Raw genomic sequence first — 56,907 nt, forward strand, 5'->3', positions numbered from 1 at the left:
GTTGACGCCGAGGGCGGTCGACCGCGAGGTGGGCCAGGCGCTGGTCGATCAGATGGCCTGGTACGACGACTACCTGGCCCAGGGCCAGGCGGACCGCAGCGCCAACCCCTCGCCCGGCAACAAGAAGGGCGGCCTCAGCAACGTGGTCGAGAAGGCGCTGGGCTCGGTGATCAAGTCGGGTAACTCACCCATCGTTGACGTCATCGGTCCCGGTGAGCGACTGCGTCGGCGAGGCCTGACTTTCGCCGCTACCCCGGCCAGCGACTTCATCTGCGGCACCCTGCAACTCGCCGCCGGCATGAACCTGCAGGTCTTCACCACCGGTCGCGGTACGCCCTACAACCTGTCCATGGCGCCGGTCATCAAGGTCTCCAGCAATTCGACGCTGGGACGGCGCTGGTTCGACCTGATCGATCTCGATGCGGGACGCATTGCCACCGGCGAAGCCAGTATCGAGGACGTCGGCTGGGAGCTCTTTCACCTGATCCTGGAGGTCGCCAGCGGCCGGCAGCGCGTCGCCGCCGAGCGTCTCGGTCTCTACAACGATCTGGTGCTGTTCAACCCGGCGCCGGTCACCTGATGCTCGACATCACAACATTTTTTGCGAGGCAAGACCCATGTTTCCCAAGATCACCAAGATGAATATCGTGCCCGTCGCGGGCTACGACGGCTTTCTGCTGAACCTCAGCGGCGGCCATGCGCCCTGGTTTGTTCGATGTGTCGTGGTATTGGAGGATAGCGCTGGCAACAAGGGCGTAGGCGAGATCCCGTCCAGTGACGGTATTCTCAAGGGTCTCGAGCAGTGCCGTTCGCTGATCGAGGGCGCTCAGGTCAACGAGATGAAAAAGGTTCTGAGCCAGGCCCGTCAGGTGCTCTCGCGTAACGGGCCCGAAGAACGGGGGCGCCAGACCTTCGATCTGCGCGTGGCCGTGCACGTCGTCACCGCCATCGAATCGGCGCTGTTTGACCTCTTCGGCCAGGCGCTCGGGATGCCCGTGGCCGATCTCCTGGGGCAGTACGGCCGCCAGCGCGATGAGGTCGAAGCGCTTGGCTACCTGTTCCTGCTCGGCGACCCGGACAAGACCGATCTGCCGTATCCGAAGACGACCGACCCGGTCGATGCCTGGGACGAGGTACGCTACCGCGAGGCGATGACGCCGGATGCCGTGGCCAACCTGGCCAAGGCCGCCTTTGATCGCTACGGCTTCAAGGACTTCAAGCTCAAGGGTGGCGTGCTGCCTGGCGAGGAAGAGGCCGACTGCATTCGTGCCTTGCACGAGGCCTTCCCCGAGGCGCGTCTGACGCTGGACCCCAATGGCGCCTGGAGCCTCGAGGAGGCGGTGCGGGTGTTGGAGCCGATCAAGGGGCTATTGAGCTACGCCGAGGATCCCTGTGGTCAGGAGGGCGGATTCTCGGGCCGCGAGACCATGGCCGAATTCAAGAAGCGCACCGGCCTTCCTACGGCCACCAACATGATCGCCACCGACTACAAGCAGCTCAAGCTGGCGGTTCAGCTTAACGCCGTGGACATTCCCCTGGCCGACTGTCACTTCTGGACCATGCAGGGGGCAGTCGCGGTAGGGGAGCTTTGCAACGAGTGGGGCATGACCTGGGGCTCGCACAGCAACAACCATTTCGACATCTCGCTGGCGATGATGACGCATGTGGCAGCGGCGTGTCCCGGCGAGATCACGGCCATCGATACGCACTGGATCTGGCAAGACGGGCAACGCATCACCCAGGAACCGCTGACAATCCGCGATGGCAAGTTGACGGTCCCGAAGACGCCTGGTCTGGGGATCACGCTGGACGAGGACAAGTTGATGGAGGCGCATCAACTCTACCGTCAGCTGGATGTCGGTCAGCGCGACGACGCCATGGCGATGCAGTTTCTGATACCGGGGTGGTCTTTCGATCCGAAGCGGCCAGCCCTCGTTCGTTAGAGCTTTCAGGCGTATTCAGTGACATGAGCGATCCTATTGTGTAACAGCACTGGGGCTTGCCTCCTTCGGGTTCTCCCCAGTGCGTCACTATCATGCTTGGTCAGTAAGGAAGATAAAGATGAGCATTCAACTTTGGTCACGATTATCGTGAAGTCGCTTGCGGAACCACAAGACCAACACTACCTTGAAGGTTGTATGATGTATGACAAAAAGACGTAGCATTTAGTTATCCATCCATGAGACTCCGCAACAGAAACCAAATCTTCTGCTGTAGTTAAGAAGAAGCCACATTGACGCGCAAAAGAGGACGACCGGGTGAAATTTTCAGTAGACGAGGTGACACGCGCCCTGGGGGATGGATTGCTCTCCTTTCCCATCACCGACTTCGACGAGCAGGGCAACTTCGATCCCGACAGCTATCGCCAGCGCCTGACGTGGTTTATCAGCCACGACATTTCGGCCGTCTTTGTCGCCGGCGGGACGGGCGAGTTCTTCAACCTGACCCTCGAGGAGTTCCGTGAGATCGTCACCCTGGCGGTCGAAGTGGTGGACGGCAAGTTGCCGGTGATTGCCAGTGCCGGCTTGAGCGTCGGCAGCGGCAAGGCCTTCGCCAAGGCGGCGGAAGAGGCGGGCGCCGACGGGATCCTGCTGATGCCGCCCTACCTGACCGAGTGTCCCCAGGATGGCCTGGTCGAGTATGCCCGGCAGATCTGCGATGCCACCTCGCTCAATGTCGTTTACTACAACCGCGGCAACGGCATTTTGACTGCCGCCTCCGTCCAGGCACTGGCCGACAGCTGCGCCAATTTCATCGCGCTCAAGGACGGCAAGGGTGACATCCAGGCGCTGAACAAGATCGTCAAGACGGTCGGGGATCGTCTGGTCTATATCGGGGGCGTCCCCACCGCCGAAATCTTCGCCGAGGCGTATCTGTCCATCGGCGTCAATACGTACTCATCGGCCGTGTTCAACTTCGTTCCGGACATGGCCGTGACGTTCTACAAGGAACTGCGCAAGGGCAACAGTGAAGCCGTCAAGCAGATCACCAACGACTTCTTCATTCCCTTCGTGGACCTCAGGGATCGGAAGGCCGGCTATGCGGTCAGCCTGATCAAGGCGGGCGCCGAGCTCATCGGTCGCCCGGCGGGAAGTGTCCGGGCGCCGCTGAGCATGCCGACTTCCGAGGAGCGCCAGCAGCTCGAAAAGCTGATTGGCAGTGTCAAGCAGTAATCAAACTTCGCCAGTTTCATCAAAGAAAGGTTTACTGAAATGCAAACAAAGACAATCAGAGCAGGTGCACTACTCCCCGCTACCACCATCGTAGCTTCGATGATGCTGTTTGCCGCCCCAGTTCAAGCAGAAGATTGGAGAGGGTGGAATATTCACCCACCAGGTTATCCAAATACCGTTGCCTTGGAAGCCTTCGCAGAAGCGGTAGGAGAAAAGACGGAGGGCCGAGTCACCGCTCAGGTCTACAACAATGCGGTACTGGGTGATCAACCCGATGCCATTGAGCAGACACGCAGCGGTGCACTGGATTTCGCCAACTTCAACATGGGACCCATGGGACCCATCGTCAACGAAACCAACGTGCTTTCCCTGCCCTTTATCTTCGACAGTGTCGACCACATGCACACCGTCATGGATGGAGAAATCGGCGACCGTTTCGCCGAGGCATTGGCCGAAAAGAATCTGATCGCCTTGTCATGGTTTGACTCTGGTGCAAGGAGTCTCTACAACACCGAGCGTCCGATTCATACACCCGAGGACGTCCAGGGACTCAAGATTCGGGTCATGAATAACGATCTTTACGTAAACATGATCGAGGCATTGGGAGGCAATGCCACGCCGATGGCTTATGGAGAAGTTTATCAGAGTCTGACAACCGGCGTACTGGATGGAGCCGAGAACAACTATCCATCATTCGAGTCGAGTAACCACTATGAAGCTGTCGGTTACTATTCCCTGACTGAGCATCTTATTATTCCCGAGTGCCTATGTATTGCAAAGGCAAGCTGGGAAGCCCTTTCAGATGAAGATCAGACCATCATCGAAGAGGAAGCCGTGAAAGCTTCTCAAATGCAGCGTGAGCTTTGGGTAAAGAGCTCGCAGGAAAGCCGCCAGAAGGTCCTGGATGCAGGGGTCGAGATCAATGAAGTGGAAGATAAGGCCGCTTTCCAGGAGTTGATGCAGCCCGTCTATGCGGAGTTCATTGCTGAAAACCCCGAGCTGGAATCGCTGATCGACGATATCCGGACCACCGAGTAACATTTTATCAATACCACTCTCCCGGCAAATGACCTCTGCCGGGAGATCACAAGGAATGACCACGTGACTACCTCCCCCGAAACGTCGGAAGAGGGCAGGGACTCCCCACCAGAAAGCAGCGTAGATCGACTCCTGGATAGTATTGCCGCTTTCTGTCTCTGGACGGGAGGCATCCTTCTCGTCGCCCTCATCATCATTTTTGGTTGGCTGGTCTTCGGCCGGTATGTACTAAACGACACGCCGACATGGGTGGAACAGGCAGCCTTGGTAATGATCGTCTATATCACCTGCCTTGGGGCTGCAGCCGGCGTGCGCTACAACACTCATCTCAATATCGATTTCATACGCGAAGGCCTCCCCGCTCCCATCAATCGCGCAATGCATCACCTTGCTGACCTCTTCGTATTGATGTTCGGAGGCTTCATGGCCCAACAGGGATGGGGATTGGTGATGACGAATCTGGAGAGGGCCATCCCAATGATCGGTCTGTCTGAAAGCTGGCGAGCGGCACCCCTTGTGGTCTGCGGTGTGCTCATGGTTCTTTTCTCGGGCGCCAATATTTGCAAGCGAATTTTTGCCCAAGAAATGAAGAGGAACTAACTATGGGACTGATCATACTTTTCGGGATCTTCTTTCTGGGATTGATCGTCGGTGCGCCAGTGGCCTTTGCCGTGGGTCTGGCCGCCATCGCCGCCTTTATCTATGAAGGCTTGCCTCTGTTCGTCGCCTTTCAGCGTATTCTCTCCGGGATATCCGTTTTTTCATTGTTGGCGATTCCCTTCTTTATTTTCGCAGGCGAGCTGATGCTGCATGGCGGGATCTCCACCCGCCTGGTGCGACTCGCCTCGGCGATGGTCGGCAGGATCCGCGGCGGTCTGGGCATGGTAAACATCTTTGCCTCCATGCTGTTCGGGGGCATTTCGGGTTCAGCAGTGGCAGACACGTCGGCACTCGGGTCCATTCTGGTGCCTATCATGAAGGAAAAGGGTTACGACGCAGATTACGCCGTCAACGTGACGGTGACATCCTCGGTTGCCGGGGTAGTGATACCGCCCAGCCACAACATGATTCTCTACGCGGTAGCTGCGGGTGGCGGCATCTCGGTGACCCAGCTTTTCATCGCGGGTATCGTACCTGGCATCCTGATGTGCCTGACCCTGGCCGTGGCGGCCTATGTCGTCGCAGTGAAGCGCGGCTATAAGGGAGAAGCCTTTCCCGGCTGGCGTGCCCTTGTGATCAGCATGGCGGTTGCCCTGCCAGGGCTCCTCACCGCAGTGATCATCGTCGGTGGGGTCCTCTCGGGGATCCTGACGGTGACCGAGTCGGGGGCGTTCGGTGCCATCTATGCAGTGGTGGTGACTGGGCTTGTCTATCGTGAGCTGAAATGGGAACCCTTCAAGGTCGCCGTACTCCAGTCCGTCAAGACGACTTCCCTAGTGATGATTCTCGTGGGCTGTGCCTCGGCATTCTCCTACTTGCTCGCACTCTACAATGTCCCGGAGATGCTGACATCGGGCCTCATGGCGATTTCCGATCGACCCCTCGTCATCTTCCTGATGCTCAATCTCATTCTGCTGGTGCTGGGAATGATCATGGACATGGCGGCGCTGATATTGATCTGCACGCCGATCTTTCTTCCCGTGGCAATGGAGTTCGGCATGGACCCGATCCAGTTCGGGATCATCCTGATGATGAACCTGGGGCTGGGTCTTTGTACGCCACCCGTGGGGGCCTGTCTCTTCGTAGGCTGCGTGATAGGAAAGATCAAGATCGAGCAGGCGGTGCGCACCATCTGGCCATTCTATCTTGCTCTTCTTGTCGCCTTGATGCTCGTAACCTATGTCCCGGCGATCTCCCTGACGCTACCTGGCATGTTCGATTGATACTTTTTCATGGATTCACGTAAATGAAAGTAGAAGCTGTACATACCCATATCCTCGACCACAGGCTGGATACGACCTTCGAGAGTGCTTCCATGCATTTTGCCCGTCGCCAACACTGCCTGGTCGAGGTGGTCTGTGATGATGGCACCATCGGTTGGGGCGAGTGCCTGGGGCCGGCGAAGTTAAATGCTGCGGTCGTCGAAGCCTATGCGGCGGCTTTGATCGGTCAGGATCCATTACAAACAGAAAAAATATGGCTTGAGCTTTACAACCGCCTGCGTGACCAAGGGCAGCGAGGCCTGACCGTTACCGCCTTGAGTGGCATCGATATTGCGCTCTGGGATATCAAGGGCAAGCATTTCGGGGCGTCCATCTCCATGCTATTGGGCGGGCGCTTCCGTGACAGTGTGCGTGCCTATGCCACCGGTTCCTTCCGGCGTGAAGGTGTCGACCGAGTCGAGGACATTTCGCGTGAAGTCGCGGGCTATCGGCAGCAGGGGTTTCATGCCGTAAAGATCAAGATCGGCTTCGATGTCGAGGAGGACCTGCGTGTCATCGAGGCGGTGCGCGAATCCATCGGGCCTGACGTGCGCCTGATGATCGACGCCAACCATGGCTACGATTATTTGGAGGCGGTGGAGGTGGGCAGGCGTGCCGCGCATTTTGGCGTCGACTGGTTCGAGGAACCGGTACTGCCGGAGCATATTTCAGCCTATCGTGCCGTGCGCGCCGATCAACCGATCCCCGTGGCGGGAGGCGAAACCTGGCACGGCCGTTATGCCATGCTCGAACCCTTGTCGACCCGCGCCGTGGATATTCTGCAACCCGACATCTGCGGGGTAGGAGGCTTCACCGAGATTCGTCGAGTGGCCGACATGGCGGCCACGCACGGCGTGCGCCTGGTGCCGCATGTCTGGGGCACGGCCGTGTGCCTGGCCGCTAGCCTGCAACTCATGGCCGCGATGCTGCCCAATCCACCTCGTCGTAACCCGATCGAGCCCATCCTTGAATTTGATCGCACGGAGAACCCGTTCCGTCAGGCCGTCGTGCAAACGCCGATCGAGCATGACCAAGGCGTGGTGCGCATCCCGGACGGCCCTGGCCTGGGTATCGAGATCAACCGCGACGCGTTGCGCCAATTCGCTTTGAAGGAGACATGAGCGTGTCAGAGATTCCTGTCAACACTCGGCCGCTCGATGGCCCGGCACCCAAGCTCAAGGCGCCGGCCGGGGCCACCGACTGCCATATTCACCTGTACCTGCCCGGCTACGAGGCCCAGCCTGGCGGTCCGAAGATTCCCGAACTGGCAACGGTCGCGGATTATCGCAAGTTCCAGCGCTGGCTGTCGCTGGAGCGTGTGGTGGTCACCCAACCCAACGCTTATCAGCGTGACAACAGTGCACTGCTCGCGGCGCTCGATCAGTTGGGCACCGATAACGCGCGTGGCGTTGCCGCGGTGACGCCCGAGACCCCGGCCGGCGACCTGCAGGCGTGGCACGAAAAGGGCGTGCGCGGGGCACGGATCATGAATCTGCCGGGTGGCGCGGTCACCAACGATGAGATGCTCGCCGTCGAGCAACGAATCCGCCCGCTGGGTTGGCACCTGATGGTGCAGTTCAACGGCTGCAAGCTGAACGACTATCTTGACGACCTGCGACGTATTGAAGGCGAGTACATCATCGACCATATCGGCAAGTTCATGCCACCGGTGCCGGCGGACGATGCCCGGGTCGACGAGATCCTGCGGCTACTCGATCGCGGCAATGCCTGGTTCAAGATCTGCGCCGGCTATGAAGCCAGCCAGACTGGCGGTCCCGACTACGCGGATATCGGGGCGATCGCCAAACGAGTCATCGACCACGCGCCCGAGCGCATCATCTGGGGTTCCAACTGGCCGCACGTCGGTGTGCCGCGCGAGCAGTACCCCGACGATACCGAGCAGCTCGACGTGTTACTCCACTGGGCGCCTGAAGCGTTGCACCGCCAGATCCTGGTGGATAATCCGGCGAAACTATACGGCTTCTAGTCGTCCTGCGCTGTTTTGTGACTGGCGCACGGTCTTGGCGATGGCCGTGCGTTTCGAACATCAAAAAGGAGTGTTTTCATGTTGAACCGAATCCTGGTGACGGGAGCCGCCGGTGGCCTGGGGCAGGCCCTTCGTCCCCATCTGCCGCGACTGGCCCGTCGGATCAGGCTGTCGGACGTGGCTGATCTCGGTGAGGCGGCCGATCATGAAGAACTGGTTCACGCCGACCTGGCCGATACCGAGGCTGTCAGTGGCCTGGTAGCAGATTGCGATGGAGTCATTCACCTGGGCGGCATGTCGGTCGAGACGCCATGGGAAAGCATTCTCCAGGCCAATATCATCGGCACCTACAACCTCTATGAGGCGGCTCGACAGCTGGGCAAGCCACGTGTTGTCTTCGCCAGCTCCAACCACACCATCGGCTTTTATCCGCGTACCACGCGCATCGACACCGAAGTGCCGCATCGCCCCGATTCCCTGTATGGCGTCTCCAAGTGCTTCGGCGAGGATCTGGCGAGCCTCTATTTCCACAAGTTCGGCATCGAGACGCTGAGCGTGCGGATCGGCTCCTGCTTCCCCAAGCCGGCCGATGCTCGCATGATGGCCACCTGGATGAGCGTCGAGGACTTCGTGAGCCTGCTTGAGCGTGCCTTCGTGGCGCCGAAACTGGGCAATACGGTGGTCTATGGCGCCTCGGACAACCAGGAGACATGGTGGGACAACAGCCGGGTGGCCTTCCTCGGCTGGGTGCCCAAGGACAGCTCGGAGCCCTGGCGCGAGGAGATCGCGCAGCAATCCGTGCAGCCTCCCGATGATCCCGCCGTCGTCTATCAAGGCGGTAAGTTCGTCACCTTCGGTCATCCGGATGACCGAAGGTGACATATAGCGCTTTGCATGTCGCCCGGAGGCACCCATGGATGATCAAGTAAGACTTTCGCTAGACGAAGCCTGGGCACTAAGCGTCGATATTCTCGAGCGGCATGGTTTCTCGTCGGCACATGCTGCCGCCATCGCCCGAAGCGTGGTAGCGGCCCAGCGCGACGAGTGTCACTCGCATGGCCTGTATCGACTCCTCGATTGCGTTCGCACCGTCAGGCATGGCGGAGTTGACCCGTGTGCCGTTCCTGAAGTGATCGACCAGGCGTCGGGTGTGGTGAGTGTGGATGCGCGAAGAGGGTGTTCGCTATTGGCCTTCGAGACTGGCCGGAAACATCTAATCGACAAGGCCCGTGCCAATGGAGTAGCGGTCCTGGCGGTCAACAACGCCTTTCACTTCTCGGCGTTGTGGCCTGAGGTTGAATCTCTGGCGGAACAGGGTTTGGTGGCGCTGGCGATGACACCGAGCCATGCCTATGTCGCGCCAGCCGGGGGGCAGTCGCCGCTGTTGGGCACCAACCCTATCGCCTTCGCCTGGCCGCGGCCGGATGGCCTACCATTCGCCTTTGATTTCGCCACGAGTATGGTGGCGCGCGGCGAGGTCGAACTCCACCGTCGGGCAGGGAAGAGCCTTCCGGAAGGCTGGGCGCTGGATGGAGAGGGGCAACCGGCGACAGACCCCACAACCGCTCTGGCGGGCGCGCTGCTGCCTTTCGGTGGCCACAAGGGGTCGGCCCTGTCGATCATGATCGAACTACTTGCCGGGCCGCTGATCGGTGATCGCTTGGGCCACCAGACCCGACCGGCGGACGGGAGCGGGAAGGGAGCGCCGCAGCATGGTGAATTCATCCTGGCCATGGATCCAGGTGCCTTTCTCGGTGCGGACGCCGAGACGCACCTGCGCCAGGCCGAGGCTTTATTCGAAGGGGTCATCGCACAGGGTGCCCGCCTGCCGTCGCAGCGTCGCCATGCCGCCAGGAAGCGTAGCCAGGCCGAGGGCATGACGATTCCCTCCGAGCTGTATGAAGAATTGGTGCATCTCAGGAATAGCGACGGGACCTAGGCGCTTCTCGTGATGATCGGTCAAATCCGACTGGCTTCCAGCCAGTAATATAGGTGTGTTTCCCAGGATTTCCGGATGGGATATTGTGCCGGTCGACGGCATTATCGAGTGACCCGGGCCCGGGCAGTTAACAAGAATAAGGGAAGCCCTGGTGTTGAGCTTCCCTTTTTTACAGTGAGGCTGGTATTGACTGCGCCCATTTTCTGACTTTGGCCGACTTGATGATTTATACAGTGGACGAGGCGGTGATAATTCTTGAAATCGCGCGTCTTATCAACGATAAATAATATTCATTAATCGCCAAAATGGCGGCAAGATCGACCCGGTATTAAACTTTAGTCTCGATTTCGTTCCTCTTTCTTGCGGCATGGGTCCGTACAGACTAGCTTGTACTTTGTATGATGTATGACATGTTGTGGTTTGCTACGACACCATCGACATCTACGTACGCTGACGGTTCGAAAGTCTTTTATCCGATAGCTACAAGTACTGCAAGTTGTCTTCGCCGATTAGTAGCTAGAATAATCTGTGTGCCAAGTCATTTTTAGCTTGGTGTGTGAAAAAATAGGAGTAGGCATAATGTACAAGAAACCCATTCTGACGCTAGCTGGTGTTATCGCATTATCCACGATGGCCGGGGCAGTGCAGGCCGATTATCCTGAGCGCGACATTCGAGTGATTGTCCCTTGGGGTGCGGGTGGTGGTACCGATGGCATCGTGCGCAAACTGACAAGCATTGCCGAAGATAGCCTCGATGTTTCCATGTATGTGGAAAATATCGAGGGGGGCGTTAGTGCCACCGGTATTGGCCAGGTCATGAGCTCTCGTCCAGATGGCTATACCATTGGCGCGCTTACCTATGACAGCATCGTAACCGTACCTTGGCAAGGGATGTTGCCGAGCTACAAGATGGACAGGCTGAAACTGATTGCACGAGTGACGAGCGAGCCCGACGCTATCGTGGTGGATGCCGATTCCGATTATGAAACGATTCATGATCTGATCGAGGCGGCCAAGGCAGATCCGGGTGAGGTTCGCGTTGCCATCCAGAATCTGGGCGGGCGAATCCACCTGGCGATTCTGCAGTTGCAGGAGCTGACCGATACGGAATTCAGGATCGTCTCTTATCCAGGCGGTGCAGCCCCACAGAAGGAGGCCATCCTGTCCGACGAGGTCGATGTCGCTCTGACCAGTCTGGGCGATTTTTCCAATCTTCTGGAAGATGGCACCGTGCGGGGTCTCGTCGAGTTCTCGGATACCCAGAACCCCACTTATCCCGAGGTGCCCACCACGGTGGATGAGGGGATCGATCTGCAGATTGGCAGCTTCATCGTCTTCGCGGCACCGGCGGATACCCCGGACGTGGCCATCGAGGTGCTGGAAAACGCTTACCAGACGGCGTACGACAGCGATGAGTTTCAGGAGTGGGTGGCCAATGTCGGGGTAACACCCAACTGGCTGGGGACCGATGAGGTGACTCCCTGGGCCGAGGAAACGGCCGAGTCGCTGTTCGATGAAATGGATGCGCTGGTCGAAGCCGGCATCATGTCCAAGTAATCGACAGCATAAGACAGCATAAAGAGTATAACCAACGTGGCACCGGCGTCCGGTGCCACGAGGTCTTCCTACAAAGGGTTCTGAGTCAATGAACAACGTCGAACGATTCAGAAAGTCGGCGGTGCTGTTCCCAGTCTTCCTGCTAATCTTGACCACGATCTACCTGGCAGAAGCATTAAGCATACGCTCGCAGTTTGGCGGTGACACCATTGTGGGACCGCGTTTCATGCCCATCCTCATGGCGATCATCATGTATGTGGCGCTTATCGTCGTGCTGGTGGGTGAGTTGCGTCGAGACGAGGAGTCGGCATCCAGTGGCTCCTTCCTCAGGCCGTTGCTGGTAGTTGTGGCGACGGGCATTTATATCGCGCTATTCCGTCCCTTGGGTTATGTGCCTGCCACCTTGGGTTTCGTGATAGCCCTGTTTCTTATCTTTGACTTCGAAAGGCGACGCCCCGCTTTCTTCGCATTCTATGTGATTGCCGTGACAGCTCTCTTTTACGGCTTGTTTGCCGGTGTTTTTGGGGTGCGGCTGCCCCCTGTGTTAGGAGGATTCTGATGGAGACGTTTATCAGTTTCCTGGGCGGTTTTGGTGCGTTGCTGAGTTGGGAAGTGCTTGGTTTCATGATTGCCGGTTTCTTGATCGGCACGTTTTTCGGTGCGATGCCCGGTCTTACCTCCGTGCTGGCCATTGCACTGCTACTGCCCATTACCTACACGATCGACGTGGTCCCGGCGCTGGTCATGTGCGCCTCCATCTTCATGGCAGGGATGTACTCGGGGAGCATAACGGCCACGACGATCAATATCCCCGGCGCGCCGTCCTCGATGATGACCGCGGTGGAAGGCAATGCCTTGATGCTCAAGGGGCATGGCGCCAACGCGCTGGGACATGCGGCGCTGGGCTCGATGATCGGCGGCTCGATCGGCGCGATCCTGCTCATGGCGTTCATGCCGCTCGCGGCTGAGCTTGCGCTGCTGATCCGCACCCCGGGGAAGTTCTCGCTAGTCCTCTTCGCACTGGTGGTCATCATCATCGTCGACAAGGGGGCCATCGCCAAGGGCATCGTCGCGACCTCGCTTGGCATCATGCTGGCCACCGTAGGGATCGATGTGCTCCAGCCGATTCCGCGCTTCGAGTTCGGAACCGAACTGCTGGTCGAGGGTATCGGTTTGATGCCGGTGGTGATCGGTGCGTTTGCGGTGAGCGAGCTGCTGGTCCAGGCCCAGAACTGGAACCTCTCACTTGAAGGAACCCTTGAGCGGGCGAAGGCCCTCAGGATTCGTCGGCGTGATTTCATCCCGCCCTGGTCGGAGATCCGTCAGATCGGGTTCTTTACCTACATCAAGAGCGCGATCATGGGCTATAGCATTGGCATTCTGCCCGGCGCGGGTGGCTCGATGGCCGCCTTCGTCGCCTATGCCGATGCCAAGCGCAGCTCAAAGCAACCCGAAGAATATGGCTATGGCAGTCGTGAAGGGATTGCCGCTGCTGAATCGGCGAACAACTCCATGTGCGGCGGTGCCTTCGTGCCCATGCTGATGTTCGGGATTCCGGGGGATCCGACCACGGCCATCGTGCTGGGCGTGTTGGTCATCAATGGCTTGCAGCCTGGGCCGCGTTTGCTCGAACAGCAGGCTGACCTTATCGCGCCCATGTTTGCTTCCTTGTTCGTGAGTGCCCTGATCCTTATCCCGCTGACGCTGTTCCTGTTCGGGCCGTATTTCATCAAGATCGTCTCGATTCCCCGCGGCCTTCTCTACAGCTCCATCGCGGTGGTGGCGCTCGTCGGAAGCTACGTGGCGACCTATTCGATTTTCCAGATGTTCCTGGCGCTGATGTTCGGCGTGCTGGCCTTCTTCCTGCGCAAGCATAACTACTCGGTGGTGGCCATGCTGTTGGGCTTCATCCTGGGTCCGGACCTGGAGCAGTATCTGCGACGATCCTTGTCATTCAACGACGGCAATCCGATCGTCTTCCTGACGAATCTTGACAGCCTGGCATTTCTAATATTGACCGTAGTATTCGCCTATTTAATCCTTCGCAAGAAGCCAAAGCTCGACGCCATACCCTAGTCGTGACAACAGCCATGGCCTCACTTACTCGACTCGCGTCATCAGCCTCGCTGGTGGCGCGAGTCTCTGCCATCAGGAACCCGACATGACCACAACGCCACGACCCTCCCCACGCACCGGGGGGAAAGTGCTGGTTGACCAGCTCATCATCCACGGTGCCGATAGCGGCTATTGCGTGCCCGGGGAAAGCTACTTGGAAGTGCTCGACGCCCTCTATGATCAGCGCGAGCATTTCACGCTCTACAATGCGCGCCATGAAGCCGGCGCGGCGAACATGACTGAGGCCTATGGCAAGCTGACGGGCCGCCCCGGTATCTGCCTGGTGACGCGTGGCCCGGGGGCCTGCCACGCCGCCATCGGCGTGCATATCGCTCAGCAGGATTCGACGCCGATGATTCTGCTGGTTGGCCAGGTCGACCGCGGCTCCCTGGACCGGGAAGCGTTTCAGGAGATCGACTACCGGGTCATGTTCGCCGGTGTGGCCAAGTGGGTCGCCCAGATCGATGACGCTCGCCGGATTCCGGAATACATGTCGCGTGCCTTTCGAGTCGCCACCTCGGGCCGTCCGGGGCCGGTGGTGCTGGCCCTGCCCGAAGACATGTTGACCGATGTCGTCGAGGTCGATGATGCGCCACCCTATACGCCATCTCGGCCAAGCGTTGCCCTTGAAGAGATCGAGCGAATCGGTGCCCTGGTGTCGCGTGCCGAGCGCCCGATGATGCTGGTGGGCGGCTCGGGCTGGACGGATGAGGCCTGTGCGCAGATCAGGACATTTGCCGAGGCCAACGGGATCCCGGTGGCCTGTTCCTTCCGGCGCCAGGATATCCTCGACAACGCCTCGGATTGCTATGTGGGCGACTTCGGTACCGCCGTGGTGCCGTCGCTGATCAAGCGTCTGGCCGAGGCCGACCTGCTGTTGGTCGTCGGCGCCCGGCTCGGCGAGATGACCACCAAGACCTACACCACGCTCACTTCCCCGAATCCCACCCAGACGCTGATCCACGCGCATGTCGACCCGGACGAGATAGGCCGTGTCTTCAGCCCAGCGCTGGGTGTCGTTTCGGCGCCCGACAAGCTCGCCGCCGCGTTGGCGCCATGCGATTGGGCGCAGCGCAGCCGTTGGAGCGAGTGGTGCCAGACGCTTCGCGACGAGTACCTTGCCGATATCCAGCCACCGGCGCACGACTATCCGCTCAACATGGGCGCGGCGATGCACGAGTTGCGCGACAGCCTGCCGAAGGATTGTATCGTGACCCTGGACGCCGGAAATCATACCGGCTGGGCGCAGCGGTTCCTGGCTTATCAACGTCCCGGTCGGATCATCGGTTCGACCTGCGGCTCGATGGGCTATTCGGTGCCCGCCTCCGTGGCGGCGTCGTTGCGCGAGCCCGACAAGTGCGTGCTGGCATTTGTCGGTGATGGCGGCTTCATGATGAGCGGCGTCGAGATTGCCACTGCCGTGCAACATGGCGGCCGGCCCATCGTGTTGCTGTTCAATAACGGCACGTACGGCACGATCCGAATGCATCAGGAGCGCGACCATCCGGGACGCGTCTCGGGGACCGACCTTGTGAACCCCGATTTCGGCCAGATGGCCGCCGGGCTCGGCGCGCATTTCGAGCGCGTCAGCGATACGGGCAGCGTCAAGCCGGCCCTGGAGCGAGCCATAGCCTCGGGCCGTCCCGCCGTTATCGAACTGATGACCGATCCGGAGCGTATTTCGACGCGCACCACCGTTTCGGCACTGCGTTCCGCCTGACCGGTCCCTAGGTCAAGGGGTGGGGCGGCGCTATTCGGTCAAACAGTGGCTAGGGCCCGAGTGTTTCTCGTGAGACGCCGGCCTCCGACGAGCCTCAATCCTTGAAGAAGGGCGCGGGGACGACGATCTTGTTCTCCTGGCTGACCAGGTAACCCGCCTCGGCGCTTTTCTTGAGATAGGCGGCCCAGTCGGGGTCTTTCTGCATGGCGGCACGTCGCTGGCTGCGGTCAGCGGCGTCCTGGAACACCCAGATATGCACGTACGAGTTCACGTTTCCGGTCTCGACCGGGCCGTAAAGCAGTGGTTCGCCCAGGTGGCGTCTCTGGATCGGCCAGCCATGTTCCTCGTAGAGTGCCATTTGCTTTTTCAAGGTGCCGGGGATGCAGGTATAGGTGCGGTGGTCATAAAGCATGTCGATGCTCCTTGTGCGGAATCGGCCAACCGGCAGTGAGGCGGCTGGCAGTTCGGTGATGCTGTGGTGGCGCATGCAATGACGAGCCCCCATCCAGCGTGCGTAACAGGGCCAGAGGCCTAGCGGACAAGACAAGCGGGATCAATGGGCTGCCCTTGATCGAAGGCCGTAATGTTGGCCGCCCAATGTGACACCATGCGTACCAGATTGTCTCGCGTCAGCCCGCTGACATGGGGCAGGGTCACGACGCTGTCGAGAGCGAGCAGGGGATTGTCGGCAGCGACGGGTTCTTTTTCGAACACATCGAGTCCCGCACCTGCCAGATGGGCGCTTTCCAGCGCGGCGACGAGCGCCGTTTCATCGACCAGTGCGCCGCGCGACGTATTGATCAGCACCGAGCCCGGTTTCATCAGGGCCAGGCAATCCGGCCCGAGCAAATGGTGGGTATCTGCCGTCAGGGGAAGATGCAGGCTGATGACATCGCACTGCGCCAGCAAGGCGTCCATGTCGGCGAAGCGCAGGGAGGAACCGGCGACGGGGCCGGAGGGCTTGGTGTAGACGATCTCGCAGCCGAACCCCTGAAGCCGCGCGGCGACTTGCTGGCCGATGGCGCCAAGCCCGATCAGCCCGACGGTGGCTGATGACAGATCGAAGGTCCGCTGCCAGAGATCCTTCATTTCCCACTGGCCCGTACGCATGGACGCATGGACCTGTGGTATGCGGCGCAGGGTGGCCAGCATCAGCCCGATCGTCATGTCCGCTACCGTCGGGGCATTCACGCCGGGGCTGCGCGCGACGGTGATGCCTCTGGCACGGGCCTCGACCAACGGAATCCCGTCGGTTCCCGTGCCCCACTGATGGATGAGCCGGACAGCCCTGGCCTGCTCCAGCACGCTGGCGGGGAAGCGCAGGCCACGCGTGACGATATAGGGGGCGTCAACGACGATATCTGCAAAATCATCCGGGTGACCGGATCTAGGAAACCGCATGTCGAGCCCGGGGCAGATCTTGCGCACGAACGACTGCATGTCGGCGGTCATGGGCTCAAGCACGGCGACCGGTCCGGTGCGTGTCATGAGTCGGCCTCGCTCGGATTTCGCTTCATCTCGACCTCTTTGGCTGTCGGATGTCTGTTTCGTTGAAGTAGAGAAATGTCATTGGACATGGCCGTTACGGGTAATGCCGGTTAACGTGGGGCATTCTTACCCTGAAGACGGGCTTTTATACGGTAAAATCTAGCTGATCATGCTATGCTGTATGACATCATACAGCGATACAACACAAACATCATGATTAAGGATGTTGACATGGTGACGGATCCTGCCCCAATCAATGTGCGAAGGGCGCCTCAACAGGGGAGTCTATCCGTTCATGTGGCGGATCAACTTGAGTCTCTGATCACAAAGGGTAAGGTGGCGGTGGGTAATAAACTGCCGACCGAAAATAGCCTTTGCGAGTCCTTCGGGGTCAGTCGTACGGTGATTCGCGAAGCGATTACCCACCTGAAGTCGTTGGGTCTGGTCGAGACGCGTCGGGGTGTCGGCACGACGGTGCTGCGGGCCACCACCGTGGAAGCCAAGCCCGCCGAGCGCATCAACCCAACGACGGTCGAGGACATATTGCATTTGCTCGAGTTGAGGTTGACGCTCGAGCCTACCGCTGCCGAGTTGGCGGCATTGCGTCATGACGACGAGGACCGTCGAGAGCTTGTTGAACGCCATGAGGCCTTCGGCAAGGCTCACCTGGAAAAAACCCAGGCGCGCAGTGAGGACTATCACTTTCACTTTGCCATCGCCCAGGCGACCAAGAATCCTTTCTTCAAGTCTTTCTACGAGCAGTGGAGCCAAAGCGTGATTCCACGGGCCAAGCTACTCAGCATCGAAATCGATACCACTTCCTCCAAGCGTTACTTGGAGCGTGTTCACGAAGAGCATACCTACATCCTCGAGGCGATTCTGTCGCGGGATGCCGAGGCCGCTCGTGAAACCATGTTTCAGCATCTCAACCGTGCGCGGAACACGTATGCCAAGTATCGCGATCAATGACCGGGGCGTATAAAACGTGGCTGGCGCATCATAATCATTGCCATAGCGCTCAGCCAACCCCCTTCTTTTTCTTAGTGACTCAGGAGAGCTCATGACTATCAGTGGAAACATGTTGATCGGCCAGCAAGCCGTCAGCGGCCAGCAAGCCGAGATCCACGCCGTCAACCCGGCCACCGGCGAGACCCTGTCCCCGGCCTATGCCGGCGGCAGCAAGGCAGAGGTCGAAAAGGCCTGCGCGCTGGCCGAGGCGGCATTTGACGCCTATCGCGAGACCTCGCTTGAAGACCGTGCGACCTTCCTTGAGTCCATCGCCAGCGAAATCGAGGCGATCGGCGATCAGCTGACCGAGCGCGGCGTAGCCGAGACCGGCCTGCCCGAGGCTCGCCTCCAGGGCGAGCGTGGCCGTACCTGCGGCCAGCTGCGGCTGTTCGCTTCCGTCGTGCGTGCCGGCGAATGGCTCGACGTGCGCGTCGATCCGGCGCTGCCCGAGCGTGAGCCGATGCCGCGCGTCGACCTACGCCAGCGCCATATTGCCCTGGGCCCGGTGGCGGTGTTCGGTGCCAGCAATTTCCCGCTGGCCTTCAGTGTCGCTGGTGGCGATACCGCCTCGGCGCTTGCCGCCGGCTGCCCGGTGGTGGTCAAGGGCCATTCCGCCCATCCCGGCACCTCGGAGCTGGTCGGTCGCGCCATCCAGCGAGCCGTCAAGGCGTGCGGGTTGCCCGAGGGCACCTTCTCGCTGCTGTTCGGCTCGGGCCGCGAGATCGGCCAGGCGCTGGTCGCTGACCCGCGCATCCAGGCGGTGGGCTTCACCGGTTCGCGTAGCGGCGGCACGGCGCTGATGGCCACCGCCCAGGCGCGCCCGCAGCCGATTCCGGTCTACGCTGAGATGAGCTCGATCAACCCGGTGTTTCTCCTCCCCGAGGCGCTCAAGGCACGCGGTGACAAGATCGCCGAGGGCTTCGCCGCCTCGCTCAGCATGGGTGCCGGGCAGTTCTGCACCAACCCCGGGCTGGTGATCGCGATCGAGGGCCCCGAACTCGACGCCTTCGTCGCCGCCGCCGGTGAAGCGGTCAAGGGCAGCGCCGCCCAGACCATGCTCACCCCGGGCATCCATGACGCCTACGAGCAGGGCGTCAACCGGCTGGCCGGCCACGCCAAGGTCACGGAAGCCGCCCGCGGCCAGGCCGGCGAGACCGCCCACCCCGCCCAGGCCGGGCTATTCGTCACGCAGGCCGAGGCTTTCCTCAACGATCCTGCCCTGCAGGAAGAAGTGTTCGGCTCGACCTCGCTGGTGATCGCCTGTGCCGACGTGCAGGAAGTGCGCCGCGTCGCCGCCGAGCTTGAAGGCCAGCTGACCATCACCCTGCAGATGGACGACGGTGATCTTGATACTGCCCGGCAGCTGCTGCCGACGCTGGAGCGCAAGGCCGGCCGGATACTCGCCAACGGCTGGCCCACCGGCGTGGAAGTCTGCCACGCCATGGTCCACGGCGGGCCCTACCCGGCGACCTCGGATAGCCGCACCACCTCGGTGGGCAGCGCGGCGATCTTCCGCTTCCTGCGCCCGGTGTGCTACCAGGCACTGCCCACGGGCCTGCTGCCCGAGGCGCTCAAGGATGCCAACCCGCTGGGCGTGAGCCGCCTGGTCGATGGCAAGCGTGAAGTCTAAGGGCGGAGCAAGCGGTGTCACGTAGACAAGGGGGCGGCCGGGAGGCCGGCCCCTTTTTGCTGTCGCCGAGGAATGGCGATCACCTTATGAGCGTTCGGGACTAGATCAACTGGGCAAGCTTGAGCAGGAAGATGCCAAGGCTCACTGTTGCCATGCTACCGAAGGTACTGATGACGATAATGTTGGCGGCCAGCTGTTCATTGCCGCCGACGGCTTTCGCCATGACGTAACTGATGGCAGCGCCAGGGCTGGCGAGGAACAGAAACAGGATGCCGAGCTCGGCGCCACGGAAGCCCAGCGGCAGGGCCATGACGACTCCAAGTGCCGGCATGCCGATAATCTTCCACAGGCTCGCCTCCAGCGCCTGACCGCGTGTCTGGTTGACCGCTTTGAGGGTTAAGCTGCCGCCGATACAGATCAGTGCCAAGGGCAATGACAGCGAGCCGAAATATTCCCCCGACGTCATCAGCCAGGTAGGCAGCGTAATGCCGGAATAAGCCACCGGGATCGCTGCCAGGATGCTGATGATGAGCGGATTGACGGCTATCTCGCGGAAGATTGAGGTGAGGTTGGAGCTTGCGGTGGGACTGTAAAGCGCAAGAATGATCGCCGACAGCACCAGATTCAGCACGATGACGCCGCCGGCCATGATGCCACCCAGCGACAGGCCGTAATCGCCGTACATGCTGGCCGCAAGCGCCAAGCCGACAATCCCGCAATTGCCGCGAAAGGCGCCCTGAACAAAAACGCCGCGATCGAGGCGGGGACTGCGCCAGATGGCCCATACCCAAATCAGCAAAAAGCACAGTGTCGTGACTGCCAGGTAATAAATGATCAGGCCGGGTTGCAGGGCGCTTGCCAGGTCTGCCTTGATAATGCTCATAAAAAGCAGCGTCGGCATCGTGGCCTTGAACACGAGACTGGACGCCGTGTTGATGAAAGGCATGTCGATCCAGCCGATGCGTTTGAGCAGGATGCCGATCATGACCATGGAGAACACCGGCAGAGTCACTTCCAGTGTGCCGAAAAAGACGTCAATCGGGCCCATCAGCGAGCCAGCCACAAGCCGACCACCAAGGCCGCGAGCGTCGTGGCGAAGAACAGGGTATTACGCAGGCGGGTGTCGCGGGGCGGCTTGGTCACAGGTTCTCCTGGCGCTGTCTTGTCGACAGGTGCTAAAGCGAGTGTTTGCTTATCATGGGAAAAGCGGGCCACGATGGTAAACCCGTTAGTTTGCTACCGCTAGTCAGGTGACCACCATGCACGAGCACACGACTCAGCGAGACACGCTGGTTTTCGCCCATGCCAATGAGCTTTCTGACATTGGCTATCGAAGCGTCCAGGCCCCATTGTCGAAGCGACTTACCTCGTATTCACCGGATCGCCTGGGGCATCACGGCGGGAAAGCAGTCCCAGTGGACATTCACGCGCAAACCTCATGCATGGACCGAATAATCGTCGAGTGTGACGGTGATCCGGCATCGTCGGATTTCAATGGCATCATCTATTATCGGGAGCACGCACGCGATGACAGCTCAAGGATCATCACCGACTGCATCGGCGCAACGCCCGTCACCGAAAGCCTCCTGGCTAGAGGCCAGGCGGCTGGCTCGTATCTTCTGTCTCGACGACTTCGAGCCGGCGGCCAGGCGACACCTGCCGCGGCCGATCTTCGGCTATGTCGCCGGGGCGGCAGAGACCAATGCGTCATACCGCGACAACCGTGCCGTGTTCGACGAATACGGCTTCAGGCAACGGGTGCTGCGCGATGTCAGTGGGCGCGAGTCATCGCTCGACCTGCTGGGGGGGCGCTATTCGGCCCCCTTCGGCATTGCTCCGATGGGCATTTCCTCCTTGACCGGCTATCGGGGGGATCTGGCCCAGGCACGGGCGGCCGAGCGGGCCGGCATCCCGATGATCCTCAGTGGCTCCTCGCTGATCCGGCTCGAGGAGGTGGTCGAGGCGGCACCGAGTACCTGGTTCCAGGCCTATCTGCCCGCCGATTCGTCACAAATCGCTGCGCTGGTCGATCGTGTGGCGCAGGCGGGTGTGGAAACCCTGGTGGTGACCGTGGATTCCGCCGTCGTCCCCAACCGCGAGAACAACCTGCGCAATGGCTTTCGGACGCCACTACGTCCGGACCTCCGACTGCTCTGGGATGGCGTGACGCATCCGGCCTGGAGCCTGGGAACCTTCCTGCGCACTATGCTTCACCACGGCATGCCTCATTTCGAGAACAACACCGCCGAGCGCGGCGCCGCCATCCTGTCGCGGCATGCCACTCGCGACTTCTCGGGTCGGGAACACCTGGACTGGGAGGAATGGCGGTGCATCCGTCGCCAATGGCAGGGCAACCTGGTGATCAAGGGCCTGCTGCACCCGGAAGATGTGGCCACCGCGCGTCAGCATGGTGCCGATGGGGTCATCCTCTCCAATCATGGCGGACGCCAGCTCGACGGTGCCGTCTCGCCGATGCGAGCGCTACCTGAGGCCTTGGACGTCGCCGGGGAGATGGCGGTGATGATCGACAGCGGCTTCAGACGCGGTACCGATGTGATCAAGGCACTGGCCCTGGGGGCTCGCTGTGCCTTCATCGGACGCCCCTTCAACTATGCCGCCGCCATCGGTGGGGAAGCCGGCGTGGATCACGCCATCGAACTGCTGATGTCGGAAATCCGCGCCGACATGGGCATGCTGGGGATCAACCGGCTGGCGGAACTCGACCCCGCGATGCTGGTAGACCTGGCGCTGTCTTGTCGACAGGTGCCAAAGCGAGCGTTTGCTTATCATGGGAAAAGCGGGCCACGATGCTAAACCCGTTAGTTTGCGACCGCTAGTCAGGATACCATCATGCACGAGCACACGACTCAGCGAGACACTCTGGTTTTCGCCCATGCCAACGGGTTTCCTGGCATCAGCTATCGAAGCTTCCTGGCACCCTTGGCGGAGCAGTTTACCCTGTACCCGATGGATCGTATGGGGCATCACCCGGATTTCCCGGTCGGGCATAACTGGTTCTCTTTGCGTGATGAGTTGCTGGAACATCTGACCCATATCGAGACGCCAGTGATCGGCGTCGGGCATTCCATGGGCGGCGTGCTGATGGCTATGGCGGCCGAGCAGGCTCCTGAGCGGTTTCGTTGCGTGATAATGCTGGATCCACCGCTGATGCTGGGTCCCGATGCCTGGGCCGTTAAGCTCGCCAAGTTGATGGGATTTGTCGACCGCGTCACGCCGGCGGGAAAGAGCCAGGGCCGGCGCATCATCTGGCCGGACAGTGACGCCATGGCCCACTACCTGCGTCGTCGGGGACTTTTTCGACGCTTTACTGAGTCGGCACTGCAGGATTATATCGAGGGTGGCACCCGGACCCTGGAAGATGGGCGAGTGACATTGATCTACGATCCCCAGATCGAGGTGGATATCTTTCGTCATCTGCCCGACCACCTGGGCACCCTGCCGCGGCGCCTGAGAGTGCCCGCAGGGGTGCTGGCTGGCGCGCAGTCCGACCTTCTGACCCCGCGACGTCGCAAGCGTCTCGCCCGCCATGGCATCAAGGTCCGCGAAGTGACCGGAAGCCATATGTTTCCGATGGAGAGCCCCGACGAAGCCCGTCAGGCATTGCTGGCAATGCTGCATACCCTGCTGGAAGATCGATCATGACCGACCCTCATTCGCTGCGCCTCGCCGACGGTCGCCTGGCCGCGCTGAGCTGGGGTGAGGCCACTGCGCCTACCTGGCTCGCGCTTCACGGCTGGCTCGATAATGCTGCTAGTTTTACGCGGCTGGCGCCGCCATTGGTCGAGCGTCTCGGTATTCGCGTGGTCGCCATCGATTTTGCCGGCCACGGTCTCTCGCAGCCACTCGGCGGCGATACCGATTATGCCCTCTGGGATTACTGCCACGATCTGCTCGACGCGTGCGATGCGCTGCAGATCGAACGGGCGACTCTGCTGGCCCACTCCTTGGGTGCCGGAGTCTCTTGTCTGGTGGCCGCAGCACTTCCCGAGCGAGTGGCACGTCTGATGCTGATCGATGGGGTGGGAGTACTGACCACGCCGGCCGATGAGGCCCATCAGCAGTTGCGAAAAGGGTTGTTGGGCCATCGGCGCTCCAGGTCCCTGGCACCGCGCTATCCTGATAGTGAGACGGCAATATCCGCCCGGGTGGCTGGTGGCGTGACGCCCATCGATCCCCGAACCGCCGAGCCGGTGGTGAGGCGTAATCTCGCGCGCGACGAAGGCGGTGGCCTACGGCTGCGCACCGATGGTCGGTTGTTGCGCCCTTCGCCGGTGCGCTTCTGTCCCGAGCAGGCACTGGCTATGCTGGCGGCGATTCGCTGCCAGGTGCTGTTGATCGAGGGTGAGGACGGCATCCTCGGCGAGCGCGACATGGCTAGGCGGGCCCGCGCCGCCGTGCCAGGACTCGAACGCCGGGTATTGCCCGGGGGCCATCATCTGCATCTGGAGCCTGATGCTGTCGGAGGCGTAGTCGATACGCTCGTGGCCTGGCAGCCAATTCTGTGACCGGCACAGTAACGCCGGCACATAAAAAAGGAGCATGTGATCATGGGCCCGCAGCCAAGCAACTCCCTCTACCAAGGCAAGCGAGTGGCGTTGGTGCTCGGCAGCGGCGGAGCGCGCGGTTATGCGCATATCGGCGTGATTGATGAGCTGGAGGCGCGGGGATATGAGATCGTGGCGATTTCTGGCTGTTCCATGGGCGCCCTGATTGGGGGTATCTACGCCGCGGGCAAGCTTCAGGGCTACCGTGATTGGGTTCGTCGCCTCGATTATTTCGATGTACTCAGACTCGTCGATGTGACCTGGAGCCCGATGGGGGCAATGCGTGGCAGCAAGGTGATGAGCAAACTCGAAACGTTGATCGGCGATACACGTATCGAGGATCTGGCGATTCCTTTCACCACCGTGGCGACCGACTTGAACCGTCAGCGAGAGGTATGGTTCCAGAGCGGTTCACTGCTCGATGCCATTCGTGCCTCTATCGCCGTGCCCGGTGTGATTACGCCGGTCCACCGCGGCGACCAGGTGCTGGTCGATGGCGGCCTGCTCAATCCTCTGCCGATTACGCCGACGGTCTCGGCATATGCCGATTTCGTGCTAGCAGTGAACGCCACCGCACACAGTCCGCGGCCGATCACCCTCGAGGAACTGTTGCCGGTTCCGGCCGAAGAGGCTAATCCGGACACGCCGGCAATAACCAACGAAATTGCCAACAGCCCGCAGTTGACTGGCTGGATGGATGACGTCAAGGCGGCGGCCCGGCGCATGCTCGATGGGTTCGGTAGTGGCTCCAACGATGAGGATGATACCGACGACATCGACGAACGCTCGCGTGGCAAGCGCGCCTGGGGACGGCTCGACATGATTCTGGCATCGTTCGATATAACCCAGGCATCGCTGGCCAAGTACAAGATCGCGGGTTATCCACCCGACGTGCTGATTGAGGTACCCAAGACAGTATGTGGGGCCTACGAGTTTCATCGTGCCGAGTCGCTGATTGCCCTCGGGCGCCACCTAGCTGTCGAGGCGCTGGACCGCTTCGAAGGGCGCGCCCCTAGCGGCTGGGGGGATCGTGCCGTCACCGCTGGGCCTGGCGATGTCAATGCTGAAGGCAATGCCGAGTCTGACACCAGGAGTGACGCCAAGGCCCAGGGAAAACGGCGATGAGCAGAGGCGGGTGGCTTCAGGTGTTGTTGCCTTGGCGCCTCAACAACACGTACACGGCCCCCGTCCCTCCGTCGGTATCCATAGCGGAGCAGAAGGCAAGCACGCTCGGCCATTCACGCAGCCAGGTGTTCACGTGGCTCTTGATGACTGGATAGTCGCTGGTGGCGCCCCAGGCCTTGCCGTGCACGATGAGCACGCAGCGACGCCGCCCTGCCACCATTTCGCGCAGAAAACCCTCCAACTCGGTCCGGGCCTCTTCGAGCGTATAGCCATGCAGGTCGAGGCCTTCTTCCCAAGCGATGCGGCCGCGCTTCAGCTGCTGGCGCGTCCGCCACGGCAGGTCGGGCAAGGCGAAATCGAGGTATTCCGAGGGACGTACTGCCTCCACGCGGCCGTCGGATGTGCGCCCGGCATGGTGATCGTCTCGCTTGGCGATGGCGGCTGCGCGACGCTCGGCAACCGACGAGTGGGACCGACGTGGCCGCCCCGGATCGGCGCGATCGCTCTCGATCGGACGCACGCCGGCTTCGCGCAGGGCCTGACGAAAGGCGTCAATATCGGCATCGTCAGGGTGGTGGCGGTGTCGGCTCATCGGCGTCTCGTGGCGGGAAAGTGTGGGTCAGTATAACCAGCCCGGCGTGGCTGTGAACCGTTGGGGCGGTTACAATCAAGCACCATTATTCATCGTTCGATTCATCGCTCACCCTCATTGCTCACCCCAGAGCGCGGGAGATCCTGTGGCCGTTTGTAGAGACGCCTCCAACACAACGCTGAAGCTTGCCGATAACGAGCTTTGTGATGGGCTCGTCAGCCTGCGCGATTGCCTGCGCTGGGCCGCCAGCGAGTTCCAGCTGGCCAGACTCTTCCATGGTCACGGCACGGCTTCTTGCTGGGATGAGGCGGTCGCCTTGACGCTGGGGGCGGTACACCTGCCCTGGGATGTCGACCCGGCGGTGCTCGATGCCCGCTTGCTGGCCATGGAGCGTATGCGCATCGTCGCCTTGGTGCGCGAGCGCGTCACTACACGCCGCCCGCTGCCCTACCTGCTCGGTGAAGCGTTCTTTGCCGGGGTGGCATTTGCTGTCGATGAGCGAGTGCTTATCCCACGCTCGCCGATCGCCGAGCTGATCGAGGACGGCTTTGCGGCCTGGTTCCCCGAGGAGCCGCCAGCAAGAGTGCTCGACCTCTGCACCGGATCAGGCTGCATCGGTATCGCCACCGCGTTATATCTGCCCACTTGCGAGGTCGATCTGGCCGATGTCAGTCCTGAGGCGTTGGCGGTAGCGAAAGCCAACATCAGTCGTTACGATGTCGGGGAACGTGTCAGGGCGGTGGCATCCGACTTGTTCGCGGAGCTTGCGGGCCGTCGGTATGACCTGATCGTCTGCAACCCACCCTACGTGGATGCCCGGGATCTTGCGCTCATGCCCGTCGAATTTCGCCATGAGCCGACCCTGGCGCTGGAGGCGGGCATGGATGGTCTGGATATCGTGCGGCGCCTGCTTCGCGAGGCGCGTGGCCATCTTGCCGACGACGGCGTGCTGATCGTCGAGGTCGGCAACTCCGACCGCCATCTCGAAGCTGCTTTCCCCGGGGTCCCGTTCCTGTGGCTGGAGTTCGAGCGCGGGGGCCAGGGGGTGTTTGTCCTCAGCGCCGCCGAACTCGACGCCCATGCGGCGTCCTTCACCTGATTTCCGATTTTGCTATCTCCTGGAGCGCCCATGTCCGGCAACACCTTCGGCAAGCTGTTCACCCTCACCACCTTTGGCGAGAGCCACGGGCCCGCGCTGGGAGCCATCGTCGACGGCTGTCCACCGGGACTACCGCTCAGCGAAGAGGATCTGCAGCATGACCTGGACCGGCGCCGTCCGGGCACTTCCCGGCATACCACCCAGCGCCGCGAACCCGACCGGGTCAGGATTCTTTCCGGGGTGTTCGAGGGGGTGACCACGGGGACCTCGATTGGCCTGTTGATCGAGAATACCGACCAACGCTCCGGGGACTACTCGAAGATCAAGGACCAGTTCCGCCCGGCGCATGCCGATTACAGCTACCATCACAAGTATGGCGTGCGCGACTACCGCGGCGGCGGTCGCTCCAGCGCGCGGGAAACCGCCATGCGTGTTGCCGCCGGCGCCATCGCCAGGAAATATCTCGCCACGCAGGGTGTTCGTGTGCGTGGCTACATGAGCCAACTGGGCCCCATTGCCATCGATTTCAAGCAGTGGGAAACCATCGACGACAACCCCTTCTTTTGTCCCGACCCTGACCGTGTCGCCGAACTTGAGGCCTTCATTGATCAGTTGCGTCGCGATCAGGATTCGGTAGGCGCGAAGATCACCGTGGTCGCCGAGGGCGTGCCCCCGGGTCTCGGCGAGCCGGTCTTCGATCGACTCGATGCCGAGTTGGCCCATGGGTTGATGAGTATCAACGCCGTTAAGGGGGTGGAGATCGGTGACGGCTTCGCAGCCGTATCACAGCGTGGCAGCGAGCATCGCGACGAGATGGCTCCCGAGGGGTTTCTCTCCAATCATGCCGGTGGCGTGCTGGGCGGCATCTCCAGCGGCCAGACGATCATCGCCCACCTTGCGCTCAAGCCCACCTCCAGTATCACGACGCCGGGCCGCTCCATCGATATTCATGGCAATACCGTAGAGATCGTCACCAAGGGGCGCCACGATCCCTGTGTGGGGATTCGTGCCACGCCCATCGCCGAGGCAATGATGGCCTTGACGCTGATGGATCACTTCCTGCGTCATCGTGGGCAGAACGCCGAGGTTAGCGTGGAAACGCCGCGATTGCGCTGAGATGCGCTTGCCCTCATGACTGCTACACTGCATATGACAACTAACAAGAGTCACGCCATGAAGATTAACGTCGAGTTCGACCTGACCCCCGACGAGTTCCGCCAGTCGCTGGGCCTGCCCGATGTGGAAGCCTTTCAAAAGGATCTGATGGACCGGATCCACAAACAGATGGAGTCCGGTGTCGAGGGTTATGATCCAATGAGTCTGATGCGGCCCTTCCTGCAACAGCAGGGCATGCCGCAGCAGTTGACGCAGGGGCTTTCGCAGGGGTTGTCCAGCTTCGGCTCTTATCAGCAAATGATGCTGGATATGCTGCGCCAGGCCAGTACCAACCAGAATGCCGACAGTAGCGATAGCAACAAGGCGGGTACACAGCGCGAGACGTCTGACAAGCAAGCAAAGGCCAGTTCGGCGCAGGACAGGCAAGCCAAGCCGGCTGCCAGCAGTGCTGAACGTAAGTCAACGGCGAGTGCTCGCTCGCGTGCTAAACGAGAAAGCTGACATGCGCTTGTGTTGCGTTTCTTCATCATATTGCAACGTGGCACTAGGCAAACTATCATTGTTGCACTGCAACAAGAGCGGCATGGCTAATACTGTCATGTCTCGCTTTAACCAGGACCTTCGAAGGAGGATCCGTGATGCAAGATAAAATGACCGAAAACTTCAATGAGCAGACTCGCCAGTTCTTTGAGCCGATGCGCAAGCTCAATGCCCTGATGCTCAATAATATGGAAAAGATGACCCAGCAACAGCTGGAGTCCATGAAGCGCTACAGCCAGATGGGCACCGATCGCATGCGCAGCGCTACTGAGATCGAGGACGCCGAGAGCATGCGTGACTTCGGCACGCAACAGGCGCAGATGATGCAAGAGCTTTCTCAGCAGATGCTCGAGGATGCGCGTTCAATGAGCGAGATGAGTCTGGAGTTCAAGAACCAGCTCGAGCAGCTCTTCAATGAAGCGGGCCAGCAGATGCAGCAGCAGGCCGAAAAAGCCGACAGTAGCAACAAGTCCACTTCAGCCAAGTCCTCCAGCCAGTCCTCCCGCAGCAGCAAGAGCTGAGCCAGACAGCTGAGCCAGACAAGAGTAGAGTAGAGCCTGATCGTGCGGCGGCCATGGCCGCCGTACTTTCTCATTACATTACAATGCAGTCGGTAGTTAGTTTAGGAGAGCTCAATGCAGCCAGAGATTCAAGCGCCATCAAAGGCCGATATCGAAGCCTGGAGTGGTCAACTTCAGGGCATCGGCGAGGAATATCGTGCCTTGATGGAGGTGCTGCTGGAGCGCATGGTACCGAGCGATGCCGCGGATTCAATACACGGCGATATGCGCGAGAGTTTCAAGGCCGGTGCCGAGGCGCTGGCGCGCAATCCTCCCTTGCTGTGGCAGGTGCAATCGAGGCTTCTACAGGACCAGTTCCAGTTGTGGCAGCAGGGCCTGCGCCTGATGGCTGGCGAGGAAGTCGAGCCGTTGGTGTCTCCCGAGCGAGGCGACCGTCGGTTCAAGGACGAGGCCTGGACCCAGGACCCTAACTACCGGTGCATCTTGCAGCAATACCTGCTGTTCTCGCGGACGGTTGAGGAGCTTATCGATAATCTCGATAACATGGATCCCGATCGTAAGCGCAATCTGGTGTTCTACGCTCGTCAGATGGTCAGTGCGATGTCGCCGACCAATTTCGCCTCCACCAATCCTGAGGTGATGCGCAAGACACTTGAGACGCGTGGCGAGAATCTAATCGAGGGCATGGCCCGGTTGCGCGAAGACCTGGCTAACTCGGCCGAAGGTCTCAACGTCACCATGACCGATCGCAGTGCCTTTACGATCGGTGAGAACATCGCTGTGACCCCAGGGTCGGTGGTTTTCGAAAACGAGTTGATCCAGCTGGTCCAGTACACGCCCAGCACCGAGCAGACCTTCAAGACGCCTCTGCTTATCGTACCGCCCTGGATCAATAAGTACTATATTCTCGATCTTCGTCAGGACAACTCACTGGTCAAATGGCTGGTCGATCAAGGCCATACGGTCTTCTTGATCTCATGGCGCAATCCTGGACCCGAGCAGCGCGACCTGTCTTGGTCTGACTACATGCAGATGGGGCCGATCGAGGCCATGGGTGCTATCGAGCAGGCCACCGGCGAGAAGTCGGTCAATCTCGTCAGCTACTGCATCGGCGGTACCCTGGCCGCGTCCACCGTGGCCTATCTCACCAGCACGCGGCGTGGGCGCAAGGTCAAGTCGGTGACCTATATGGCCACCCTGCAGGATTTTCGCGACCCCGGTGAGATCGGCGTGTTCCTGTCCGAGCCGGTACTTCAGGGCATCGAGGCCAAGCTTGAGGAAGATGGTTATCTCGACGGCCGAGTGTTGGCGTATTCCTTCAATCTGATGCGCGAGAATGACCTCTTCTGGTCGTTCTACATCAATAATTACTTGAAAAACGACATGCCGGCGCCTTTTGATCTTCTCTACTGGAACACCGACGGCACTAACCTGCCGGCTGGGACCCATGGTTGGTACCTGCGCAACATGTACATGGAGAATCGTCTAGTGGAGCCGGGTGGTATCGAGCTCGACGGGGTCAAGATCGACCTGCGCAAGATATCCACGCCGAGTTACTTCATCTCCACCCATGATGATCACATCGCCAAGTGGAACAGCACCTACTACGGTGCGCTGCTGCCCAAGGGGCCGGTGACCTTCGTGTTGGGCGGATCCGGTCACATCGCCGGCATCGTCAATCCGCCGTACAAGAACAAGTACGGTTACTGGACCAACGACGAGCTGCCGGAAACAGCGGACCAGTGGCTCGAGGGGGCCGAGCGGCATGATGGCTCCTGGTGGCCGCATTGGCAGCAGTGGATCACCGCCAATGGTTATGCCGACAGCGAGAATATGGTACCGGCACGCCAGCCTGGTGATGGCGAACTCAGCATCATCGAGCCAGCGCCGGGGCGCTACGTACGCATGACTATTCCCGAGGTGCTGGGCGGAGCTCCGGATCCAGCGGAATCTTGATGCCCTAGGCCTATAGCTGGAACACAACATCCCTATCGTTCATTCGGTAGGGATGTTTTCGTTGGCTGCTACGGGGCGCAAGCGGGCTCCATGGTTACCGATCAGCGCTTGAGGCGCAGTCCCGGCAACACCATCAGCCCGGCCAGCAGCCAGACCGGCCAACTGCCGGTGCGGCTGAAAGGTGTCAAGCCGGCCATGGGGACGACCTCGCCGCTGATGCTGGTGGCCTCGAACTGTGGCGCCTGGGCGGTGATGCTGCCCTTAGGATCGATAATCGCAGTGACGCCGTTGCTGGTCGCGCGCGCCAGGTAACGGCCATTCTCTAGAGCGCGCAGCCGGGCCATCTGCAGGTGTTGCAGCGGGCCGATAGAGGCGCCGAACCAAGTGTCGTTGGAGACGGTGAGCAAGAGATCGGCACTACGCGCGCGGTTGGCCACCAGGTCGGGGTAGATGATCTCGTAACAGATGGCGTTGCCGATGCTGAGCCCTGCCGCCCGTATCGGTGCCTGCTCCGAGAGACCGGGCGTCATGGCCGGCATGGGCAGGTCGAAGAAGGCGATGGTGCCGCGCAGTAGGGTTTCCAGCGGCAGGTACTCGCCAAAGGGCACCAGGTGCGCCTTGCGGTATTCCCCCTCGACATCCCCGACGCCCACCACGCTGTTGTAGTAGCGGCGGTTTTCCTCGCGCTGCAGAATACCGGTGAGCAGGGCGGTCTCGGGAGGCAGGTTCGTTTGCACCCGCTCGAGGATCGGACGCGCCTCGTCCTCGAACATCGGCAGGGCCGCTTCGGGCCAGATGATTAGGTCGGTGTTGTCGTTCTGCTGACGAGTCAGCTCGCGATAGGTGTCGATGGCGACCCGCTGTCCCTCGGGGGTCCACTTGATCAGCTGTGGCAGGTTGCCCTGTAACAGGGCAAGGCGTACAGGATCGCCCGCCGGCATCGTCCATTGCTGTGGCAGCGCCAGCGGCGCTATCCATAGCATGGCGATGGGGATGGCGGCCCACCAGCGGCGGCGCAGCAGCTCGACACCCAGGCTGCCGGTGAGCACGGTGAGCAGCGACAGCAGGTAAACGCCGCCGATTGGCGCCCAGGCGGCCAGCGGTGAATCAATATGGCCTGTGCCCAGCAACAGCCAAGGAAAGCCGGTGAACAGCCAGGTGCGCAGCCATTCGCCCAGCACCCAGGCGCCGGCAAAGGTCAGAAAACCCAGTCGCGGCCCACAGAGGCGACGGTACAGCCCGAAAGTTACGGCGAAGAACAGCGCCAGGCCCGCTACGAAAAGGCTTGTAAGAAAAACCGCAAGAGGCACGCCCGTGTAGCCGTAATCATGAATCGAAACGTAGACCCAGGAAGCGCCGGAGCCGAACAGTCCCACGCCGTAGCACCAGCCGCGTATAGCGGCTTGCCCGGCAGACAGGTTGTGAATGCCAAGGTAGACAAGCCCCGCGGCGACAGGGCCTAGCCACCAGAGTTCGAAAGGTGAGGCGGTCAGTGTGGTGAGGCCGCCGGCCAGCAGGGCAGCCAGGTAGCCCAGCGCCGGCGCCGGGTGTCGTTGCATCATGAGTGCCATCCGTCGCTGCGTTGCCGATTCACTCCTCGGAAGGCTCTTCACAGGGTTCGGCTTCCAGCAGACGAATGCGCCGGTTGTCGGCATTGAGCACCGTAAAACGCCAGCCACCGATTTCGGTATGTTCACCGCGGCCCGGTAGGTGGCCGAAGCGCTGCATCACCAGCCCACCGAGGGTGTCGAATTCCTCGTCGGAAAAACGGGTATGGAAGCGCTCGTTGAAGTCTTCGATCGGCGTCAAGGCGCGGATGGCGAAGCGGTTCTCGCCAAGCTCGCGGATATCGTCTTCCTCGTCGGTGTCGTGCTCATCCTCGATATCGCCGACGATCTGCTCGAGGATGTCCTCGATGGTGACGATCCCGGCGGTACCGCCATATTCATCAACGACCACCGCCATATGATTGTGGGTGTCGCGAAACTCCTTGAGCAGGCTATTGAGGCGCTTGGATTCGGGCACGAACATCGCCGGGCGGACCACTTCTTCGAGACGGAAGGCCGGTGCGGCATCGGCGCTGCGACGCAGTAATGGCAAGAGATCCTTGGCCAACAGGATGCCCTTGACCTCATCGAGGTTCTCGCCGATGACCGGGTAGCGGGAGTGGCCGGTTTCCAGTATCACCGGCAGATAGTCTTCCAATGGCTGGTCAAGGGCGATGGCGGTGACCTGTGAGCGGGGGATCAGCACTTCGCGAACCTGCTGATCGCTGATATTCAAGGCCCCCTCGATGATCATCATGGCATCCTGCTCGAGCTTCAATCGGCCTGCCGTTTGCCTCAGAAAGCCCAAGAGCTCTTCCCGAGAGTTGGGTTCCTCGCTATCGCTGGATAGGGCGCTGAAAAACTTCTCGAACCAGGACTTGTTGCCCTGGCTAGTCGATCGGTCTTCGCTCATGCGTCGGCTCTCTCGTCCTCGTTATGGAATCGCGATGGGGTGTTAGGTAAGGATCAGCAATCCCCAACTCCGCCAGGATCTCTCGCTCGAGTGATTCCATGGCGTCGGCCTCATCGTCCTCGAGATGATCATGGCCCAAGAGGTGCAGGGTGCCGTGAACCACCATATGAGCGTAGTGATTGTGTAATGACTTGTCCTGCTCGGCAGCTTCACGGGCCACCACCGGATGACAGAAAATCAGGTCGCCAAGCAAGGGTAACTCGACCCCTGGAGGGCCCTCGAAGGGGAAGGAGAGCACGTTGGTCGGTGAGTCCTTGCCGCGATAGTCACGATTGAGCGTACGACTCTCATCGCTGTCGACGAAGCGCAGGGTCAATTCGTTGCGTATCTCGTCGGGATGGCGCGACAGCGCAGCCGCAACCCAGGCGTCAAGCTCAAGGAGAGACGGAAGCCCGTCGGCGGTCACGGCGACCTGTCGATCAACTACAGGCGATGTCATGAGCCGTCACGCTCACTGGTGTCGCGGTCGTGGCGAGCCTTCTCCTGGCTGGCGCGTTCGAGCCGTTCCTGCCGCTGGGTCTCCCGCTCGTCACGGCGAGCGCGCTCGGCGGCTTCCTCGGTGGCCTCGAAGTGGTCGTAGGCCTCGATGATGCGTTGCACCAATGGATGACGTACCACGTCCTTGGCGGCGAAATGCGTCACCCCGATACCCGGCGTGCCCTTGAGTACCTCGAGCACCTGGATCAGGCCCGAGGTCTGGCCGCGGGGAAGATCGACCTGGGTGACATCGCCGGTGATGACCGCCGTGGAACCGAAGCCGATGCGCGTCAGGAACATCTTCATCTGCTCGCGCGTGGTGTTCTGGCTCTCGTCGAGGATGATGAAGGCGTTGTTGAGCGTGCGACCACGCATGTAAGCCAGCGGTGCAATCTCGATCACCTGGCGCTCGATCAGCTTTGCGACTTGTTCGAAACCGATCATCTCGTAGAGGGCGTCATACAGCGGGCGCAGGTAGGGGTCGATTTTCTGGGCCAGGTCGCCGGGCAGGAAGCCGAGCTTCTCGCCGGCCTCGACGGCCGGACGCACCAGCAGGATGCGGCGCACCTCCTGCTGATTGAGCGCCTCCACTGCCGCGGCGACGGCGAGATAGGTCTTGCCGGTGCCGGCGGGGCCGATGCCGAAGTTAATGTCATGGGCGCGGATGCTCTGCACATAGCTCTGCTGGTTGAGCCCACGCGGCTTGATCAGCGTGCGAGGCGTGCGCAGCAGTACCTCTCCCTCTGAGGCGTTGCCTTCTTCTTCATCCAGCGCTTCGAGCCCCGACTCCTGCAGGAACAGATGCAAGGTGTCGGGGGTAAGCTCGCTCGCTTCGGTCTCACGGTAAAGATGTTCCAGTACATTGGCGGCGGCCTTCACACGTGCCGAGGGGCCTGCCAATTGAAAGGTATTGCCGCGGTTGCGCAGGGTGATGCCCAGACGAGACTCGATCAGCTTGAGATGCTCGTCACGCTCGCCACTTAGATTGGCCAGGCGCCGAGGGTCGTTGGGCTCGAGGTTGAGGGTAACGATGCGATTGGCCGGAGTAGATGGCTGGCTCAAGACAGAAGAATCCTGGGTAATGAATGGAGTTTCAGCTTACTGCCCCGGCACTAGCCGGGGCAATTCACGGCGATTGCTCAGAAGCGCTCAGGGGAGGCGAGCTCGCCTCTCAATGAGTTGGGGAGGGCTTCGCTGATCTCAACGTCAACGAAATAACCGATCAACTCGACGGGATTGGCAGCGCGGAAATTGACCACCCGGTTGTTTTCGGTACGCCCTGAGAGTTGGCCGGGGTCCTTGGGCGAGAAACCGGTGACCAGGATGCGCTGCCGAGTACCGACCATGCACCGGCTGATCTGCATCGCCTGCTGGGTGATGCGCTCCTGCAGGATCGCCAGGCGTTGCTTCTTGACGCCCTCGGGTGTGTCATCCGGCAGATTGGCCGCCGGCGTACCGGGCCGGGCCGAATAGACGAAGCTGAACGAGTGATCAAAGCCGATGCGGTGGATCAGGTCCATGGTGGCTTCGAAGTCCGCCGCCGTCTCGCCGGGAAAGCCAATGATGAAGTCCGAGGAAAAGCTGATGTCCGGGCGCAGTTCACGGATGCGCTCCATTTTCTCGACATAGTCCTCCACCGTATGGCCCCGTTTCATGGCGGCAAGCACGCGATCGGAGCCGGCCTGTACCGGCAGGTGCAGATGGCTGACAAGCTCAGGGATCTCGCCATAGGCCTCGATCAGGCTGTCGGAGAATTCCACCGGATGAGAGGTGGTGAAGCGAACCCGGTCGATGCCGTCCACCGCTGCCACACAGGCGATCAGTTCGGCCAGGTCGATCTCGTCGCCCACCTGGTTGGGGCCGCGATAGGCATTGACGTTCTGGCCCAGCAGGTTGATCTCGCGCACGCCTTGATCGGCCAGGTGGATGACCTCGTCCATCACCGCCTCGAAAGGCCGCGACACTTCTTCACCACGGGTGTAGGGCACAACGCAGAAGGTGCAGTACTTGGAACAGCCTTCCATCACCGACACGAAGGCGGTGGCGCCATCGGAACTAGGCTTTGGCAGGTGGTCGAACTTCTCGATCTCAGGGAAGGTCACATCGACCACCGAGATCTGGTCGTTGCGCCGCGAGTCGAGCATCGCCGGCACCCGATGCAGGGTCTGGGGGCCGAACACCATGTCGACATGGGGTGCGCGCTTGCGCAGCGCCTCGCCTTCCTGGCTGGCCACACAGCCCCCCACGCCGATCACCAGCTCGGGGTTGGCCTCCTTGAGCTTCTTCCAGCGTCCCAACTGGTGAAAGACCTTTTCCTGGGCCTTCTCGCGGATCGAGCAGGTGTTGAGCAGGATGACGTCGGCTTCGCGTTCGTCATCGGTGAGTTCGAGCCGGTGGGATTCGCCGAGTAGATCCGCCATGCGTGCGGAGTCATACTCGTTCATCTGGCAGCCGTGCGTCTTGATGAAGAGTTTCTTCGCCATAAGAGTAGATCGGAGCGCAGGGCTCGCGACGTTTTGCACCCGTGGATGAAAAGGATTCGATAAGTGCCGTCATGATACGCCTGCACCCCCTTGCGGGGCCAGCTTGGGCTTATGACGGGGCGGCCTTGGGCGCAAGTGATTGTGATATCCTCGGCACTTTGCATTGGAACGGGCATTCAAGAGCCTTGACCTGCCAGGATGACGGCATGACAAAACATGATCTCAAGTTCCTGACCCTGGGGATGGCCCTGGGGCTCACCGCGTTGCCGCTGTATGCCCAAGAGGCGGTCGATGGCACCCGCTGGGTATCCGACGAACTCACTACCTGGGTGCGCAGCGGTCCCACCGATGGCTACCGCATCGTGGGTACGCTGACCGCCGGTGAGCCGGTGACGGTTCTCGAGTCAAGCGGCAACTACAGCCGTGTCGAGAATAGTGAGGGCGACACGGTATGGGTGCTGTCCAATGAGCTGCAGGATGAGCCCAGTGCCCAGGTACAGCTGCCGCGTCTTGAGGCGCAGGTGGAAGAGCTCCAGACCGAGCTCGAAGACATCAATGCTACCTGGGAAAGCCGGGTGAGCGACATGACGCAAACGCTGCGAGCACGCGAGCAGCGCATCGCCGAGCTGCAGGAGCAGAATCGGGCTTATGCAGCGTCGGCGGACGAGGCGAGTCAAACTATCCGCCGTCTGCAGGTGCGCCTCGAAACCCAGGAAGAGGATCTGTTGATTCGTTACTTCCTTTACGGTGGTGGCGTTGCCGGGGCGGGCCTGCTGGTTGGGTTGATCGTTCCGCATCTGCCGCGCCGTCGCAAGAAGAATGACCGCTGGTTCTGATGCCGGCGCCGAGGAGATGGCATGGCCAATGACTGGCTAGACCGTTGGAGAGAAGGGCGCATCGGCTTTCATCGTGACCGACCGCATCCGGCTCTGGTGCGTCACTGGCCCCGGTTGGGAGTGCGGCCTGGCACCAAGGTACTGGTGCCACTATGCGGCAAGAGCCTGGATATGCGTTGGCTGGGTCAGCACGAGCACCCCGTATTGGGCATCGAGATGGCGCCCGAGGCAATCGAGCAGTTTGTTGCGGAAGGCACCGGAGAGATATCTCGCTACCGTCAGGATGGCTTCGATATCTGTCGGCAAGGCAATGTCGAACTCTGGTGCGGCGACTTCTTTCACTTCCATATCCAGCAGGCAGCAGAAATCGGGGCCTTCTACGATCGTGCCGCCTTGATTGCCCTTCCGGCGCCGACTCGCCAGCGCTATGCCTTTCATCTGGCCCAGCTATTGCCTCCTGGCGCGGCCGGTCTGCTGATTAGCCTGACGCGCACCCTGGACGATGGTGGTCCCCCTTACACGGTCTCCGGCGACGAGGTACGCGAGCTCTTCGAGCCCAACTTTCGGGTCATGCATCTGGAGGATGGCGAACCGGAAGCGGGTAGCGGCTTTCAAGAGAGCCTCTGGGCAATGGTCCGCCGCGGCCCGATCGCCTAGCGGGCCAGCAGCCGGCCCAGCTCTGGGTCGCGAAACGCACGGTCGAGGCCATCGGAGAGCAGCTCGTTGACCATGCGAGTATTGGCTTCCTTGTCAGGGCGCAAGGCGTAGCTCTGCGTTCTGCGTGAAGTGTAGGTGCCTGTGTAGGTATTACCGCCATTGATTGCTTCGGCGATGAAGACCGCCTCGATGTGCGCCTCGTCAATCACCGGGCGGCTCTTGCCACGCGCGTAACCCAGGTGGTCCAGCGTCAGAGTCAAGCTGGGGCGCCCTTCGGCCTGTTGAGTGGTGGGGCGGAAACCCATCTCGCGAACGGCGCGTTCGGCTTCGGCTTGCAGCTTAGGTACCAGCTCATGGGCGCTGACGGTAATGGTGGCGGTCGACATGGCGCTACCGCTGCGCGTGCCGATAACTTCACTATCACGCCCGTCGACGGCGTTGACGGTGATCTCGCGACCATTGCCGGTCGCCGGGACGTCGGCCGTTCGCCGCGGGTCGAGCTGGAGATAATGCGGGCTGGCGCAGCCGCTCAGCCAGAGACCGGCGAGCAATACGGCGCCATGGCGCAGAAAGTGACGACGAAACATTCGATAGCTCCACATGAATCGGGGTGAATCGAGAAGTGAATGACTCGGTGAGTATATCTTCTGGCGAAGGTTGTCGATATTCCTCTGACGCTGGAGTGCTCGGCGCGCTCTGCTAGAATGCGGTGCTTCCGAAGATGCTCCTGGAATTTCTCCATGCCAGACTCGCTCATGACAGATGCCGCCAGCCACGATGCGTCGTTGCCCCCCGAGCAGCGCGATTTTCTGATTGCCCCCTCGATCCTCTCCGCCGACTTCGCGCGCCTGGGAGAGGAAGTCGAGAATGTGCTGGCGTCCGGTGCCGACATCGTCCACTTCGATGTGATGGACAATCACTTCGTGCCCAACCTCACCATCGGGCCGATGATCTGCGAGGCGCTGCGCAAGCACGGCATCACCGCCCCCATCGACGCCCATCTGATGGTCAAGCCGGTCGACCGCCTGATCGGCGATTTCATCGACGCGGGGGCCAACTACATTACCTTTCACCCCGAGGGTTCGGATCATATCGACCGTTCCTTGCAGCTGATCCGCGACGCTGGCGTGAAATCGGGGCTCGTCTTCAATCCGGCCACGCCGTTGAGTTATCTCGACCACGTGATGGACAAGGTCGACATGATCCTGCTGATGAGCGTCAATCCCGGCTTCGGCGGGCAGGCCTTCATTCCGGGAGCGCTCGACAAGCTGCGCGAGGCGCGCAGGCGGATCGATGCGTCGGGGTATCCCATTCGTCTCGAAGTCGATGGCGGTGTGAAGGTCGATAACATCGCCGAGATCGCGCGTGCCGGAGCCGACACCTTCGTCGCCGGCTCGGCCATCTTCCAGGCTCGCCGTGATGCCGACCCCCACCGTTATGACAGCGTGCTGCGCGACTTCCGTGAGCAGCTGGAAACGGCCCGGTGAGCGACGCGCGTCCCGCTTCGCTTTGGCATCTTTATCTGCTCGAAACCGCCAGAGGGACACTCTATACCGGCGTCACCACCGACGTAACGCGTCGCCTCGCCGAGCATCGCGCCGGGCGGGGTGCCAAGGCGCTGCGTGGCCGAGGCCCCTTGCGGCTGGTGCACCACGAAGCAGTGGGCAATCAGGGTGAAGCGCTTCGCCTGGAAGCCGCCCTAAAACGCCTGTCGGCGTCCGGCAAGCGCGAATGGATCGCTAAGCGCTTCACATCAGTCCTCTGATCGGATCGTCTAGTCAATGGAGCTTCATCCTCGGCCGAATGAAGTGATAGAGGCCATCGACCAGCATGGTAACGCCGGTCTTGAAGCTGCCATGGATGGCGCGCTGATGCATGCGATAGAGCGATGAATAGAAGAACTTCGCCAGATAGCCCTCGATGAAGAGGCTGCGCGCCGAGGCGCCGCGCATCAGGCTACCGATCGCCTCGAAGTGCGCCAAGGAGATCAACGAGCCTCGGTCGCGGTAGACAAAGGGCTTGAGCGGCTTGCCTTCCAGGGTGGCAACGAGGTTGTCATAGAGGCAACTGGCCTGCTGATGCGCCGCCTGGGCGCGTGGCGGTACGGGGGTGCCATTTTCCTGCGGGCAGCTGGCACAATCGCCGAAGGCGAAAATATGCTCATCGTCGACGCTCTGAAGCGTTTGCTTAACCTTGACGCGGTGGTTGTTTTCGGTCGAAAGGCCGAGTTCGGAGAGAATGGCCGGCGCCTTGATGCCGGCGGCCCACACACCGAGGTCGGTAGGCAGTTGCACACCATCGGCGGTGGTGAAGCCGTTCTCGTCGACCTCTGTCACCCGTGTATCGACATGGATCTTCACCCCGAGCTTTTCCAGCTCCGCATGGACGGCCTGAGCGATGCGTTCCGGCAGGGCGGGCAGAATGGCGGGGGCCGCTTCGATCAGGTGCACTTCCAGATTGCCACTCTCCATGCTGGTAAAGCCGTAGCTGTGCAACATCTTGGAGGCGTCGTAGAGTTCCGCTGCCAGCTCGACACCGGTGGCACCGGCACCGACGATCCCCACGGTGAGCCGGCCATGGCCGTGCCGTTCGGGATTGTTGTAGCGCAGGAAGGTGTTGAGCATGTCGCGCCGGAAGGCCTCGGCCTGCTCGGGGCTGTCCAGAAAGTGGCAATGCTCAGCGACGCCGGGGGTGCCGAAATCATTGCTGACGCTACCCAGCGAGAGGACCAGGGTGTCGTAGCCAAGCGTGCGCGCGGGCAGGATCACCTCACCGGACTCGTCGAGCACCGGCGCCAGGGTCAAACGGCGTTGTTCGCGGTCGATGTCGCTTAGGGTGCCGTGCTGGAATTGGTAGCCGTTGACGCTCGCGTGGCCTTGGTAGGAAATCTCGTCAAGGCGTGAGTCCAGGGCGCCAGTGGCGACCTCGTGCAGCAATGGCTTCCAGATATGGGTGGCGCTGCGATCGACCAGCACTATCTCGGCGCGCTTGCGTTTGCCTAGCTTGTGGCCGAGGCGAGTGGCGAGCTCCAGGCCGCCGGCGCCGCCTCCGACTACCACGATCCTTGGTTGGGTCATCGAAAACTCCTTGATGAGGTATCGCCTCACAGAATAAGCGTTATCGTATTTCCTGCCCACCGGCATTGCGGCAGAATGGCCTCCCGCCCGCCAAACGAGACTAGACGTATGCACTCCCTCTTGAGCGGTATTCGCCTGGTCGTCTTCGACCTGGACGGCACCCTGGTGGACTCCGTGCCCGACCTGGCGGCGGCCGTCGACGGGGCGCTGCGCGAGCGGGGATACCCCGCGGCGGGTGAGGCTCGGGTGCGCGACTGGGTCGGCAATGGCTCGCTCAAGCTGATGGAGCGCGCGCTCGCCGACGCATTGGGCGAGGCGCCATCGTCAAAGTTGCTCGCACGGGCACACGAGGCGTTTCTCGATCAGTATGGTCGTGATCCGAGCTCGCGCACCCGCTTGTATCCCGGTGTCCGCGAGGGGCTCGATGGACTTCGTGACAGCGGAATGATCTTGGCGCTGGTGACCAACAAGCCCCATGCCTTCATTGCGCCGATTCTCGACAGCAAGGGCTTGTCAGGCTACTTCAGGCTCTGCCTGGGCGGTGACAGCCTGCCCGAGAAGAAGCCCCATCCGGCGCCGTTGTGGCAGGTGTCAGCGCATTTCGATGTGGCTCCCCAGGCGTGTCTGATGGTGGGCGATTCACGCCACGATATCGCCGCGGGGAAGGCCGCGGGTTTTCGAACCGTCGCGGTTCCTTATGGCTACAATCATGGCGAACCGGTTAGCCTCAGCCGGCCCGATGGCGTAGTTGAATCGCTTTCCGAACTCGTTTAGTGTGAATTTCCTTGTCGCTATCGGCACCCGTCAGGTCGATAGTGGCCTGCCACCCAGGTGCCTCAACCCGGTTTCGTGTTCACTCTTCCCTTGCGGGATAGGTTTCGATGGTTCGTTTTGATGGATGGTTTCGATGGACGGTTTCGATGGATAGCCGCTTGACGCTGGATGCGCTTTTTTACCCTGGCGGCGTGCCTTTTGCCGCTGCCGTTTTGCCGGTTCACTCGCTCGCCGTGCCCGGCGACTGGCGATGGTGACACCCCTCCTGCCTAGCGCGTTGGCGCTCGACTGACATCCCCCCATCGTCAACTTCCATCCTCGAGGATCCGGGCATGATGACCCCCGACCGTTTTTATGAGATTGCGGCTGCCGGCTATAACCGTATACCGGTCACCCGCGAGGTGCTGGCCGATCTCGATACGCCGTTGTCCACCTACCTGAAGCTCGCCGACCAGCCCTGGACCTTCCTGTTGGAATCGGTGCAGGGCGGCGAGAAGTGGGGCCGCTACTCGATCATCGGCTTGCCGTGCCAAGAGCGCATCGAGGTGCGCGGCTTCACTGTCCGGCATATCGTCGATGATGAGCAGCACGGCGTGGCCGAGGTCGAGGACCCATTGGCCTGGATCGAGGAGTTCCAGGCGCGCTTCCGGGTACCGCGCCTCGACGATCAACCGCGTTTCGACGGCGGGCTGGTGGGTTACTTCGGCTACGACACCATCCGCTACATCGAGCCGCGGCTGCGCGGGCCGCAGGTCGATGCCAAGGCCGACCCGCTGGGCGTGCCGGATATCCTGCTGATGGTCTGCAACGACTTGGTGGTGTTCGATAACCTCTCCGGCCGCCTGACGCTCTGGACGCATGCCGATCCGGCCGAGGATGACGCCTACGATCATGCCCGCGAGCGACTGGAGCGACTGGAGGTTCGGCTACGCAGCGCCACCTTCAACACCATCAGCCCGGGAACAGGGCGCAGCGCGGTGGAAGAGGGCCACTTTACCTCCGGCTTTACCGAATCGGGCTTCAAGGCTGCGGTCGAGACCATCAAGGAGTACGTGCTTGCCGGCGACATAATGCAATGCGTGCCGTCCCAGCGGATGTCGATTCCCTACAAGGCGTCGCCGCTGGATCTCTACCGGGCGCTGCGCAGCTTGAATCCGTCGCCCTACATGTTCTTTCTCAACCTCGACGATCATCAGGTAGTGGGCTCGTCGCCCGAGATCCTTACTCGTCTGGAAGATGGCGAGGTCACGGTGCGTCCGATCGCCGGCACCCGGGTGCGAGGCCAAAACGAAGAGGAAGATCGGGCCTTGGAGGCCGATCTGCTGAGCGACCCCAAGGAGGTCGCCGAGCACCTGATGCTGATCGACCTGGGGCGCAACGATGTGGGGCGCATCAGCGAGACCGGCTCGGTGAAGGTAACCGACCAGATGGTCGTGGAGCGCTACTCGCACGTGATGCATATCGTCTCCAACGTCACCGGCAAGCTGAAACCCGGTCTGACGGCCATGGACGTTCTGCGCGCCACCTTTCCGGCGGGCACGCTCTCGGGCGCCCCGAAGATCCGCGCCATGGAGATCATCGATGAGCTGGAGCCGGTCAAGCGTGGCGTCTACTCCGGCGCGGTGGGGTATCTGTCCTGGCATGGCAACATGGACACCGCCATCGCCATCCGCACGGCAGTGATCAAGGATGGCGAGCTTCACATCCAGGCCGGCGCCGGCATCGTCGCCGATTCGGTGCCCGAGCAGGAGTGGCAGGAGACCCTCAACAAGGGCCGCGCCCTGTTCCGCGCCGTTGCCATGGCCGAGCGCGGCCTCGACAACCTCGAATAGCCCGGTGTCGGAGAGACCATCCATGAAAGTCTGCATGATCGATAACTACGACAGCTTTACCTTCAACCTGGTGCAGTACCTGGGTGAGCTGGGTGCCGAGGTGGAGACTTATCGCAACGATGCTCTCACCGTGGGGGACATCGAGGCCATCGCGCCCAGCCATATAGTCATTTCCCCCGGGCCGTGCACGCCCAACGAGGCGGGCATCTCCATGGCGGTGATTCGCCATTTTGCCGGCAAGCTGCCGATTCTCGGCGTCTGCCTGGGCCATCAGGCCATCGGCCAGGTCTACGGAGGCAGGGTGGTGCGCGCGCCTCAGGTCATGCACGGCAAGACCTCGAAGATTCGTCATCGCGGCCAGGGCGTGTTCAGCGGCCTGGACGACCCTCTGGAGGTCACGCGTTATCATTCCCTGGTCGTGGCAGCCGAGGATCTGCCCGCCTGCCTGGAGGTCACGGCCTGGACCGACGAGGACGACGTGACGCCTGGCTTGATCATGGGGCTTCGCCATCGCGAACTCGATGTCGAAGGGGTACAGTTTCATCCCGAATCGATCCTCACCCGCCAGGGCCACGAGCTGCTGGCCAACTTCCTGACACGTCGCTAGCCGTGCCCATGTCACAGGAGACCAGACCCATGCAGATGCGAGAGGCCATCGGGGCGGTGATGCGCCGCGAGAATCTGAGCTTCGACGATACCCATGCGGTGATACACCAGATCATGACCGGCGAGGCGACCGATGCCCAGATCGGCGGTTTCCTGATCGGCCTGGCGATGAAGGGCGAGACCGCCGAGGAGATCGGCGCCGCCGCCCAGGTGATGCGCGAACTGATGAAGCCGGTGCACGTGACGGCGGAGAACATCGTCGATATCGTCGGTACCGGCGGTGACGGCGCCAACCTGTTCAATGTTTCCACCGCGGCGAGCTTTGTCGCCGCCGCCGGCGGGGCGCATGTCGCCAAGCATGGCAATCGCAGCGTGTCCTCGTCGTCCGGCAGCGCCGATCTGTTCGATGTCGCGGGCATTAACCTCGACCTCGACCCCGAGCAGGTGGGGCGCTGCATCGAGCAGGTCGGCGTCGGCTTCATGTTCGCACCCAATCACCACCCGGCGATGCGCCACGCCGTCGGCCCACGCCGCGAGATGGGCGTGCGCACCCTGTTCAATATCCTCGGGCCGCTGACCAACCCGGCCGGCGTTCGCAATCAGGTGCTGGGAGTCTACGCCGCCGAGCTGGTGCCGCTGATGGCCAGGGTGCTGCAGGTGCTCGGCAGCCGCCATGTGATGGTGGTGCATGCTGACGACGGCCTGGACGAAATCTCGCTGGCCGCCCCGACCCGCGTCGCCGAGCTGAAAGACGGCGAGATTCATGAATACACGATCGCCCCGGAGGACGTGGGCATCGAGCGCCAGTCGCTGCATGCGCTGCGCGTCAGCACCGCCGAAGACAGCCTGCGCCTGGTGGAGCGGGCATTGGTCGGCGAGGGTGCTGCGGCGGATATCGTATCGCTCAACGCTGGCGCGGCGCTCTATTGCGCCGACATCGCCGACAGCTTCCACGAAGGCGTGGAGATGGCCCAGGATGCCCAGGCCTCTAAACTGGCGCTGGAAAAGCTCAAGGAATTGGCCCTCTTCACCCGTGTCTTCAATCAGTGAGCCTCCCATGACCCAGCCCCTGCCGACCATTCTCGAGCGCATCCTGGCCCGCAAGGACGAGGAGGTCGCCGAGCGTCGCCAAGCCGTGCCCGAAGCGGAGCTGCTGCTGCTGGCCGCCGAGCAGAGCGCGCCGCGCGGCTTCATCGCCGCCCTGGATGCCTGCATTCGCCGCAACGACCCCGCAGTGATCGCCGAGATCAAGAAGGCATCGCCCTCGAAGGGCCTGATTCGTGAGAACTTCCGCCCCGGCGAGATTGCCGTGAGCTACGCCGCCGGTGGGGCGGCGTGCCTCTCGGTGCTCACCGATGCCGACTTCTTCCAGGGCCACGAGGATTTCCTGATCGAGGTGCGCGACGCCTGCGCGCTGCCGGTGATCCGCAAGGACTTCATTACCCACGGCTATCAGGTCAGCGAAGCGCGGGCCATCGGCGCCGACTGCATCCTGCTGATCGTCGCCGCCCTGGACGACGCGAGGATGGTCGACCTTCATCGCCAGGCGGTCGAGCTGGGCATGAACGTGCTGGTGGAAGTTCACGACGCCCACGAGCTCGAGCGGGCGCTCAAGCTCGACCTGGCGCTGGTCGGCATCAACAATCGCGACCTGCATACCTTCGACACTCGCCTCGAGACCACGCTGGAGCTGCTGCCGCGCATCCCCGAGAGCGTCACCGTGGTCACCGAGTCGGGCATCCACACCCCTGACGACGTGCGGCGCATGCGCGAGCATGACATCAACGCCTTCCTGGTCGGCGAAGCCTTCATGCGCGAGGATGAACCCGGCGAGGCGCTGCGGCGGCTGTTTTTCTGAGCGGTTATCCTCTCTTGGCGACCGACGATGTCTTGATACGCTGTAATCGATAGCCTGGGACTCGTCGTTTGTTCCGCCAGCGAAGGAAAACGCACCCATGGAAATCCTCTTTCTGGGCATCTCCGCCGGGGTACCGACCAAGGCGCGCAACGTCTCGGCGCTCGCGGTCAGGAAGCGTAGCGCCAAGGCATGGTATCTGGTCGATTGCGGCGAGGGCACACAACAGCAAATTCTGCGTACGCCGCTTTCACTCAACCGCCTGGAAGCAATCGTGATCACCCATGTACATGGCGATCATTGCTTTGGCCTGCCCGGGTTGTTGTCGAGCGCCTCGATGACCGGTCGCGAGCGGCCATTGACGATCGTCGCGCCGGCGCGCATCCGCGCTTTCCTCGAGGCGATCCAGGCGACCTCGGGGCTGCACCTGACCTTTGCCATCGAGTTCATCGCCGTGGAGGACTTGGTAGAACCTGTCGTTCTGCCCGATTTCGCGCTCGAGGCCGCCGCGCTATCCCATGGCGTCGCCTCGTATGGCTACGCCTTCACCGAAAGAGGCGTCGAGCGCAAGCTCGATATCGCGGGCCTGGAGGCCGCGGGCGTGACGCGTGGGCCGCTGTGGGGCCGTATCACCAAGGGAGAGGATGTCACGCTGGATGATGGCTTGTTGGTGAGAAGCGATGACTATCTGTTGCCGCAGCGGCGAGCGAGAAAGCTCGTGGTCGGCGGGGACAACGACACGCCGGCACTACTCGATGCCCTGTGCACCGGCGCCGACGTGCTGGTGCACGAGGCGACATATACCCGCGCCGTGGTCGAGCGCCTGGGCACCGACAATCAACACAGCACTGCCGCCGCCGTGGCCAGATTCGCCCAGCACAAGGCGCTGGCGAACCTGGTGCTCACCCATTTCAGCCCGCGCTACCAGTACGACCGTGACGCCATACCCTCCATCGACGACATCGAACACGAAGCCCGCAGCCACTACCGCGGCAACCTGTTCCTGGCCAACGACTTCGACCTCTATCAGCTATCGCATGACGGCGTGCTAAGTCGGTGATTCGAGCCTCCCCAGCCTCAATGTTACGATCTCGACGCGCGTCAAGCGCTGTCAGTCGTTTGTCGTATCGTTGCCTTGATGACTTGATGAGAAGTTAAGCCCAAGCTCGGTGTATGGGAGGAGATAGGAAGGGTGGCATATCCTGTTGATTGATCACGACCAAGATCTCAACCAACACGAGTGGATACGCCATGACCGATTCTACCCTCCGGGCTCTTTCACAACCAGAACCCCAGATCGCTGACCCACTGCACGAGCTGCTGCGCCAGGGCCCGTGTCAGGTCTAGCTTTTAGCCCAGTCAGAAAATATAAGACATTTTTCCAGTAGGGATTTAAACAGGAGACTATATTAGCAATTTCTAAAGTATAGATCTGACCCTTGACTTATAAACGTGATCGGGCTGGGTTCACCTCGAGTATCGATGGTCGAGAGGATGAGCCTTCCAAGATCAGTATTCAACGGGCTCGGTCCCGCCACGCCTTCGGCGTTACGCCCACCACTCGCTTGAAGGCGCGGCTGAAGGCAGCCTCCGACTCGTATCCGACGTCCTGCGCTACGGCTTGAATCTTGCTTGCGCTATCTTCCAACTGCCGTGCCGCCGCCTGCATGCGCCAGCGAGTCAGGTATTGCATAGGCGGCTCGCCCACCGACTGGCTGAAACGATCCGCCACTGTCGAGCGGGAGGCGCCGACCTCGTTGGCCAACTTCTCCAGGGTCCAGCGTTCGGTGATGCGTCGATGTAACAGATCAAGCGCCTTACCCACGACCGGATCACGAAGTCCGACTAGCCAACTGCAGTCATCACCCGGGGCGGAGCGCAGGTAGCGGCGCAGCACCTCGACAAACATCAGTTCGCTCAATCGCCGCAGAAGGGAGCGCTCACCGCCCCGGCCCTGGCGGGACTCGGTCAAAGCGAAATCAATCAACGAGGACAGCGGATCAGTGTCGTCTTCGGGTGCCGGGACGCGGATCATGCGCGGCAGGGTACCCAGTAGCGGATTGAACGGTCGCATGTCACAACCCAGAAAACCGCAAATCAGCTTGTTGCCTCCCGGGCCGCCGCCGCCGTCCACGACCACCGGCGGAATCGCACCCGCCGCCATCATCCGAAAGAACTCGAGCGAGGCGGCTTCGTCCTCCGCCATGGGCGAGCGTGGCTCACTGGCAATCACATAGGCATCACCCCGTGGCAGAATCAAAATGTCACCGGTCTCCAAACGCACCGGTTCCTCACCGTGTACGGCACCCCAACATGGGCCCTCGGTGACGATGTGGTAGGAAATGATTTGATCGGCACCGGGCACAACCAAGGACGCAAATTTTCCCCCATTGGCCACGCTCGTAGCGTACGGCCAGGATGGTTCCCACAGGAAAAACACCGCGCCGCGAAGATGGATGGTCTCCAGAACGTCGGACAACGGGTCACCGTCTTGTACCAGTAACGCCATGTTGTCGTCTTCGTTTGTTGTCATGACTGTAGCCACGCCTCTGGACGATCGGGCAAGCGATATGGACGGTCGGTCATGGCTGCGGGCCTCCTTGATACTTATCCTGAAATCACCGTGAATCGCGCGCCTTGTAAGCGTGCACACAGCAATATTAGAGGATAGCGCATGCCCGGGAGCGGCTCTATGACATCGAAGTCGCGCCGGCGTGGGTGGACACCGTGATCGTCGCCAGCGCTGAGCGTTTTGCGGAAACCGGGGCTGGACTTTGGCTGGCAATGGAGAGACGACAAATGACACATGCGACGATACAAGCGCAGATCGATGCGGCGAAAGCGTACGAGGACTTGATGGTGCCGGCGCTGTTTGGCGAATGGGGTCCGGTAGTGGCAGACGCTGCACACATTCAAACCGGGCAACGCGTTCTCGATGTAGCATGCGGCACGGGTGTCCTTGCTCGCGGAGTGCTATCCCGTACAGGTAAAGCGGAGTTCGTCACTGGACTGGACCCAAACGCCGGCATGCTGGAGGTGGCCAGGCAGCTCGCTCCGGGTGTGGAATGGCAACAGGGCCTGGCTGAGTCCTTACCGTTCCCTGACGCAACATTCGACGTCGTCGTCAGTCAATTCGGGCTCATGTTTTTCCATGACCGCTCCGAGGCTATTCGTGAGGCACTGCGAGTGCTCAAGCCAGGAGGGCGTATGGCTTTCGCGGTGTGGGACTCTCTCGAGAACATCCCGGCTTACGCCGATGCGGTGGCTCTGCTGGAGCGCCTCGCTGGCGCACCGGCCGCTAACGCTGTACGTGCCCCGTTCGTGCTCGGCGACCGGCGCGACCTCGAGATGCTGTTTGCGGGTGCCGGGTTCAAGTCGGTTGAAGTTGCCACCCGCAAGGGTGTTGCCCGGTTTCCGAGCGTTCGCGTGATGGTCGAGGCTGATCTCAGGGGCTGGTTACCGGTATTGGGCGTGGTGCTCACGGAGGAGCAGATCGAAGGTATCTTACAGGCCGCCGAACATGCTCTGCAGCAATATGTCAGCAGTGACGGAGCCGCCTCTTTTGCCACATCCGCCCACATCGTCACGGGGATGAAGCCATAGTCGGTGAAGTCCATGAATTCGGGTAAGCTAACAAGGCCAGCCAGTGGGACTCCAAAATTGCCGCGCAGCTCCGCGTTAAATAACCACTACCTCACCGATTCACCAGCCACAACACCCCCGACAGCACCACACTCGCCAGAATCATCGTGGTAACAGGAAAGTAGAACGAAAAATTTTCGCGGCGGATAACGATGTCGCCGGGGAGCTGGCCGAGAGGAAGCTTGGAGAGCCACGGCCAGAGCAGGCCGATGGCGACGACGAGCAGACCGATCAGGACCAGGGTGCGGTTCATGGTATTCGTTCCTGACTCTTTAATTTATAAAATCAGATATTTTTAAGTTAGACAATGCGCCTATCGGCCGGTGGGCGCTTTTCGTTGAAGGGTTATCCGGCTCAAGGGTAACGGTGAAGAGGCTCCTTTCTGCCTGGCGAAGTCCCCCAGCCTCGCCTAATCTGTTTTTCAGACCATGGTGTGTTCAATACGTCGTGCCAAGCAAGGGCTGGCGCTACGGTGCTGTTCGCATCCCCAATAGAACTGGCAAAAAATGCCGTTTCGTTTGATTGCGCTTTATTGTTCTGTCGGGGGCCATAATGCGAAGTGCCCAAGCGCAAAAAAAGGGAGATTACCCAAGGTTATAGAGTGCGTCCCAACTATGCTATCTAGATGAACTCGAGGAAAGCCACCATGAGCGCGCAAGACGAGGTTCGTAAGGCATCAGAGGATTTCTACTCGGCATTGAATCGCATGGCGAACGGGGACGCCAGCGCCATGACGAATAGCTGGGCGCATGGTGAGGAGGTCACGGCCATGCATCCGATTGGGGGTCGGCAAGTTGGCTGGGAGGCGATCAAGGAATCGTTCGAGCTAGTCGCCGAACTCGCCTCAGGCGGGAAGATCGAGCTGCTCGATCAACGGGTCCGGGTCGTGGGGGATGTGGCCTATGAGGTCGGTGTCGAGCGTGGGGAAATGGCTATGGGCACCCATCAGGCCAACATCGACCATCGCGTCACCAACCTCTATCAGCGAGACACCGGGACTTGGAAGATGATCCATCATCATGCCGATCTCGCTACCGATATGCTGGAAATCGTTCGCCGATTGCAAGCCGAACAATCGTGAGTCGGTAAGACAAACAAGGAGCCCATCGGCTATTTGGTCGGTGGGCGCTCTTCGTTGATTAGCAGTGGTGCGCTCGGCAACCTCTACCATTGTTTCCTCGCATTGAATCCAGGAATTAACCGCCTAGAAGGCGAGTTCCAGGCCCGCGTAGAAGGTACGCCCGGGAGCGGGCTCGTAGTAGCGTCCGCCGAAGGAGTTGATGCGCACGTTCTCGAAGTACTCCTCGTCGAGCAGGTTGCGAATACCCAGGTGGGCACCGAGCCGGGTGTCGCCGTCGCCCAACCGCCAGCCGTCGCCGGCCTTCAGGCTCACCTGCCAATGGTCGTCAATTTCCACGTCATTGGCGTTGTCGGCGTAATAGTCGCTGGTGTATTGAACGTCAATGCCGGCAAAACGCTCACCACTGCCGTACCAGGTCAGGCCATTGTGCCAGAGCTGTTTCGGTTGGCCGGGCAGGCGGTTGTCGGCATAGTTGCCGCTGGCGTCGGCGAAGCTGTCGAAGCGGTAGTCGGCCAGGGTCAGGGCGCTTGTCCAGCGCCAGCTCGGCGAGAAGCTCCAATCCAGCCCCAGTTCGATGCCGTCTCGCGAAGTGCGTCCGGCATTCTCGTAGAAGGTCCGGTCGTTCGGCGCGTCGAAACCGATCAGTTCATCGTCGACACTGACCGAGAAGGCGACCAGTTCGTAGCGCAGGCCGTTGCCGAAGGTGCCGCGCAGCCCCACTTCGCGGTTGAGCGCCTTCTGGGGCTCGATGGCGGGGTTGAAGCCGCCGCGGCCATCTTCGCGGGCGAACTCGGTGAAGGTCGGCGTCTCGAAGGCGTTGCCCACCGTGGCGTAGACCTGATGGTCGGGGAGGTAGCGGTAGCTCAGCCCCAGGCTGCCGGTCCACTCGCGGTAGGTGCGCTCGCCGCTGTCATCCTGGCCGTCGGCGAAGAAACGGTCGTCGATGTCCATGCGTACCTGATCGTGACGGACACCGGCGCTGAGCTCCAGTTTTTCGGTGAGCCCCATCTCGGCCTGCAGGAAGACGCCGGCTGAGGTGGCATTCTGCTGTTCATCGGCGGTGATGCCGGTCACACCACCCTGCGAATTCACCGAACGCCGGCCACGATCGTCTTCCTGGCGGGCCAGGTCGATGCCGGTGACATAGCGCAGCGGCATCTCGGCCACGGTCACGGCGCCCGTGTAGTCGGCGCCGCCGCCATAATAGAAGCGCTCATAGTCGATCAGGCTGCTGCCGGGGAAGGGCAGCTGCTGCTCGAAATCGCGCCGACTGGCGAAACCGCGCACATTAACCTCGCCGCCCAGGGCGTCGAGATCCTCGTAGTGCAGGCCGACCAGTTGCTGTTCCACCGTCTGCCCCGAATCCAGCGGGATCGCCACGTCGCGCGCCTGGCGGGGATCCTCGGCGACTTCCTCGAGGGTCAGGGCGCTGGGGTCCTCGGCGGTGGGCATGTCGAGGATGTTGACCAACGCCGAGAGGGTGCGGTCGTCGTCCAGGCGGTAGCCAACGCGGGCATTGAGCAGCCGCTTCTCCACGGCGCTCTGTTCGCGATAGCCTTCGAAATCCAGCGCCGAGAAACTCACGCTGTGCACCCAGTTGCCGGTTTCGCCGCCGTTGCGCAGCGCCAGCTTGCGAAAGTCATGGCTGCCGCCCTGCACCCTGACCACCGGCGAGCGGCGCATCTCGCTGCCGTCGCCGGTGGTGATGTCGAGCACCCCGCCGGCGGCGTTGCCGTAAAGCACCGAGGAGGGCCCGCGTATGACCTCGATACGCTCGGCGCTGTCGAGGTCCACGGCATCGATCTGCGCCTGGCCATCCGGCAGGGTGTAGGGGATGCCGTCGACGCGGATATGCAGGCCGCGGATGCCGAAGGTGCCGCGGGCACCGAAGCCGCGGCTGGAGATTCGCTGGCCCTGGGCGAAGTTGTCGCGGTTCTGCAGGAAGATGCCGGGAACCGGGTCGAGCGCCTCGTCGAGACGCACGCGCTGTTCGCCTCGCTGGATTTCCTCGCGGGTGCGGACCGACACCGCGGCGGGCGTGTCATACAGCTCACGCGTCAGCCGAGGGGCGCTGATGGTGATGGTCGGCAAGGCGGCCTCCTCCCCGCCGGTCGCCGATGAGGATGACTGCGCATTGGCCGTCGCGGCGGAAAGGCTTCCTGCCAGCAGCAGTAGCGTCGTGCTATTTCGCATGGGTCTGAATTCCTTAACGGTCCTGATCAGTCTTCATAGTGGGCCAGGAAATGGGCCATCGCCTCAATGCTAAACCACAACAATTTTCGCCAGCATGGCAAATACACCCCGCCGGCGGGTCACTCGGCCGCGGGGCTCGCCGATCCTTTCGCCCGGTCCGGTCGGCGCCAGGCCAGCACGGTGACGGTTAAGGCGGGCAAGAAGGTGAGGGTGACGAAGGCCGAGCCGAGCAGGCCGAACAGCACGATGGCGCCGACGCCCCGATAGAGCTCGGTACCTTCTCCGGGTAGAAACACCAGCGGCGAGAGGCCGCACAGGGTCGTCAGGGTGGTCATGGCGATGGGCCGAAGACGGCTCGCCACCGCATCGCGCACGGCCTGGCGGGGCCCGATGCCGGCCTGGCGCAGGTTCTCGCGGGCCTGGTGCACCACCAGAATGGGGTTGTTGACCACGGTGCCCAGCAGGATCAAGAACCCCAGCATGGTGATCATGTCGAAGGGTTGGCGAATTTCGCCGAGCCCCACGCTCGGCAGCCAGCCACCCACCAGGTTCATCAAGGCGAGCCCCACGATCCCTCCGGCCGCGCCGAGCGGAATGGTGGCAAGGATCAGCAACGGATAGCCCCAGTGGGCGAATATCGCCACCAGCAGCAGGTAGACGAGGGCCAGGGCGATCAGGATGTTGCTCGACAGCGCCTGTCGAGTGGCGTCGAGCTGGTCGCTGGCGCCGGTGATCGTGACGTCGATCTCGGCCCCGAGGGCGCCTTCTTCACGCAAGGGCTCGATCACCTCGCGACGCACCCGTTCGATGCCGGTTTCCAGCGCGACGCTGCGCGAGGGAATGATGTTCAACGTGACGCTGCGTCGGCCATCCACCCGGCGCAGCGTGGCGGTATCCACGGTTTCGCGAATCTCGGCCAGGGTGCCCAGGGGGAGCGTGACGCCGTCGCGCGTATACACGGGCAGATCGGCCAGCGCATCGAGGTCGATGTCGCCGGCATCGGGGCCGTACCCGTAGAGATCGACCTTCTCATCGCCGAGATAGAAGTCGTCCAGGTAGGTGCCATTGCTGAACGCGGCGACGGTGGTTCCCAACTGCTCGGCATCCAGCCCCAGCTCGGCGGCACGTTCCCAGTCGGGGTGAATCTCAATTAGCGGCTGGCCCAGGTCCAATGCCGAGGGGCGCGTCTGAATGCGCGGCGAGTCGAAGACCTCGTCCGCGCGGTCGTAGATGCGGTTGGCGGCGGCATAGAGGTCGGCAAGGTCGTTGCCGGCCACGTCCAGCGTGATGCTGCGGGTGCCACCGTCGTTGCTGGAAATGATCGACCCGCGGGCGGCAAAGGCGCGCATGTCGGGATAGGCCTCGAAGCGTTCAGTCAGCGCCGCCATCAGCGCCTCGATATGCGCGGGGTCGCGGGTCTCGGCGATAATGCGTAGGCTCTGCGCCTCGACCTGGGTGCCCATGGAGCGAATGGCCGGCACCTCGGCCTCGCCGGCGTCGAATGCGTCCGGGTCGGCCCCGACATGGGGCAGCAACGCGTCCTGGACCTCATCGGCGATCGCGGTCATGGTCGAGAGGTTGTAGCTCGCCGGTGCGTTCATGCTGGCGAAGGTCTTGGCTTCCTCGCCTTCGGGCAGGTATTCGGCCGGGGGCGTCAGCCAGACGAAAATCGCCATGCCGCCGCCAATCGCCATGGCCATCGCCGCCAACCGGCGTGGTTTGGAGTCGATCATGGTATCGACCAGGCGCAGGCTGGCGCGCATCCAGCGGGGCTGTGGCTTGTTGTCAGGCTCGTAGTCAGGCGTTTCATTGCCGTGGAAATCGAGATGTGCGCCCAGGGCGGGAATCACCGTGATGGCGACGACCATCGAGACCAGGATCGCCGCCGAGATGGCCACGGCGATATCGGAGAACAGCTGCCCGGCTTCCTGCTCGATGAAGAAGATCGGCACGAACACCAGAATGGTGGTGAGGGTCGAGGCGAGCACGGCCGGCCACACCTCCTTGACGCCCGCCACGGCGGCTTCAAAGCGCGCGAGCCCGCGGCGACGCTGCGTCTCGATGCTTTCCAGTACCACGATGGTGTTGTCGATGGTCATGCCGATGGCGAAGGCGACGCCGGCCAGCGAGATGACATTGAGCGTTCGCCCCGCCAGCAGCAGCCCCAGGAAGGCGGCGATGGTACAGATGGGAATGCCGATCACGCCGGCGAAGGTGGCTCGCACGGAGCGCAGGAAGGCGTACATCACCAGGGTGGCGAAGAGGGCACCGAGCCCGAGGTTGACCCAGACGTTGGCAATGGAGGCTTCCACGTAGCGCACGTCGTCGCTGGACAGCGTCATCGTCAGCCCCTGGTTGGCCAGCAGGCCGGCGTTGAGTAACTCCACCTCCTCGAGCATGTTGCGCTTGATGTCGATGACGTTGGCGCCCGGCTCGCGGCGTACCTGAACGCTGATCACCGGTTCGCCCTGCGAGTTGAAGGAGCGCGAGGTCAATTCGGCGTGCGACTGCCGAACCTCGGCGACATCCGACAGGCGAATCACCGCATCGCCGCGGCGGGCCAGGATCAGCGCCTCGAGTTCGGTGACATCGCTGAAGCGTCCCACGGTGCGCAGCAGGTAGCGACGCTTGCCGCTTTCCAGATCGCCCCCCGAGACGTCCTGGTTGCGGGCCGCCAGGGCGGCCTGCACGTCACCGATGCCCAACGAGCGCTGGGCCATGGCCTCGGGGTCGAGCAGCAGCTGCATCTGGCGCACGGCACCGCCTGAGACGTTGACGTCGGAGACGCCCTGCACGCTTTCCATGCGCGGGCGCACGTTGTCCTCGAGGTAGTCGCGCATGGCCGCCATCTCGAGCTCGCGGGGATTGCCTTCGCGGGGCGCGACGTTGAAGTACATGAAGGCGTTGGCGGAAAAGGAGTTGGCGACGATGCGAGGCTGGTCGACGTTGACGGGGTAGGAGGGCACCTGACTCAAGGCGTTGTTGACGCGGATCAGCGTCTCGGTCAAATCGACGCCGAAGGGAAACTCCAGCTCGATCTCGGCGCTGCCGCTGCTTGCCGTGGCCTCCATGCGCGTGAGCGCGGGCACGTTGCGCAGGTACTCTTCCTGCTCGATCAGGATGTCCTTCTCGATGTCCTGCGGGGTGGCACCCGGCCACTGGGTCTCGACCCCGATGTTGCGCACCTCCAGGTCGGGAATCATCTGCACCGGAATGCGCCAGATGGCAGCAAGGCCGAGGATCATCAGGATCAGGACGACCACGCTGACCAGGATGCCGTGGCGAATGATGGCGGCGAACATACGCGTCAGCGCTCCCTCGGTGCATTTTGCGTTCGATGTTCGGGCGCCATCAGCTGTCGGACAACGCGAGGCGCTGCCCATCTTCCAGGCGCTCGTTGCCTTCCACCACGATCCGCTCGCCGGCTGTCAACCCCTCGAGCACGGCGGTCTGCCCGTCGTGGCTGGCGCCGATTTCAACCCGCCGTTGCCGCGCGCGCCATTCGCCATCCTCTTCCTGGGCCAGCCAGACGCTTACCTGGCCATCCGGGCGACGCAGCAGGGCGTCGCGGGGCACCACGGGCCCTTCGGTGCTGGGGACCCGCAAACGCCCCTGCACGGCCATGCCCGGCAGCAACGCATGGCTCTTCGCGAGTTCGGCGCGTAACAGGAACTGCCGGGCCGATTCGTCGTTCTGTGGCACGCGGGCGACGACCCTGGCTTCCTGCCATTGTTCCGTCTCGCCCGGTATCTGGACCTCCAGCGCCGCTGTCTCCACTCGGTT

54 protein-coding genes (2 of these 54 running past the window's edge) are annotated in these 56,907 nt (G+C 61.6%); 38 read left to right on the forward strand and 16 right to left on the reverse strand.

The features are described 5' to 3' along the window. The 14 genes from garD to KG088_RS12115 all read left to right on the forward strand — a co-directional run. Positions 1-580: the 3' end of a galactarate dehydratase gene (gene garD, locus KG088_RS12050; RefSeq protein WP_213825773.1), read on the forward strand. It extends 989 nt beyond the left edge of the window; only the last 580 of its 1,569 coding nucleotides appear in the window; the start codon falls outside the window, past its left edge; the stop codon is at positions 578-580. Between the two features lie 37 nt (positions 581-617). Continuing rightward, positions 618-1,943, forward strand: a complete 1,326-nt coding sequence (locus KG088_RS12055; protein ID WP_213825774.1) for an enolase C-terminal domain-like protein — start codon at positions 618-620, stop codon at positions 1,941-1,943. A 315-nt stretch (positions 1,944-2,258) separates the two neighbouring features. Then, positions 2,259-3,173, forward strand: coding sequence for a 5-dehydro-4-deoxyglucarate dehydratase (gene kdgD, locus KG088_RS12060; RefSeq protein ID WP_213825775.1), 915 nt, complete (start codon positions 2,259-2,261; stop codon positions 3,171-3,173). A 99-nt stretch (positions 3,174-3,272) separates the two neighbouring features. After that, positions 3,273-4,211 carry a TRAP transporter substrate-binding protein gene (locus tag KG088_RS12065; RefSeq protein WP_406565604.1) on the forward strand — a complete coding sequence of 313 codons (939 nt, stop codon included), beginning with the start codon at positions 3,273-3,275 and terminating at the stop codon, positions 4,209-4,211. A 63-nt stretch (positions 4,212-4,274) separates the two neighbouring features. After that, complete coding sequence (locus tag KG088_RS12070) at positions 4,275-4,811, forward strand: TRAP transporter small permease (protein WP_213825777.1); 537 nt, start codon at positions 4,275-4,277, stop codon at positions 4,809-4,811. A 2-nt stretch (positions 4,812-4,813) separates the two neighbouring features. Continuing rightward, entirely contained in the window at positions 4,814-6,094 is a 1,281-nt protein-coding gene (locus tag KG088_RS12075; protein WP_213825778.1) for a TRAP transporter large permease, read from the forward strand. Between the two features lie 23 nt (positions 6,095-6,117). Beyond that, positions 6,118-7,254, forward strand: a complete 1,137-nt coding sequence (locus KG088_RS12080; protein ID WP_213825779.1) for a mandelate racemase/muconate lactonizing enzyme family protein — start codon at positions 6,118-6,120, stop codon at positions 7,252-7,254. A 2-nt stretch (positions 7,255-7,256) separates the two neighbouring features. Next, complete coding sequence (locus KG088_RS12085) at positions 7,257-8,120, forward strand: amidohydrolase family protein (RefSeq protein ID WP_319941428.1); 864 nt, start codon at positions 7,257-7,259, stop codon at positions 8,118-8,120. Between the two features lie 78 nt (positions 8,121-8,198). Then, on the forward strand, positions 8,199-8,999 hold the full coding sequence (locus KG088_RS12090) for an NAD-dependent epimerase/dehydratase family protein (RefSeq protein WP_213825781.1): 801 nt from the start codon (positions 8,199-8,201) through the stop codon (positions 8,997-8,999). Between the two features lie 34 nt (positions 9,000-9,033). After that, entirely contained in the window at positions 9,034-10,059 is a 1,026-nt protein-coding gene (locus KG088_RS12095; RefSeq protein WP_213825782.1) for an Ldh family oxidoreductase, read from the forward strand. Positions 10,060-10,638: 579 nt separating this feature from the next. Next, positions 10,639-11,616: a Bug family tripartite tricarboxylate transporter substrate binding protein gene (locus tag KG088_RS12100; RefSeq protein ID WP_213825783.1), complete on the forward strand. Its 978-nt coding sequence runs from the start codon at positions 10,639-10,641 to the stop codon at positions 11,614-11,616. 88 nt (positions 11,617-11,704) lie between these two features. Further along, complete coding sequence (locus tag KG088_RS12105; protein WP_213825784.1) at positions 11,705-12,175, forward strand: tripartite tricarboxylate transporter TctB family protein; 471 nt, start codon at positions 11,705-11,707, stop codon at positions 12,173-12,175. Further along, entirely contained in the window at positions 12,175-13,692 is a 1,518-nt protein-coding gene (locus KG088_RS12110; protein ID WP_213825785.1) for a tripartite tricarboxylate transporter permease, read from the forward strand. The genes KG088_RS12105 and KG088_RS12110 overlap by 1 nt, the downstream gene beginning before the upstream one ends. 85 nt (positions 13,693-13,777) lie before the next feature. Beyond that, complete coding sequence (locus KG088_RS12115) at positions 13,778-15,451, forward strand: thiamine pyrophosphate-binding protein (RefSeq protein ID WP_213825786.1); 1,674 nt, start codon at positions 13,778-13,780, stop codon at positions 15,449-15,451. Between the two features lie 94 nt (positions 15,452-15,545). Here KG088_RS12115 and KG088_RS12120 read toward each other — a convergent pair whose 3' ends face one another. Both KG088_RS12120 and KG088_RS12125 read right to left on the reverse strand, forming a co-directional pair. Then, on the reverse strand, positions 15,546-15,863 hold the full coding sequence (locus tag KG088_RS12120) for an NIPSNAP family protein (RefSeq protein ID WP_213825787.1): 318 nt from the start codon (positions 15,861-15,863) through the stop codon (positions 15,546-15,548). Positions 15,864-15,982: 119 nt separating this feature from the next. Continuing rightward, positions 15,983-16,939 (reverse strand): 2-hydroxyacid dehydrogenase, encoded by a 957-nt coding sequence (locus tag KG088_RS12125; protein WP_213825788.1) that lies wholly within the window; start codon positions 16,937-16,939, stop codon positions 15,983-15,985. A 231-nt stretch (positions 16,940-17,170) separates the two neighbouring features. On the opposite strand from KG088_RS12125, the gene KG088_RS12130 reads away from it, so the two are divergent. Both KG088_RS12130 and KG088_RS12135 read left to right on the forward strand, forming a co-directional pair. Further along, positions 17,171-17,908, forward strand: coding sequence for a FadR/GntR family transcriptional regulator (locus KG088_RS12130; RefSeq protein WP_213825789.1), 738 nt, complete (start codon positions 17,171-17,173; stop codon positions 17,906-17,908). 91 nt (positions 17,909-17,999) lie between these two features. Next, positions 18,000-19,577, forward strand: coding sequence for an aldehyde dehydrogenase (NADP(+)) (locus tag KG088_RS12135; RefSeq protein ID WP_213825790.1), 1,578 nt, complete (start codon positions 18,000-18,002; stop codon positions 19,575-19,577). Positions 19,578-19,677: 100 nt separating this feature from the next. Here KG088_RS12135 and KG088_RS12140 read toward each other — a convergent pair whose 3' ends face one another. Then, entirely contained in the window at positions 19,678-20,625 is a 948-nt protein-coding gene (locus tag KG088_RS12140) for an AEC family transporter (protein ID WP_213825791.1), read from the reverse strand. A gap of 479 nt (positions 20,626-21,104) precedes the next feature. Here KG088_RS12140 and KG088_RS12145 point away from each other — a divergent pair, with 479 nt between their 5' ends. From KG088_RS12145 to KG088_RS12160, 4 genes are read left to right on the forward strand one after another with little or no spacing between them, the layout of a single operon-like run. Then, positions 21,105-22,391: an alpha-hydroxy acid oxidase gene (locus KG088_RS12145; protein WP_213825792.1), complete on the forward strand. Its 1,287-nt coding sequence runs from the start codon at positions 21,105-21,107 to the stop codon at positions 22,389-22,391. Between the two features lie 36 nt (positions 22,392-22,427). After that, the gene (locus tag KG088_RS12150) at positions 22,428-23,240 is read left to right on the forward strand and encodes an alpha/beta fold hydrolase (protein ID WP_213825793.1); all 813 of its coding nucleotides are present in this window, start codon (positions 22,428-22,430) and stop codon (positions 23,238-23,240) included. Next, positions 23,237-24,103, forward strand: coding sequence for an alpha/beta fold hydrolase (locus KG088_RS12155; protein WP_213825794.1), 867 nt, complete (start codon positions 23,237-23,239; stop codon positions 24,101-24,103). Before KG088_RS12150 ends, KG088_RS12155 begins: the two co-directional genes overlap by 4 nt. 42 nt (positions 24,104-24,145) lie before the next feature. Next, positions 24,146-25,267 (forward strand): patatin-like phospholipase family protein, encoded by a 1,122-nt coding sequence (locus KG088_RS12160; RefSeq protein ID WP_213825795.1) that lies wholly within the window; start codon positions 24,146-24,148, stop codon positions 25,265-25,267. 16 nt (positions 25,268-25,283) lie between these two features. On the opposite strand, the gene KG088_RS12165 is transcribed toward KG088_RS12160, so the two are convergent. Next, on the reverse strand, positions 25,284-25,859 hold the full coding sequence (locus tag KG088_RS12165) for a Smr/MutS family protein (protein ID WP_213825796.1): 576 nt from the start codon (positions 25,857-25,859) through the stop codon (positions 25,284-25,286). A 145-nt stretch (positions 25,860-26,004) separates the two neighbouring features. Here KG088_RS12165 and prmB point away from each other — a divergent pair, with 145 nt between their 5' ends. The 5 genes from prmB to phaC all read left to right on the forward strand — a co-directional run bounded on the left by prmB (position 26,005) and on the right by phaC (position 31,091). Continuing rightward, complete coding sequence (gene prmB, locus KG088_RS12170) at positions 26,005-26,958, forward strand: 50S ribosomal protein L3 N(5)-glutamine methyltransferase (protein WP_213825797.1); 954 nt, start codon at positions 26,005-26,007, stop codon at positions 26,956-26,958. Positions 26,959-26,988: 30 nt separating this feature from the next. Continuing rightward, positions 26,989-28,074, forward strand: coding sequence for a chorismate synthase (gene aroC / locus KG088_RS12175; protein ID WP_213825798.1), 1,086 nt, complete (start codon positions 26,989-26,991; stop codon positions 28,072-28,074). Positions 28,075-28,131: 57 nt separating this feature from the next. Beyond that, complete coding sequence (locus KG088_RS12180) at positions 28,132-28,575, forward strand: hypothetical protein (RefSeq protein WP_213825799.1); 444 nt, start codon at positions 28,132-28,134, stop codon at positions 28,573-28,575. Positions 28,576-28,712: 137 nt separating this feature from the next. Then, positions 28,713-29,135, forward strand: coding sequence for a phasin family protein (locus KG088_RS12185; RefSeq protein WP_213825800.1), 423 nt, complete (start codon positions 28,713-28,715; stop codon positions 29,133-29,135). Positions 29,136-29,249: 114 nt separating this feature from the next. After that, positions 29,250-31,091, forward strand: a complete 1,842-nt coding sequence (gene phaC, locus KG088_RS12190) for a class I poly(R)-hydroxyalkanoic acid synthase (RefSeq protein WP_213825801.1) — start codon at positions 29,250-29,252, stop codon at positions 31,089-31,091. A 101-nt stretch (positions 31,092-31,192) separates the two neighbouring features. On the opposite strand, the gene lnt is transcribed toward phaC, so the two are convergent. The 5 genes from lnt to miaB all read right to left on the reverse strand — a co-directional run bounded on the left by lnt (position 31,193) and on the right by miaB (position 36,571). Further along, the gene (gene lnt, locus KG088_RS12195; RefSeq protein WP_406565605.1) at positions 31,193-32,650 is read right to left on the reverse strand and encodes an apolipoprotein N-acyltransferase; all 1,458 of its coding nucleotides are present in this window, start codon (positions 32,648-32,650) and stop codon (positions 31,193-31,195) included. A 31-nt stretch (positions 32,651-32,681) separates the two neighbouring features. Further along, on the reverse strand, positions 32,682-33,551 hold the full coding sequence (locus KG088_RS12200; protein WP_213825803.1) for an HlyC/CorC family transporter: 870 nt from the start codon (positions 33,549-33,551) through the stop codon (positions 32,682-32,684). Then, complete coding sequence (gene ybeY, locus KG088_RS12205; RefSeq protein WP_213825804.1) at positions 33,529-34,050, reverse strand: rRNA maturation RNase YbeY; 522 nt, start codon at positions 34,048-34,050, stop codon at positions 33,529-33,531. The genes KG088_RS12200 and ybeY overlap by 23 nt, the downstream gene beginning before the upstream one ends. After that, positions 34,047-35,150, reverse strand: a complete 1,104-nt coding sequence (locus KG088_RS12210) for a PhoH family protein (protein ID WP_213825805.1) — start codon at positions 35,148-35,150, stop codon at positions 34,047-34,049. Before KG088_RS12210 ends, ybeY begins: the two co-directional genes overlap by 4 nt. Positions 35,151-35,227: 77 nt before the next feature. Continuing rightward, positions 35,228-36,571 (reverse strand): tRNA (N6-isopentenyl adenosine(37)-C2)-methylthiotransferase MiaB, encoded by a 1,344-nt coding sequence (gene miaB, locus KG088_RS12215; protein WP_213825806.1) that lies wholly within the window; start codon positions 36,569-36,571, stop codon positions 35,228-35,230. A 206-nt stretch (positions 36,572-36,777) separates the two neighbouring features. On the opposite strand from miaB, the gene KG088_RS12220 reads away from it, so the two are divergent. Beyond that, positions 36,778-37,407 carry a TIGR04211 family SH3 domain-containing protein gene (locus tag KG088_RS12220; protein ID WP_213825807.1) on the forward strand — a complete coding sequence of 210 codons (630 nt, stop codon included), beginning with the start codon at positions 36,778-36,780 and terminating at the stop codon, positions 37,405-37,407. A 21-nt stretch (positions 37,408-37,428) separates the two neighbouring features. Further along, complete coding sequence (locus KG088_RS12225) at positions 37,429-38,064, forward strand: class I SAM-dependent methyltransferase (RefSeq protein WP_213825808.1); 636 nt, start codon at positions 37,429-37,431, stop codon at positions 38,062-38,064. On the opposite strand, the gene KG088_RS12230 is transcribed toward KG088_RS12225, so the two are convergent. Continuing rightward, positions 38,061-38,651 (reverse strand): YajG family lipoprotein, encoded by a 591-nt coding sequence (locus KG088_RS12230; protein WP_213825809.1) that lies wholly within the window; start codon positions 38,649-38,651, stop codon positions 38,061-38,063. The genes KG088_RS12225 and KG088_RS12230 overlap by 4 nt on opposite strands. Positions 38,652-38,819: 168 nt before the next feature. Between KG088_RS12230 and rpe the strand changes: the two genes are divergently transcribed. Both rpe and KG088_RS12240 read left to right on the forward strand, forming a co-directional pair. Beyond that, the gene (rpe, locus tag KG088_RS12235) at positions 38,820-39,551 is read left to right on the forward strand and encodes a ribulose-phosphate 3-epimerase (protein WP_213825846.1); all 732 of its coding nucleotides are present in this window, start codon (positions 38,820-38,822) and stop codon (positions 39,549-39,551) included. After that, positions 39,548-39,829: a GIY-YIG nuclease family protein gene (locus KG088_RS12240; protein WP_319941429.1), complete on the forward strand. Its 282-nt coding sequence runs from the start codon at positions 39,548-39,550 to the stop codon at positions 39,827-39,829. The genes rpe and KG088_RS12240 overlap by 4 nt, the downstream gene beginning before the upstream one ends. Before the next feature lie 13 nt (positions 39,830-39,842). Here KG088_RS12240 and KG088_RS12245 read toward each other — a convergent pair whose 3' ends face one another. Next, positions 39,843-41,141, reverse strand: a complete 1,299-nt coding sequence (locus tag KG088_RS12245) for an NAD(P)/FAD-dependent oxidoreductase (protein ID WP_213825810.1) — start codon at positions 41,139-41,141, stop codon at positions 39,843-39,845. Between the two features lie 108 nt (positions 41,142-41,249). On the opposite strand from KG088_RS12245, the gene KG088_RS12250 reads away from it, so the two are divergent. From KG088_RS12250 to KG088_RS12280, 7 genes are all read left to right on the forward strand, one after another. Further along, positions 41,250-41,915, forward strand: a complete 666-nt coding sequence (locus tag KG088_RS12250; RefSeq protein ID WP_213825811.1) for a phosphoglycolate phosphatase — start codon at positions 41,250-41,252, stop codon at positions 41,913-41,915. A gap of 107 nt (positions 41,916-42,022) precedes the next feature. Continuing rightward, on the forward strand, positions 42,023-42,172 hold the full coding sequence (locus KG088_RS12255; protein WP_213825812.1) for a hypothetical protein: 150 nt from the start codon (positions 42,023-42,025) through the stop codon (positions 42,170-42,172). Between the two features lie 78 nt (positions 42,173-42,250). Beyond that, a complete protein-coding gene (gene trpE / locus KG088_RS12260) occupies positions 42,251-43,747 on the forward strand; it encodes an anthranilate synthase component I (RefSeq protein ID WP_213825848.1) in 1,497 nt (498 codons plus the stop codon). 22 nt (positions 43,748-43,769) lie between these two features. After that, a complete protein-coding gene (locus KG088_RS12265) occupies positions 43,770-44,354 on the forward strand; it encodes an anthranilate synthase component II (RefSeq protein ID WP_213825813.1) in 585 nt (194 codons plus the stop codon). Positions 44,355-44,383: 29 nt separating this feature from the next. Further along, positions 44,384-45,403, forward strand: a complete 1,020-nt coding sequence (trpD, locus tag KG088_RS12270) for an anthranilate phosphoribosyltransferase (protein WP_213825814.1) — start codon at positions 44,384-44,386, stop codon at positions 45,401-45,403. A 7-nt stretch (positions 45,404-45,410) separates the two neighbouring features. Continuing rightward, positions 45,411-46,211 (forward strand): indole-3-glycerol phosphate synthase TrpC, encoded by an 801-nt coding sequence (gene trpC / locus KG088_RS12275; RefSeq protein ID WP_213825815.1) that lies wholly within the window; start codon positions 45,411-45,413, stop codon positions 46,209-46,211. 97 nt (positions 46,212-46,308) lie between these two features. Beyond that, the gene (locus KG088_RS12280; protein ID WP_213825816.1) at positions 46,309-47,268 is read left to right on the forward strand and encodes an MBL fold metallo-hydrolase; all 960 of its coding nucleotides are present in this window, start codon (positions 46,309-46,311) and stop codon (positions 47,266-47,268) included. Between the two features lie 456 nt (positions 47,269-47,724). On the opposite strand, the gene KG088_RS12285 is transcribed toward KG088_RS12280, so the two are convergent. Beyond that, the gene (locus tag KG088_RS12285; RefSeq protein WP_213825817.1) at positions 47,725-48,741 is read right to left on the reverse strand and encodes an AraC family transcriptional regulator; all 1,017 of its coding nucleotides are present in this window, start codon (positions 48,739-48,741) and stop codon (positions 47,725-47,727) included. A gap of 266 nt (positions 48,742-49,007) precedes the next feature. Between KG088_RS12285 and KG088_RS12290 the strand changes: the two genes are divergently transcribed. After that, positions 49,008-49,811 (forward strand): class I SAM-dependent methyltransferase, encoded by an 804-nt coding sequence (locus KG088_RS12290; RefSeq protein WP_213825818.1) that lies wholly within the window; start codon positions 49,008-49,010, stop codon positions 49,809-49,811. 91 nt (positions 49,812-49,902) lie between these two features. Here the strand turns inward: KG088_RS12290 and KG088_RS12295 are convergent, their stop codons facing one another. Then, positions 49,903-50,103, reverse strand: a complete 201-nt coding sequence (locus KG088_RS12295) for a DUF2905 domain-containing protein (RefSeq protein ID WP_213825819.1) — start codon at positions 50,101-50,103, stop codon at positions 49,903-49,905. Between the two features lie 393 nt (positions 50,104-50,496). Between KG088_RS12295 and KG088_RS12300 the strand changes: the two genes are divergently transcribed. Continuing rightward, a complete protein-coding gene (locus KG088_RS12300; RefSeq protein ID WP_213825820.1) occupies positions 50,497-50,931 on the forward strand; it encodes a YybH family protein in 435 nt (144 codons plus the stop codon). A gap of 123 nt (positions 50,932-51,054) precedes the next feature. Here the strand turns inward: KG088_RS12300 and KG088_RS19855 are convergent, their stop codons facing one another. From KG088_RS19855 to KG088_RS12315, 3 genes are all read right to left on the reverse strand, one after another. After that, complete coding sequence (locus KG088_RS19855; RefSeq protein ID WP_213825821.1) at positions 51,055-53,124, reverse strand: TonB-dependent receptor family protein; 2,070 nt, start codon at positions 53,122-53,124, stop codon at positions 51,055-51,057. A gap of 119 nt (positions 53,125-53,243) precedes the next feature. Further along, entirely contained in the window at positions 53,244-56,426 is a 3,183-nt protein-coding gene (locus KG088_RS12310) for an efflux RND transporter permease subunit (RefSeq protein WP_213825822.1), read from the reverse strand. Positions 56,427-56,475: 49 nt separating this feature from the next. Then, a protein-coding gene (locus tag KG088_RS12315; protein WP_319941430.1) for an efflux RND transporter periplasmic adaptor subunit crosses the window boundary here: on the reverse strand, positions 56,476-56,907 show its end. Its footprint extends 633 nt past the window's final position; only the last 432 of its 1,065 coding nucleotides appear in the window; its start codon lies off the right edge, out of view; the stop codon is at positions 56,476-56,478.

The organism is Halomonas jincaotanensis, assembly GCF_018448785.1.
In the GTDB taxonomy this organism is placed as follows: domain Bacteria; phylum Pseudomonadota; class Gammaproteobacteria; order Pseudomonadales; family Halomonadaceae; genus Halomonas; species Halomonas jincaotanensis.

Bases quoted from the DNA above. Each gene is read 5' to 3' on its own strand.
- KG088_RS12200 (WP_213825803.1), bottom strand. From the start codon at position 33,551: ATGAGCGAAGACCGATCGACTAGCCAGGGCAACAAGTCCTGGTTCGAG.
- trpC (WP_213825815.1), top strand. From the start codon at position 45,411: ATGACCCAGCCCCTGCCGACCATTCTCGAGCGCATCCTGGCCCGCAAG.
- KG088_RS12135 (WP_213825790.1), top strand. From the start codon at position 18,000: ATGACTATCAGTGGAAACATGTTGATCGGCCAGCAAGCCGTCAGCGGC.
- KG088_RS12095 (WP_213825782.1), top strand. From the start codon at position 9,034: ATGGATGATCAAGTAAGACTTTCGCTAGACGAAGCCTGGGCACTAAGC.
- aroC (WP_213825798.1), top strand. From the start codon at position 26,989: ATGTCCGGCAACACCTTCGGCAAGCTGTTCACCCTCACCACCTTTGGC.
- KG088_RS12285 (WP_213825817.1), bottom strand. From the start codon at position 48,741: ATGACAACAAACGAAGACGACAACATGGCGTTACTGGTACAAGACGGT.
- trpE (WP_213825848.1), top strand. From the start codon at position 42,251: ATGACCCCCGACCGTTTTTATGAGATTGCGGCTGCCGGCTATAACCGT.
- KG088_RS12115 (WP_213825786.1), top strand. From the start codon at position 13,778: ATGACCACAACGCCACGACCCTCCCCACGCACCGGGGGGAAAGTGCTG.
- KG088_RS12110 (WP_213825785.1), top strand. From the start codon at position 12,175: ATGGAGACGTTTATCAGTTTCCTGGGCGGTTTTGGTGCGTTGCTGAGT.
- KG088_RS12090 (WP_213825781.1), top strand. From the start codon at position 8,199: ATGTTGAACCGAATCCTGGTGACGGGAGCCGCCGGTGGCCTGGGGCAG.
- KG088_RS12065 (WP_406565604.1), top strand. From the start codon at position 3,273: ATGATGCTGTTTGCCGCCCCAGTTCAAGCAGAAGATTGGAGAGGGTGG.
- trpD (WP_213825814.1), top strand. From the start codon at position 44,384: ATGCAGATGCGAGAGGCCATCGGGGCGGTGATGCGCCGCGAGAATCTG.
- KG088_RS12100 (WP_213825783.1), top strand. From the start codon at position 10,639: ATGTACAAGAAACCCATTCTGACGCTAGCTGGTGTTATCGCATTATCC.
- KG088_RS12255 (WP_213825812.1), top strand. From the start codon at position 42,023: ATGGTTCGTTTTGATGGATGGTTTCGATGGACGGTTTCGATGGATAGC.
- KG088_RS12180 (WP_213825799.1), top strand. From the start codon at position 28,132: ATGAAGATTAACGTCGAGTTCGACCTGACCCCCGACGAGTTCCGCCAG.
- KG088_RS12165 (WP_213825796.1), bottom strand. From the start codon at position 25,859: ATGAGCCGACACCGCCACCACCCTGACGATGCCGATATTGACGCCTTT.
- KG088_RS19855 (WP_213825821.1), bottom strand. From the start codon at position 53,124: ATGCGAAATAGCACGACGCTACTGCTGCTGGCAGGAAGCCTTTCCGCC.
- KG088_RS12310 (WP_213825822.1), bottom strand. From the start codon at position 56,426: ATGTTCGCCGCCATCATTCGCCACGGCATCCTGGTCAGCGTGGTCGTC.
- lnt (WP_406565605.1), bottom strand. From the start codon at position 32,650: ATGCAACGACACCCGGCGCCGGCGCTGGGCTACCTGGCTGCCCTGCTG.
- KG088_RS12105 (WP_213825784.1), top strand. From the start codon at position 11,705: ATGAACAACGTCGAACGATTCAGAAAGTCGGCGGTGCTGTTCCCAGTC.
- KG088_RS12185 (WP_213825800.1), top strand. From the start codon at position 28,713: ATGCAAGATAAAATGACCGAAAACTTCAATGAGCAGACTCGCCAGTTC.
- KG088_RS12265 (WP_213825813.1), top strand. From the start codon at position 43,770: ATGAAAGTCTGCATGATCGATAACTACGACAGCTTTACCTTCAACCTG.
- KG088_RS12250 (WP_213825811.1), top strand. From the start codon at position 41,250: ATGCACTCCCTCTTGAGCGGTATTCGCCTGGTCGTCTTCGACCTGGAC.
- rpe (WP_213825846.1), top strand. From the start codon at position 38,820: ATGACAGATGCCGCCAGCCACGATGCGTCGTTGCCCCCCGAGCAGCGC.
- KG088_RS12120 (WP_213825787.1), bottom strand. From the start codon at position 15,863: ATGCTTTATGACCACCGCACCTATACCTGCATCCCCGGCACCTTGAAA.
- KG088_RS12280 (WP_213825816.1), top strand. From the start codon at position 46,309: ATGGAAATCCTCTTTCTGGGCATCTCCGCCGGGGTACCGACCAAGGCG.
- phaC (WP_213825801.1), top strand. From the start codon at position 29,250: ATGCAGCCAGAGATTCAAGCGCCATCAAAGGCCGATATCGAAGCCTGG.
- ybeY (WP_213825804.1), bottom strand. From the start codon at position 34,050: ATGACATCGCCTGTAGTTGATCGACAGGTCGCCGTGACCGCCGACGGG.
- KG088_RS12225 (WP_213825808.1), top strand. From the start codon at position 37,429: ATGGCCAATGACTGGCTAGACCGTTGGAGAGAAGGGCGCATCGGCTTT.
- KG088_RS12290 (WP_213825818.1), top strand. From the start codon at position 49,008: ATGACACATGCGACGATACAAGCGCAGATCGATGCGGCGAAAGCGTAC.
- KG088_RS12145 (WP_213825792.1), top strand. From the start codon at position 21,105: ATGACAGCTCAAGGATCATCACCGACTGCATCGGCGCAACGCCCGTCA.
- KG088_RS12150 (WP_213825793.1), top strand. From the start codon at position 22,428: ATGCACGAGCACACGACTCAGCGAGACACTCTGGTTTTCGCCCATGCC.
- KG088_RS12080 (WP_213825779.1), top strand. From the start codon at position 6,118: ATGAAAGTAGAAGCTGTACATACCCATATCCTCGACCACAGGCTGGAT.
- KG088_RS12300 (WP_213825820.1), top strand. From the start codon at position 50,497: ATGAGCGCGCAAGACGAGGTTCGTAAGGCATCAGAGGATTTCTACTCG.
- KG088_RS12230 (WP_213825809.1), bottom strand. From the start codon at position 38,651: ATGTTTCGTCGTCACTTTCTGCGCCATGGCGCCGTATTGCTCGCCGGT.
- KG088_RS12125 (WP_213825788.1), bottom strand. From the start codon at position 16,939: ATGACACGCACCGGACCGGTCGCCGTGCTTGAGCCCATGACCGCCGAC.
- KG088_RS12245 (WP_213825810.1), bottom strand. From the start codon at position 41,141: ATGACCCAACCAAGGATCGTGGTAGTCGGAGGCGGCGCCGGCGGCCTG.
- KG088_RS12160 (WP_213825795.1), top strand. From the start codon at position 24,146: ATGGGCCCGCAGCCAAGCAACTCCCTCTACCAAGGCAAGCGAGTGGCG.
- KG088_RS12055 (WP_213825774.1), top strand. From the start codon at position 618: ATGTTTCCCAAGATCACCAAGATGAATATCGTGCCCGTCGCGGGCTAC.
- KG088_RS12220 (WP_213825807.1), top strand. From the start codon at position 36,778: ATGACAAAACATGATCTCAAGTTCCTGACCCTGGGGATGGCCCTGGGG.
- KG088_RS12140 (WP_213825791.1), bottom strand. From the start codon at position 20,625: ATGGGCCCGATTGACGTCTTTTTCGGCACACTGGAAGTGACTCTGCCG.
- KG088_RS12130 (WP_213825789.1), top strand. From the start codon at position 17,171: ATGGTGACGGATCCTGCCCCAATCAATGTGCGAAGGGCGCCTCAACAG.
- KG088_RS12295 (WP_213825819.1), bottom strand. From the start codon at position 50,103: ATGAACCGCACCCTGGTCCTGATCGGTCTGCTCGTCGTCGCCATCGGC.
- KG088_RS12155 (WP_213825794.1), top strand. From the start codon at position 23,237: ATGACCGACCCTCATTCGCTGCGCCTCGCCGACGGTCGCCTGGCCGCG.
- miaB (WP_213825806.1), bottom strand. From the start codon at position 36,571: ATGGCGAAGAAACTCTTCATCAAGACGCACGGCTGCCAGATGAACGAG.
- KG088_RS12075 (WP_213825778.1), top strand. From the start codon at position 4,814: ATGGGACTGATCATACTTTTCGGGATCTTCTTTCTGGGATTGATCGTC.